Here is a 43,595-nt window from a genome sequence, read left to right as displayed (position 1 = left end):
TGGCGCCCCTCGTGGTGGGCGAGTTGCGACGGGGGGGTCATGGGGTGCGCCAGCTGCGGGGCCTGGGCCGTATAGTCGGGGAATGGCGCCGACAGATAGGCATGGGCGCTGCGGAAGGCTGATCGCCGCGGCAGCCGGCGTCCGTCATTGAGATGCGTGGTCAGCACCTCGAACTGGAAGTCGACCAGCGCTTCGAGCAGGCTCGTCTCGACGTGGCTGCCGCTGCCGGTCACGCCGCGCCGCACCAGTGCCGCGAGGATGCCTTGCGCGGCGGCAGAGCCCGCCAGCATGTCGGCGATCGCCAGCCCGAAAGGCACCGGCCCCTGGTCCTCGTCGCCGTTCAGCCACATCACGCCGGAGCGGGCCTGGGCCAGCAGATCCTGCCCGGGCCGCTTGACCCAGGGGCCTTCCTCGCCATAGCCGCTGATCGAGGCATAGACCAGGCGCGGATTGATCTTGCGTACCGCCTGGTAGTCGAGGCCCAGGCGCTCAATGACGCCGGGCCTGAAATTCTGGATCAGCACGTCGGCCTTGGCCAGCAGGCCGCGTAGCGCCGCAAGGTCGGCCTCGTCCTTCAGATCGATGGCAAAGCTTTCCTTGGCGCGATTGATGGCATGGAAAATGGTGGAATCGCCGCCGATCTCCGTGTCGCTGAGATAGAGCCGTCGCGACAGGTCGCCGCCATCCGGCCGCTCGATCTTGATGACGCGGGCGCCGAGGTCGAGCAGTCGCAGCGAGCAGTAGGGCCCGGACAGGAACTGGCTCATGTCGACGACGACGAGCCCGGTCAGCGGCAATTCGGAAATGGCGGCCATTGCCTATTTCTCCGTCTTGCCGGCGAAATCGGCCGGATTGCGGTACTTCACCGTCTGCAGGTGCTCGCAATAAAGCACGAGCTCTCCTTCACCCTTGAAGACCTCATAGCTGGCGCGGATCAGCCCCATCTCCTCGTATTTTGGTTTCTTGTCGAGGTTGGAGCGGATCGAATAGATCGTGTCGCCGACGAATACCGGCTTGATGAAGCGCAATTTGTCGTAGCCATACGAAAAGGCGTTGATGCAGTTGGTGGCGACCAAGCCGAGCCCGGCCGAAAACACGAAGGCGCCGGCGACCAGCCGCTTGCCGAAGATGCCTTCCGTTTCGGCAAACATCTGGTCCTGCACGTAAGGATGGATGTCGAGCACCAGCGTGTTGAAGAGATGGCTGTCGCCCTCGGCAATGGTCCGGCGCAGCGAACGGATCTTCTGGCCGACCGGCCAATCTTCATAGAACCAGTTCTCCGCGTTCCAGACGGGAAGGTCGGCGTGTTCCTTCGGCATGTTGGTGGGGTGTGTCGACGTCACGCCCACGGTCGGGGCGAAACCTCTCATGACGACTTCCTCTGGGAGCGGGAATCGTCCATCAGGGCGCGCCGCAGACCAGCGAAATGCATGATCGATCCTCCCGTCAATCTTCTTTTGTGAATAGTATTTTCACATATGGGGTTGTGTTGCAAGCGAGTCTCGGCGAAATTTTGCCGCGATCCGGGGCGGCCAATGCCGGCGGAACAGGAGGAAATGATGCAGAATGCCTGTCTGGTTTTCGTCGGCAGCCTCAATCGCGAGGCCCCGTATTTTCAGGGCGCGCGCGGTGTCGGGCTGGGCGTCTACAGTTTCGACGAAGAGACGCTGGAGACGAGGAAACTGACTGAGACGGATGACGTCGACAATCCGACCTTCCTGTCGGCGACGCCGGACGGCTCCCACATCTATGCCAACTCCGAAGTGTTCCCCTGGCGCGAAGGCGTGGTCTCGGCCTACCGCTTCGACAGGCAGACCGCCACGCTTTCCTACATCAACAAGCAGCCGACCCTAGGCAGCATCACGGCGCACAACACCATCACGCGCGACGGGACGAAGTTATTGGTCGCCAATTACGGCATGGGCGAGGGCGGCCCCGATCGCTCGGTCGTGGTCTACGGATTGCGCGAGGACGGCGGCCTGACAGCGCCGTTGTCGAGCGTTGCCCATAGCGGGACCGGACCGGATCCGGCCCGCCAGGAGCGGCCCCATGCCCATAGCGTAACCGAGACGCTTGCCGGTGGCATGGCAATCGTCGCCGATCTCGGCATCGACCGGCTGGTGTCCTATCGCATCGGGTCAGACGGCAGCCTGACGAAGCTGGCCGAGTCGGCGCTTGCCCCGGGTGCGGGTCCGCGCCATTTGGCGCTGCATCCAGGCGGCCGCTTCGTGTTCGTCATGAACGAGCTGGATTCGACGATCGTCTCGCTTGCGCTGGACGAAGCATTGGGCAAGCTTACGATGATCGACAGCAAGCCGGCCGTGCCGGCCGAGGCGCGCGACGGCAATCACTGCGCCGACATCCAGATCTCGCCCGACGGCCGCTTTCTCTACGGCTCCAACCGCGGCCATGACAGTGTCGTGGTGTTTTCGGTCGACCAGCAAACCGGCAGGCTTGCCCTTGTCGACTATACGCCTTGCGGCGGCGCCACGCCGCGCAATCTGGCATTGACGCCTTCGGGTGGGCATCTGTTCTCGGCCAACCAGAACGCCGACCGCATCTCGATTTTCGCACGTGATGCCGCAACCGGCCGGTTGACCGACACCGGCCGATCCATCGAGATCGGCACACCGATGTGCGTCAGGATCGTGCGTTGAGCGCTCTCAGAACTCGAGCGCCTGCCTGAGTGCCGGGCCGCTCCTGACCCGCAGATCGAGGTCGGCCTCGATATGGTCGATATGGTGCAGCATCAGCGCGCTGGCGCGCTCGGCATTGCCGTTTTCCAGCGCCTCGAGGATCTGCGTATGTTCGCTGTGGCCGCAGCTTGAGATACCCGAGCGGCCGTAAAGCGCGATCACCAGCGATGAACGTGCGACCAATTCCTCCATGAAGCGCTGCAGGATGACGTTTCCCGCGACCGACGCCAAAAGCAGGTGAAAATCTCCCGACGCCTTGATCTCCGATCGCCTCGCGTTCGGTCCGCGTTCGGCGATGAAACGGCCTTCTTCGTCGAGCTGGGCCTTGAACGCAGCGACATGCGCCGGCGTCATCCGCCCGGCGGCGGCGATCGCGATGCCGGGTTCGATGAGCCGGCGCGAAGCAAAGACCTGCCGCGCTTCCTCCGGCGACGGATTGGCGACGAATGCGCCGCGATTGCGCTCGGTGCGCACCAATCCCTCGAAGGAGAGCATCTGCAGTGCCGCGCGCGCCACGGTGCGGCTGACATCGAACAGCGTGCCGACCTCGCCTTCGGAAAGCTTGGTTCCAGGCGCCAGCCGGCGATCGACGATCGCGTCGCGCAGCTGGTCGCGGATCGCTTGCGCACGATCCTCGTTGGCACTGTCGATAGCAGGGAAAGTCTGGTCGGCAATGTTCATGGCGGTGGTCCTGCGTTCTTCTACCCTGAATCGCATCGCTTGGACGAGAGGCAAAGTGAATACAGAGATGGAAAAGATTGCATACGATTTTTGCGAGGATCGGTGGCAATCGCCTATAATTTATGCATTGCACGAGGGTGCCGTATCGGCAGTCATATAGACGCGGCCCTGATTTCTTCGCGGATTCAGTCGGTTGGTGCGGCGGCGCGCAACTGGCACGCATGATGCTTTGGCTAATCCGATCAAAGGGGAAGCCGGATGTCCAAAGCCACCGAAATCGACATAGTGTCCGTTTCGAAAGTCTATGGCGCAACGACTGCCGTCGAAGACATCAGCCTGAAAATCCCAGCCGGAACCTATTGCTGCCTGCTCGGCCCATCGGGCTGCGGCAAGACTTCGACACTACGCATGATCGCCGGGCACGAGAGCATTTCGAGCGGCGACGTGCGTCTCGGCAACATTGTGGTTACCGACTTGCCGCCAGCCAGGCGCGGCACCGCCATGATGTTCCAGTCCTACGCGCTGTTTCCGCATCTCGACCTGATCGACAACGTTGCGTTCAGCCTCAAGATGAAGGGCGTCGGCAAGGAGGAGCGCCGCGCCAAGGCGCTCGAGATGCTGAAACTAATGCAGATGGAGGCCTATGCCAGCCGCCGCCCGGCGCAGCTTTCGGGCGGGCAGCAGCAGCGCGTCGCCCTTGCACGCGCACTGATCACCGATCCCGAGGCGCTGTTGCTCGATGAACCGCTTTCGGCGCTCGATCCGTTCCTGAAGATCCGCATGCGGGCCGAACTGAAGAAGCTGCAGACGTCCCTCGGCATCACTTTCGTCCACGTCACCCACAGCCAGGAAGAAGCCATGGCGCTGGCCGACCTGATCGTGGTGATGAACGACGGCCGTATCGAGCAGGCGGCGCATCCGCGCACGGTGTTCGAGCGGCCGGCCACCGCCTTCGTCGCCCGTTTCATGGGCGACCACAATGTCATCTCCGGCCGCGTCACCGGCCGTCGCGACGGCATGGTCGTTTTCGACGTGCCTGGCGGCGTCACGCTCGCGGCCAGCGGGCAGGGCAGGGAGATCGGCCAGCCGATCGATATCGCCATTCGCACCGACCATGTGCGGATCGGCGACCCGCCGGCCGCCGGGCTCGGTTTCACCGGCATCATCGCAAATGTCGAATACCGCGGTTCGACCGTGAAACTCTCGGTCAACGGCGCCGGCATCGAGGATTTCACGGTGATCGTCAACGACACCAGCTTCTTCGCCAAACCGGTTGCCGTCGGCGGCGCGGTGCCGATCGCCTGGGACGCCGAGGACGCGATCGTCCTTGGCCGTCTCGATTCCTGAAACCCAGCATAACCAACCAAAACAGGGGAACTGAGCATGACCAACACCACCGACAAGAAGACAGGAATATCGCGCCGTTCGCTGCTCAAGACAGGTGCCGCCGCCGTCGGTTTTGCCGCCGGTTCCGGCGCCATCACCGGCTTTCCGACCATCTGGGCGCAATCGAACATCACGCTGCGCCAGTTCGGCACCGGCGTGTCCAACCTCAATGCCATCGCCGACAAGTGCAAGGCGGACCTCGGCATCACGCTGGAGATGACGGCAACCGATTCCGATGCCGCCGCCCAGCGCGCGGTAACGCAGCCCGACAGCTACGACATCGCCGACATCGAATACTGGATCTGCAAGAAGGTGTTCCCGACAGGCGTCCTGCAGCCGATGGATGTCAGCAAGCTGAAATATTACGACGAGCTGGTGCCGCTGTTCAAAACCGGCAAGCTGACGCCGGACAGCGTCATTGCCCAGGGCACCGCGCCGCATACCGTCGGTTACGTCGAGGCCCAGGACAGCAAGGTGTTCGCCAAGTCGCCGACCAATTGGTTCACCATGGTGCCGACGATCTACAACGCCGATACGCTCGGTATCCGCCCCGACCTTGTCGGCCGCGACATCACTACCTGGGCCGACATCATGGATCCGGCCTTCAAGGGCAAGACCGCCATCCTCAACATCCCGTCGATCGGCATCATGGATGCGGCGATGATCATGGAGGCAACGGGCAACATCAAATACGCAGACAAGGGCAACATGACCAAGGAGGAGATCGACAAGACGATCGACTTCCTGATCAAGGCCAAGCAAGCCGGCCAGTTCCGCGCCTTCTGGAAATCCTTCGACGAAAGCGTCAACCTGATGGCTTCAGGCGAAGTGGTGATCCAGTCGATGTGGTCGCCGGCCGTGGCCGCAGTCCGCTCCAAGGGCATCGCGTGCCGCTTCCAGCCGCTCAAGGAAGGCTACCGGTCCTGGGGTGGCGGGCTTGGCCTGGCAGCCCATCTCTCCGGCGCCGAACTCGATGCCGCCTATGAATACATCAACTGGTACACGTCCGGTTGGGTGGGCGGCTATCTCAACCGCCAAGGGTATTACTCGGCCAACATGGTGTCGGCTAAGAAGTTCATGTCCGAAGACGAGTGGGGCTACTGGATCGAAGGCAAGCCGGCTAAGGGTGACATCCTGTCGCCGGACGGCAAAGTCATGGAAAAGGCAGGCGCCGTGCGTGACGGCGGCTCGTTCGAAGAGCGCATGGGCAAGGTCGCCTGCTGGAACTCGGTCATGGACGAGGACCGCTACATGGTGAAGCGCTGGAACGAGTTCATCGCTGCGTAGGTACAACGTCTTCCCCTTCTCCCCTTGTGGGAGAAGGTGGATTGGCGCGCAGCGCCAAGACGGTTGAGGGGTGCTGGCCGGAGCGCTGTTGGTGCCAAGCTGGAACACCCCTCATCCGACCGAGCTTCGCTCGGCCACCTTCTCCCACAGGGGGAGAAGGAAAGGCGGCTTCGCCGCATCGCTGACTTATACCGAGATGTTCATGACTGTCGCGCTCGAACGCCCCGCCACCGCCGCCGCAATGCCCGCCAGACGACGCCGCGTCTCTCTGGCCGGTCTCGCACCCTATCTCCAGGCGACACCGCTGGCGCTGATCCTCGGCGCGTTCCTTTTGCTGCCGATCCTGATGATCGCCGTGGTCTCCTTCTGGGATTACGATTTTGCGGCGATGTACCCGGATTTCCTGACCACCAACTACGCCGACACGCTCGGCTCGTGGGTCACCTGGAAAACCTATCTGAACACGCTGAAATACGCCGCCATCGTTTGGGCGCTGACGCTGTTCATCGGTTTCTGGGTCGCCTATTTCCTCGCCTTCCATATCAGGACCACGGCCATGCAGATGGTGCTGTTCCTTGTCTGCACCGTGCCGTTCCTGACCTCCAACATCATCCGCATGATCTCGTGGATTCCGGTGCTTGGCCGCAACGGCCTGGTCAACTCGACGCTGGTGCAACTGGGACTGATCCCGAAGCCCATCGAATGGCTGCTCTATTCCGAATTCGCCGTCGTGCTGGCCATGGTGCATCTCTACACGCTGTTCATGGTGACGCCGATCTTTAATACGCTGATGCGCATCGACAAGTCGTTGATCGAAGCCGCGCGTGACGCCGGCGCTTCCGGCTGGCAGGTTCTGTGGAACGTCGTCATCCCGCTTGCCAAGCCCGGCATGGCGATCGGCACCATTTTCGTCGTCACGCTGGTGATGGCCGACTTTTCGACGGTGCAGGTGATGTCCGGCGGCCAGAGCGCCTCCGTCGCGCTGATGATGAAGAACCAGATGTCGCTGCTGCAATATCCGGCGGCCGCCGCCAACGCGGTCGTGCTGCTGGTGCTGGTGCTGTTGATGGTCGCCGGCATCCTGCGCATCGTCGACATTCGCAAGGAGCTGTGAAGCGATGAGCCACGACAAGCGCACCCTCGAATTCTACGTGCTGGCGGTGTTCTTCGCTATTTTCGTGCTGTTCCTCTACGGCCCGCTTTCGGCGATCCTGATCCTCTCCTTCCAGGGCGAGAATGGCGGGCTGACATTCCCGCTGAACGGCGTCTCGCTGCACTGGTTCGCCAATCTGTTCGAGCGCCAGGCGGTCGGCGATTTCGGCGGCAGCTTCAAACGCTCGCTCGTCCTTGGCTTGATGGTGATGCTCGTCACGGTCATCGTGTCGCTGCTTGCCGGCCTTGCCTTCCGGCAAAAATTTCGCGGCGCCACCGCACTGTTTTATCTGGCCGTCGCCAGCCTGGTCGTCCCGTCGATCATCATCAGCCTCGGCATCGGCGTTGTCTTCCAGCAGGTCGGCTTCCGGCCTGCCTGGTACACCTCTGCTTTCGGTGCACATCTGACATGGACCTTGCCTTTCGGCGTGCTGATCATGTTCGCCGTCTTCAACCGGTTTTCCCCGGCCTATGAGGAAGCCGCCCGTGATCTCGGAGCATCGTCCTGGCAAACCTTCGCCCATGTCGTGCTGCCGATGATTGCACCCAGCCTGATCGGCGTCGGCCTGTTTGGCTTCACTCTGTCCTATGACGAGTTCGCCCGTACGCTGATGACCTCGGGCACCTTCAACACGCTGCCGCTCGAAATCTACGGCATGACGACCAATGTGACGACACCGGTGCTCTATGCGCTGGGCACCGTGACGACCGTGTTTTCCTTCCTGGTGATCCTGCTGACGCTCGGCGCAATCGTCTATGTCGGCCGCCGCAGGGAGCGTGCGTGACCGTGCAGATCCTCGTCGTCAATCCAAACACCACCGCCAGCATGACCGAGACTATCGCGGTCGCCGCCCGATCGGTCGCCGGCGCATCGACGAAGATCGTTGCCGTCACCTCGACGATGGGCCCGGTTTCGATCGAAGGCTATTATGATGAGGCGCTTGCCGTTCCCGGCCTGCTGGTCGAGATCGCCACCGGTGAGCGCTTGGGCGCGCAGGCCGCGGTCGTCGCCTGTTTCGACGACACCGGCCTCGATGCGGCACGCGCCATGGCGAGTATTCCGGTCATCGGCATTTGCGAGGCCTCGCTTGCCGTCGCCTCCTTCATCGCCCAGCGCTTCACCGTCGTCACCACGACCGGGCGCTCGCGCGTGCCGGTCGAAGGGCTGGTGCAACGCTACGGTATGGCGGGGCGGGCACGCGTGCGCGCTGCCGACATCCCGGTTCTTGCCCTCGAAGATCCGGCATCCGATGCACTCCTCAAGCTGCGCAACGAGATTGCGCGCGCCATCGACGAGGATGGCGCCGAGGCCATCGTGCTCGGCTGTGCCGGCATGGCCGATCTCGCAGCCGCGCTGCAGCGGGAATTCGGCCTTCCGGTCATCGACGGCGTCGGTGCCGCGGTCAAGCAGGCCGAGGCCTTGATCGCGCTTGGCCTGACGACATCCAAGCGCGGCGCCTATGCAAGCCCATCAGCAAAGCCCTATCATGGCGACCTAAAATCCTTCGCGCCTGGTGCCGCCGCGTGATCGCAATGCCCCGAACGATCCGAACGCTCGCACTTGAAGACGTGCAAACCCTTGTCGATTGGGCGGCGGCGGAAGGCTGGAACCCCGGGCTCGACGATACCGCGCTGTTCCAGGCAGCGGACCCGCAGGGCTTCATCGGTGCCTTTGTCGATGGCGAGATGGTGGCCGGCATTTCGGCTGTGGCCTATGGCGACGATTTCGGCTTCATCGGCCTCTACATCTGCCGGCCGGACAGGCGTGGCGAAGGCCATGGCAAGGCGGTCTGGGATGCCGGCATGGCGCGGCTCGGCAACCGCACGATCGGCCTCGACGGCGTTGTCGAACAGCAGGCCAACTACCGCAGCATGGGTTTTGCACCGGCCTACCGGACGATCCGGTTCATGGGGTCGCCGAATGTCCCGGCAGCCGCCGGCAGCGACATTCGCGCCATAGGGCCGGAACTCGTGCCGGACATACTGGACTATGACCGCCGCTTCTTTCCCGGTCCGAGACGGTCTTTCCTGGAACACTGGCTGCGCCCGCCCCACACGGCGCTTGCGGTCGTCAATGACGGTGCCATTGCGGGATACGGCGTCGCGCGCCGATGCCGCGACGGCTGCAAGGTCGGCCCGCTCTTTGCCGACAATCTGGACGCGGCAAGCCGTCTCTTCGCCGCGTTCGTGCACATTTCCGGCCCTGGAAACGTCCATCTCGACGTGCCCGAGACCAGTGGGCAATTTGCAGATTTGCTGTCATCCGCGGGTCTGCAACCGGGCTTCGAAACGGCTCGAATGTACAAGGGAAGGGCGCCGCAGCTCACGCAGTCCGGTGTCTATGCGATAACGACCTTGGAGCTTGGTTGAGACGGTGCAAGTCGGCTTCTAGCCCGCAAAGTCGGGCAGCAGGAATGCGTGGTCTACTTTTCCTGAACTGAAATGCCGGAATCGTCGATACGAAGTTCCACGCCTTTCGGCTTGGTCTCCTCGCGATAAACGTAAATGCCCAAGGCAATGACGGCGACGACCAAAGCGCCGATGACGAGATAAAGATAGTTCTGCTTCATCCGCTGTCGTTAACAACATGATGTGGGCGAGTCTAGCAGTTCGATATCGGGACGGCTGATGGACGAGGCGGCGGCCCGTGCGTGCATTCTTCTAGCACTGTCGGTGCCCAAACTACTACTCTGCCCAGCGCAGCGGGATGGGGAGCGCAAGCGGCGCCCCGACATTCGATCATGCGCGACAGCCAGCTAGCCTGCCTCATCCAGCCGATCGCGCAGGATGCTTAGGGGAAGCAGCATGTTCGGCGCATGCCGCATCAGGCCGTGGAGCGGGATCGGCGACGGCGGCGCGAACGGCAGCGGCAAATCCCGAGGCTTTGTTCCGCCCGCCCAATCCGCAAGCACCTTGCCCATGCTCGTGGTCATGGCGATGCCGCGCCCGTTGCAGGCAAAGCCCGCGATCAGGCCGGGGCCGAGATCGACGAGGTGCGGCAGGAAGTCGGGCTCGACGGCAGCCATCCCCGACCAGCTGTATTCAAGCGGCGGGATTTCCGGGAGATCGAGATATCTGGCAAGCCGCCGCCAGATCGCCCGCGGCACACGGGCGTCGGCGCCGGGGCCAAAAACATGCATGCCCCCGGTGATCAGCCTGTTTTCGTTGTCGAAGCGGAAGGTGAAAAGATTGCGCCTGGTGTCGCCGACGCCTTGCCCGCCGGGAAGCAGACGGGTGCGTATTTCGCGCGGCAGCGGCGCCGTCGCGATCTGGAAAATCTTCAGCGGGAAATAGGTTCGCTCAAGCGTGCGGTTCAGCGACCCGCCATAGGCGTTGGTGGCGACCAGCACCTTTCCGGCACGCACCGAACCCGAGGCCGTCTTCAGAGCCCAGCCATCCCCTAAGCGATCGATCGACGCGACACGTGTATGCTCGAAGATGCGCGCGCCGGCCTTTTCCGCTGCGTCGGCCAGCCCGCGCGCATATTCGACTGGATTGAGGACACCGCCCGACCTGTCCATCCAGCCGCCGACATAACCGCGAACGCCGGTCAGGTCCTCGACCGCCTGCCTGTCCAGCGTAACAGTCGGCTTTCCGCGCCTTGCCCATTGGTTGGCGCGCGATCTGGTTTTTTGCAAAGCGGCCTGCGAATGGGCTGGTTGTATCCATCCGCTCTGGAGCGCATCGCATTCGATGCCGTGGCGCTTGATCAGGTCGAAGACGAGATCGGCGCTGCCGGTGGCGAAATCGACAAGGCGTTCGCCGCGTTCAGGCCCGAGTTGGGCAATGATATCGTCCGGGTCCCGTTTGGCGAAATTCGGCACCACGAAGCCGGCGTTCCTGCCGGTTGCGCCCCAGGCGATGATTTCCGCCTCGAGGACGGCGACCGAGATGCCTTTTTCGGCGGTGTGCAGCGCGGTTGAAAGGCCTGAGAACCCGCCGCCGACAATCGCCAGATCGACATCGAGTGCACCTTCGAGGGCGGGTCGTTCACGGCGGTTGCGGCCGACGGCGTGCCATAGCGAAAGGCCGCGTGGCACGGCAACGTTGCTCATGACCTTGCCGCGCTCTCGTCCGGTGCCACTTTCGCGCCCTTGCCCAACCTTGCACGCCTCGGCCGGTCGCCGAAGAGGCCGTTCGGCCTGACCAGCAGGATAACGCACAGCATCACGCCGATGGCGACGATCTGCAGCGAGGCGGCGCGGGCCTGCTGTTCCGGCGAGAATAACATACTGGTCAAGGCTCCCGATCCGGCCCATATCGCCCAGACCAGGATGCTGCCGACGACGGCTCCCGTATTGCTGCCCGAGCCGCCGACGATCAGCATCACCCAGACCTGGAAGGTCAGCGCCGGCAAATAATTGTCCGGCGCCATGAAGCCGGTGAAATGCGCCTGCAGCGCACCGGCAAGCGCCATGATGGCGCCGCCCACGGCAAAGGCCTGGACGCGGTAAAAACGCGCGCTTTTTCCCAGCGATATCGCGGCCCGCTCATCCTCGCGAAGCGCCTTCAACACGCGCCCCCAAGGGCTGCGCGACAGATGTTCCAGCGCGAGATAGGCGATCAGCGTCACGATAGAAACGACCGCAAGGTTCGACAGGTTGAACAGCAATGGCGTTTCGGCAAGCCCGCCGAAAGGACGCGGAATGAAGCCGATGCCGAACGGGCCGCCGGTCAGCTTCTGGGCGTTGAGCGCGACCAGTTGCACGACGACGGCGACACCGAAGGTGGTGATCGCCAGATAGTCCGATCTCAGGCGCAACGTGGCAATGCCGGTGATCGCGGCGGCGACGCCGCCCACCAGCATGGCGCCGAGCCAGCCGACAAGGATGGGCAGGTCGAAGCCGCCCAGGCGCGCGGTATCATCGGGCGTGGTCAGCAGCGCCGAGGTGTAGGCGCCGATGGCGACGAAGCCGGCGACCCCGACATTGAAAAGCCCGGTCAGCCCCCATTGCAGGTTGAGCCCGAGCGTGACCAGCGAAAAGATCAGCGCGGTGGTCAGGAAGAAGGCGCCATAGCCGAGCAAATCCATCAGCGTTCCCTCACTCCGAAAAGGCCGATGGGCCGCACGAACAGCACCGCCATCAGGATGATGAAGGAGACGGCCGCCCGCCATTCGGCGCCGATCAACTGCACCGCGCCGGCTTCGGCCAGACCGATGATCAGGCCGCCGAGAACGGCGCCGGGCACACTGCCGATGCCGCCGAGGATGGCGGCCGCGAACATCGGCAGCAGCATGTCGAAACCCATGAATGGGCGGATCTGGATGAGAATGCCGATCATCACGCCGGCGACGCAGGCTAGCGCTCCGCCGATGATCCAGGTGACCCGCACGACCTTGGCGACGTCGATGCCGACGATGCGGGCCAATGCCGCGTTCTGGCTCAATGCCTGCATCGAACGGCCGGTCTGGGTGCGGGTCATCAGGAGATGCACGCCGAGGACGAGCACGGCGGTGACCAAAAGCAGCGCGATCTGATCGGGAGTGATGCGAATGCCGAAGCCGACCGGCATCGCGATCTGGATGGCCCGGCTGAAATAGGTCGGACGCGAGGTGAAGATGAATTCGAGCAGGCTTCTCAGCGCCATCGAGGCGCCGAAACTCGCCATCACCACGATGATCGCCTGGCCTTTGGCCCGCAGCCGCGCGAACAGCACCAGGTCGAGCAGCAGCGCCAGCAGGCCGGTGATCGCCATACCGATGATGAGCGCGGCGATCAGCGGCCAGCCGAAGGAGAGAGGGGCGATCGGCGCGATCTTGCCGAACATCGCGCCGATGGCGCCGACGACGGCGAGCGTCGCATAGGCACCCCAGGCCATGAAATCGCCATGGGCGAAGTTCGAGAAGCGCAGGATCGAATAGGTGAGCGTCACGCCGATGGCGCCGAGGCCGATCATCGAACCTGCCAGCAGTCCGTCGACGACAAATTGCAGGTTCATGCTGCACTTCCTTTGCCGGAGTGCCGGTCTCTTTCAGGATCGAGGCGGCGCTGGCCAAGATAGAGTTCGGCGACGACCGGATCGTTCCAGAGCTCGGAGGCGATGCCCTGGTGCCGGTCCTTGCCCTCGACCAGCACATAGGCGCGATCGCCGATGGCAAGCGCTGCCTTGGCGTTCTGTTCGACCAGCAGAATGGTAACGCCGGATCTGCGGATGCCGGCCAGCATCTCGAACACCATGGCCACGAATTTCGGCGACAGGCCGGCCGACGGCTCGTCGAGCACCAGCACCTTGGGATGGACGATCAATGCCCGGGCAACGGCCAGCATCTGCCGCTGTCCGCCCGAAAGATTGCCGGCGGCCGTCTTGCGCTGACGGGCGAGATCGGGAAAGGTCGCATACATTTCCTCGATGCGGGCAGGGGTCTCGCGCGGCTGCAGGATGCCGCAGGCGACTTTCAGATTGTCCTCGACCGACATCAGCGGAAAAATGTTTTCGGTCTGCGGCACGAAGGCTAGGCCAAGGCGGACCATGGTGTGGGCGGGCGCCGCCGTGATATCCTTGCCGTCCAGCAGGACGGTGCCGCCGGTGATCGGGACAAGGCCGGCGATCGCCTTGATAAGGCTCGACTTGCCGGCGCCGTTGGGACCGAGAACGACGACAATCTCGCCCTTGTCGACGGTGATCGAGGCGCCGCGCACGATCGGCACACCGGGCTCGTAACCGGCTTCGAGATCGCAGACATCGAGGACCGTTTGGCTCATGCCGCGCCCCCGAGATAGGCCTCGATGACGCGGGGATCGCGTGCGACCTCGTCCGGGGTGCCTTCGCACAGAAGCTGACCGCTCGCCATGACCAGCACGCGGTGGCAAAGCCGCGTCACCATGTCGATATTGTGCTCGATCAGCAGGAAGGTAATGCCGCTTCTGTTGATGTCGCGAATGCGGTCGATGATGACTTCGAGCAATGTCGCGTTGACGCCGGCCGCCGGTTCATCGAGCAGGATGATCGCCGGGTCTGCCATCATGACGCGGGCCAGTTCGAGCAGCTTGCGCTGGCCGCCGGAAAGCACGCGTGCCGGTTCGTGCGCAAGGCGGGAAAGCGTCACGAGCTCAAGCAATTCGCTGGCTCTCGTCTCGGCCGCCCGCTCTTCGGCGGCCACCCGCCAGGGCGTCAGGAAGTTGGCGAGCAGCTTTTCTCCGGCCTGCCCCTGCGCGGCTAGCATGACGTTTTCGATCAGTGTCAGATTGGGCAAGGGCCGGGGGATCTGGAATGTGCGGCCAAGGCCGCGGCCGATGCGGCGATGGGCTGCTTCCCCCGAAACGAGTACACCGTTGAGGAGGATTTCGCCGCTGGTCGGCAGGATGCTGCCGGCCAACAGGTCGAACATCGTCGTCTTGCCGGCGCCATTCGGGCCGATGAGGCCGAGTATTTCACCCTGCTGGACGTCGAACGAGACATTGTTGACCGCGACAAGGCCGCCGAAGCGTCTGACGACGTTCCTGGCCGTCAGAACCGGCGTGCGGATCTCCTCCTGCCGTTCTGTCGTGTCGCTCATCAATCCCTGGCCGAAAGCGATCTTCGCCGCCTATCATTTGATTTGTGATCACACTTGCTTTGATCACGCTATTCGGCTTTAATTTCTTCCGCAAGCCGAAAACGGGCCAGAGACCAGGACTGCCCATGCAGAAGGCCGCCATCGAACGGAATAACGAAACGATCGCAGCCCAGCTTACGCCGGTCGGCCGCGAGACCGTTCAGGATCGCGTCTATTCGGAGCTGCGCCGCGCCTTGATCGGCGGCCTTTTCGAGCCGAGCCAGGTGCTGACCATCCGCGGCCTCGCTGACGCGCTGGTCACCAGCACCATGCCGGTGCGCGAGGCGCTCGGACGGCTGATCACCGAGAAGGCGCTGGAGGCGCTCCCAAATCGCTCCGTGCGCGTGCCGCCTATCACGCTGGAGCGTATCGACGATCTCTTGCGCGCCCGCTCCCTTATAGAGGGCGAAGCGATAGCACTTGCCGCCACGCGCATGAATTCGCGCCAGATAGCCACGGTCGAAGCCATGCTCGGCGAGTGGGACGAGATGCGGGCGCTGAAGCACAAGAAGGATATCGACCGCGAGGCCACGCTCAACCAGAGCTTCCATTTCGAGATCTACCGTTGCTGCGGCTCCGCCGTGCTGATCCCGATGATCGAGAGCCTCTGGCTGCAATCAGGACCGTGCATCCGCGTCGCCATCTACGCCTTTTCCGATGCCGGCGAAGTCGATACCGCCCACTATCACCGCAGCATCGTCGCAGCGCTTGCCAAGCAGGATGCGCAGGCTGCGCGCGAGGCGTTGGTGGCCGACATCAGCCGGCCGTTTGCCTTCCTGCGCGACAAGCTCCAATCCGCGGCCAAGAAGGATTTGAGGGCATGACGACGCCTGCCATCAGGATCACCGAGCCACGCTCAGAACTTTCCGTGACGGCGCTGCTGTTGCCTGAAAAGGCGCCCGAAAACGCTGGCTTCCTGCTGGCCTATCTCGGGCAGCCGCGCGTCGTTGCCAGCATCCATGCGATGTGGACGGGGCCGGAAATCTCCTGCCCGGTTCCCGCCGCCGACCTGGCGGGCCAAACCTTCGCCAAGCCGTTGCCGGCGGAGAATGCAACGCTGACGCCGCAGCCGGGCGACATCGTGTTGTCCTATGTGCCGCCGCGCATGTGGGGCGGCAACCCGAATGCGATTTTCGATATAGGCTTGTTCTATGGACAGGGTGCGCGTCTCTTGTTCCCGATCGGCTGGCTTGCCGGAAGCGTCGTGGCGCAGGTGCATCCCGAGGAGCGCGATCAATTCGCCGCCGCCTGTGGCGTGATCCGCCGCAACGGCGCCTGCGACATTACCTTCACGCGTGTGGAGATCTGAATGGCCGAGCAAGACGACAGTTTCGAACTCTTCGACCTTCGTGTCGAAGCGGTCATCCCTGAGGGCAAGCCAATCTATTGCGGTGCCAAGGCTGGCGACTATTTCGAGTTGAAGGGCGAGATGCTGTCGATGCCGGCGGGGCAGGGTTTTTCGATCTATTCGATATCGGCCGTGTTGCCGCTGCTCGCAGCCAAACAGCGTCCGACCCACAGGAACGACTGGATGACATCGGACGCCGAGATCGCCTGTCCCGATCCCAATTGCGCCAGCCGGCTGAGGATCGTCAGGACGGGCAAGCGGCGGTTCAGCCATGCCGAGACCACGGCGGTGCCGCTGCCGAAGGAGAGTGACCAGAGATGACCGCCAAGGCGTTCGAACTCAGCCCCGGCTACACGATCTCGCGCGTCATTCGCGGCGGCTGGCAGCTTGCCGGCGGGCACGGCGCGATCGACCGCCAACAGGCAGTGACCGACCTGATCGCCACGTTCGATGCCGGCATCAGGACCTATGATTGCGCCGATATCTATACCGGCGTCGAGGAACTGATCGGTGCGGCGCGCCTGCGGCTTGCCAACGAGCGCGGCCTCGACGCCGCCGCCAAGATGAAGGTACACACCAAGCTGGTGCCCGATCTAGAAAGGCTTTCCGACATCCGCCGCGACTACATCAGCAGCATCGTCGACCAGTCGCTGCGGCGGCTGAAAACCGAGCGGCTCGACCTCGTGCAGTTCCATTGGTGGGATTATTCGGTGCCCGGTTACGTCGATGCGATCGGCTGGCTCAACGACCTCCGCCTGGAGGGCAAGGTGCGCAACGTCGGCACCACCAACTTCGACACGCCTCGGCTGGCCGAGATCCTGGCCGCCGGCGTGCCGCTGGTCAGCCAGCAACTGCAATATTCCGTGCTCGACCAACGGCCGGCCAACAGCCTTGCGGTGCTCGCCAGCCAGCACGGCGTCAGTTTCCTCTGCTACGGTTCGGTGGCGGGCGGTTTCCTCAGCGAAAAATGGCTTGGCGTTGCCGAGCCGCAGAAGCCGCTCGAAAACCGGTCACTGGTCAAATACAAGCTGATCATCGATGATTTCGGTGGCTGGGATCTCTTCCAGGAGTTGCTTGAAGTACTGAAGGCCGTCGCCGACCGCCATGGCGTCGACATCGCCACCATCGCCAGCGCCTGGGTGCTGGAGCAGCCGCAAGTGGCGGCTGTCATCGTCGGTGCCCGCAACCAGGCGCACGCCCTTGCCAATGCCGGGATCATGGACGTCGCGCTCGACGCCGATGACCGGACGCGGATCGCTGCGGTGATCGCGCAAAGCCGCGGCCCGCTAGGCGACGTCTACACATTGGAACGCGACCGTCACGGCCGCCACGGCTCCATCATGCACTACAATTTGAATGCGGGCCGGATATGAGCGCGGTCATGGACGAGAAGCTATCTCTGCTTTCCCGCGCCAGCGCAGAGATTGTCGATCTCCACCGCTTCTTCGTCGAGTGGTTCGATGCGGCAAGCGCCGACAGGGCAGATTTCAGCCGCTTCGAACGCGTCATGGGAGAAGGCTTCTGTATGGTTGCGCCGGACGGTCAGGTTCTCGATCGTGGCGCAGTGGTTGACCATGTCAGGGCAAGCCGCGCCAGCTGTGACGGCGACTTCACTATTTCGATCGAGGATATCCGGGCCGGCTGGCAGGCCGGCGACACGATCGTCGTCTGCTACGTCGAGGCACAGCAACGCGCCGGCAAGCACAGCCGCCGTCGCTCGAGTGCCGTTTTCACCACCAGTTCATCGGCGCCGAACGGCGTCGAATGGCGACATCTGCATGAAACCTGGCTGCAGGTGCCGGAAGGCTGAACAGGCTCAAGACGTGAATGAGAGTCGTGTAACGAAAGGGGAACAACAATGACAAAGACGATACTTCAGATCACCACCGCGCTCGCCTTGCTGACAGCGGCCGGCGCAGCGCAAGCCGCCGACTGCAAGATCACCGTCGGCCTCGTCATGGAACTGACCGGCCCGGCCGGCGAATATGGCCAGGCCGGCGCCAAGTCGGTCGAAATGGCATTCCGCGACATCAACGATGCCGGCGGGGTGCGCGGCTGCGATCTCGCGACCGACACCCGCGACAGCCAGAGCCAGGGCAACATTGCGGTCGACGCCGCAACCCAGCTCGTGCAGGTCAAGAAGGTGCCTGTCATCATCGGCGGCATCATCTCCTCGGTGTCGATCCCGATCCTGACCTCGGTCACCGCGCCGGCCAAGATCGTCCAGGTGTCGCCGGCTTCGTCGTCGCCGACGCTGACGGCGCTCGGGCGCGACGGCAAGACCAACGGCATCTTCTTCCGCACCATCACCTCGGACGCTCTGCAAGGCGTGGCCGCCGCCAAATATGCCATCGACAAGGGCTTCAAGAAGCTGTCGGTCATCCACGTCAACAACGACTTCGGCGTCAACATGGTGGCGGAATTCTCGCGTGCCTATAAGGCGCTCGGTGGCACCATCGTCTCCGACACGCCCTACAATGAAAAGCAGTCGAGCTATGCCTCGGAGGTAACCGCGGCCATGGCCGGCGAACCGGACGGGCTTTACCTCGTCAGCACGCCTGTCGATGGCGCAACCATCGCCCGTACCTGGATTTCTCAGGGCGGTGTCCAGAAATTCCTGCTCAATGACGGCATGAACAGCCCGGATTTCATCGAATCCGTCGGCGCCGACTATTTGAAGGATGCCTATGGCACTTCCTCGGGCACCAGCCCGACCGCATCGACCGAATATTTCACCAAGAACTACAAGGAATTTTCGGGCATTGAGCCGTCGAACCCGGCGGCCGACCGGTCCTATGATGCCGGCGCCATCGTCGGCTTGGCTATCGCGATTGCCGGCTCCGAGGATCCGGCCAAGATCAAGGACGCGATGTACAAGGCGGTCGATCCGGCGGGCACGCCGATCTATGCCGGCAAGGACGAGTTCGCCAAGGCGCTCGGCCTGATCAAGGATGGCAAGCCGATCCGCTACGAAGGCGTCATCGGCCCTGTAGCCTTCGACAAGTATGGCGACATCACCGGCCCGTTCCGCCTTTGGAAGATCGTCGACGGCAAGGTGACGACCGACGGCGAAATGACCACGAATGACGTCAACGCCCTGCAGGCGAAGCTTCAGTAATCGCCTATGCTCCGTCCGGCGTCGATACCATTCCATTGAGGTTGATGCCGGACACTTGCATGTCCTGCTGCCGGTTAGGCCGGCCTGGAAACGATTACCGCACCAGCCGCCGGCATGATCCAGGGGCAGGCATAGTAATCAGTGATGCGATTTATGATCCCGCCGGCGGCTTCGATCCGAACCGGATGGGCAGGCTTCCAACCATCTTCGCCATGGTGGAGCACGAGCAGCACCGCCTCGCCATCGATCTCGCCAATCACCATTTTCCATGTCGTCGAGGCTCTTTCGTACTCAATGAAGTAAGGTGATTCCGACAGCCGGCCCTTGAAGCAATCCGCGACCCGCAATTGTGCGTCGGCGCTGGTCAGCGCCCGCACGCCGTCCCAGTCGCGGCGGTTGAACAGTTCGACATAGCGGCTGAGCAATTCCAGGAGTTCCGGATCGCGCTGGGGCTCCGAACGGACGATTGGCTCGCCGGACAAGGCGGCCAATTTCGAGCGGCCACGGCTCAACGCAGCCTTGACGCCGCCCACGGTCGAGCCGACGAGGTCGGCGATCTCTTCCAGCGAATAGTCGAAGACGTCCTTGAGCAGAACGCAGGCGCGTTCTTTGGGCGGCAGGTGGATCACCAGCCGTTCGATCGCGCGATCCGCGCCCTTGCCCACCGGCTCGACCGGCAGGATGATCTCGTCTTCGACGAAATTGGCCTCCGCATGCTGACGCACCTGCCGGCTTCGCAGGAAATCGATGCAGCGATTATGCGCAATGCGAAACAGCCAGGGGCGAAGAGCGCTCGCATCGTCCAGCTTCTCGATCTTCCGATACGCCTCGAACAGCGCTTCCTGCATGACGTCTTCGGCGTCGAGCGTCGAACCGATCATGCGCGCGCAGTAGCGGTGCAGCCGTCCACGCAAATGCGCGACTGTCTCCAGGAAGCCGGCGTAGCGGACGTCGAAAAGCCCGGTCGGGTCAAGTCTTGGCTGCATCTTCATGGTACACGATCACAGCGGGACATAAGTCAGCGTAATGACGCCGTTCTTGAAACGGTGCGTATCTATAAGCTCCAGCTTGACCAGGAACGGGTCGACATCCTGGAAAGCGCGTTTGCCATGGCCGACGCGGGTCGGCACGATCGAGAGTTGATACTCGTCGACAAGCCTGTTGGCGAGCAGCGTCTGGTCGAGATTACTCACTCCATATTTCAATATGTTGCCGCCGGCCTGTTGCTTGATCCTGGCAATTTCGGCGGCGACGTCGCCTTCGATCAGCGACGCGTTCCAGGTCACCTCCTTGAGGCTGCGAGACGCGACGAGCTTCTTCAGCCCATTCATGCGGTCCATGTACTTGCTGCCTTTGACCTGCGGCCAGCGCGCCGAAAACATTTCGTAGGTGACGCGGCCGAGCAGGAAAAAATCCGCCTCGCCGGCCTTTTCATAGGAGTGCTCCTTCATCTCCTCGTCGAAGAAGGGCGAGGCCCATTCCATTGGTGCTTCGATGACGCCGTCCAGCGAAATGAAGCTGCCCACGATCAATTTTCTCATCGCGTGTCTCCGGTTGCGCAACAGGCATCCCGTCGGGCCCCAAGGAACCGGCGAAAACGAACCGGCCCGATGGATGACCACAGGATGCAGTGCCTAAGACGTTTCCGGTTCGACTTTGGATACGCGTGAGGATCGTTTGAGTTAATAGAGCGGCTTGGCCATGTGCCGGGGCGTCGGCCACTCCGTCGTTATCCCCGGCTGTACCGGCCGTTCGAGATAGGTCGACAGGACCACGTAGCTTCGGGTCGAGGTGACGCCAGGGGTTTCATAGAGACGCGACAGCAGGCCTTCGAGTGCTCGAGTGTCCTCGGTGCGGACCTTGATCAGCATGCATGTATCGCCGGCCACCGAATGAATCTCCTCGACTTCGGGGTGTTCGGCGATCGCCATCAGCTCCGGCGTCTTTCCCCAGCCCTTGGTGTCGATGTGGACGAAGGCGAGCAGCGGTTTGCGCACCGCTTTGGGATCGATGATGGCCGCGGTGTTGCGGATGGCGCCGCTGCGCCGAAGCCGCTTGACGCGTTCATGGACTGCCGGTGGCGACAGGCCGACGCGGTCGCCGAGCTCGGCATAGCTAATCGTGGCGTCGTCGACCAGAACGCCTAATATTTTTCGGTCGGTTGCATCGATATCGCGGGCCGCAGGCCTGTTCTGCGGAATGCCATCTGTTTCTTCATCCATATTAAAATTCCCGATTGATACAGAATTTAATACGGCCATTATTGCCATATGTCGAACAGTGATCAAGTCGCCACATTCGCGGCGGCCCCCAAGCCGCCAATCCCGGCACTCGCCTACCTCCTGACCGGGTGCATCGCCGTGATCGGCTCCAACTCGCTGGTGCTCGGTCCAATCGCACCGGCGGTGGCCGCGTCGTTCGGCACAAGCGTGCCGGCGGTCATGATCGCGTCCGCCGCGTTCGGGCTAGGTACGTCGGCAAGCGCCTTGTTCCTGGCGCGCTACATCGACCGGCTCGGCGCCCGCCGCATACTGCAAGGGGCGTTGCTGCTGCTGGCGATAGCGCTCGTCGCCAGCGCCGCCGCGCCGACGGTGACGGCGCTGGTCGCGGCCCAGCTTCTCGCCGGCGTCGCCGCAGGTGTCGCGATGCCGGCAATCTATGCCAGCTCCGCCGCGATTGCGCCGCCCGGCCGCGAAAGCGGCACCATAGGAGTCGTGTTGACCGGCTGGACGCTCAGCATGGTCGCCGGCGTTTCGCTGTCGGCCGTGCTTGCCGACCTGGTGCATTGGCGCGCCGTTTTCGCGGCGGTCGCGGTGCTGGCAGCACTCGCATTGGCCAGCCTGACGCTGACGTCGCTGAGCGATGTCAGGAAGAGCGGCCCGGCGCCGACGCCGCTGGGCGCCTTGAGCGTCCCCGGCATAGTGCCGCTTCTGGTTGCCTGCGCCGCATTCATGACCGCGTTCTACGGTGTCTATGGTTATCTTGGCGATCACCTTCACAATGGCCTGGGGCGGCCGGTCAGTGCCAACGGGCTGGCCGCGCTCGCTTATGGCGCCGGCTTCGGCACGGCGGCACTTCTTGACGGCGTCATCGATCGCCTGGGCGCGCGGCGCGTCATGCCGTTTGCCTACCTGCTCGTCGCGGTCGTCTATGTCGCGCTTGCCGCGACAAGCGACAGCTTCAGCCTGACCATAGCGATGATAGCCGTCTGGGGCCTTGCCAATCATTTCGGGCTGAACGTCCTGGTAATGCGTCTGTCGGCGCTCGATCCTTCGCGACGCGGCACGATCATGGGTTTGAACAGCGCGGTGACCTATCTCGCGGTGTTCGTCGGAACCACGGCGTTCGGACCGCTTTATTCCACGTTCGGTTTTGCGGCATCGGCGGTGGTTGCAGCCTTGCTCATGCTGATCGCTGCTGCGGCAGCGGCGTGGCGTTCGCCGACCCCGTAGCGTAGCAAGCCTTGCGTCCCGGTCCTGTCCGTCGATAGATGCTCGGTGGATGAGCCATCTGGGCATGCGATGACTACAACGCTTGAGACAACCGCCAATCCGTTGCCGCAGGAGCTCGCTTTTCTTGGAGAGCGGCTTACGGCGTTCAACGACAGCGATGTCGGCGCCTCCGGCAGGAAGACATTGGCCGTGTTCGTGCGCGATGAGCACGGCGCTATTGTCGCCGGCATTGCGGGATACACCGCCTGGGGCTGGCTCTATGTGCAATGGCTCTGGGTCGAGGAAAGACTGCGCGGCCAGCGCATGGCCGGCAGGATGCTCGAGGCGGCCGAGCAGGAGGCGATCGCGCGCGGCTGTCACGGCGCCTGGATCGACACGTTCAACCCAAGGGCGGCCAAGGCCTATGAGCGCCAGGGCTATCAGCCCTTCGGCGTGCTTCCCGATTTTCCCGTCGGCCGCAGCCGTATCTTCCTGCAGAAGAAGCTGAAGCCTGACTAGCCGGCAAGGCGTCCGCCGCACATCGGCTGTGGCACGCCGGTCGTACTGGGGAAGCTGATCGGCAAGCCCCTGAGCACGCGCACTGCCAGGAAGGCAAAGCACTCCGCCTCCACCGCATCGCCCTTCCAGCCAAGCGCCTCGGCCGGAACCGCTTCGACGCCGGCGCGGCTGGCAAGCATGGCCATGATCGTTGGATTGTGTCGACCGCCGCCGCTGACCACCAGCCGCTTCGGCCGGTGTGGCAGAAGATCGAGCGCCTTGCCGACCGCGGCCGCGGTGAAGGCCGTCAGCAGTGCTGCGCCATCTTCGGCATTCATCCCGTCCGCCATCGAGGCGCCGAAATCGAAACGGTCCAGCGATTTCGGGTAGGGTTTGGTCAAGTACGGGTGCTGCAGGAGCTTGGCCAGCCGTGCCTCGTCGACCGTCCCGGCGCGGGCCAGGGCACCGTCGCGGTCCATTTCGCCAAGACCCTTCGATTTGATGAAGTCATTCAATGGCGCGTTAGCCGGTCCGGTGTCGAAGGCGACGACATTATCCTTGCCGTCCCACCAGGTGATGTTGGCGACACCGCCGAGATTGAGCACTGCCGTGTCGCCGCTGGCATCGGCCTCGCGCAGCAGCGCGGCGTGATAGGCCGCCGACAGCGGCGCACCTTGGCCGCCGGCGCGCATGTCGGCCGAGCGGAAGTCATAGGCGACTTTAGTGTCCAGGATCGCATGCATCAGCTCGCCATCGCCGAGTTGGCGGGTCTGGCCAAGCCGGCCGGCTTGCGGGGCACGATGCAGCACGGTCTGGCCATGGAAGCCGACCACTCCGATATCGGCCATCATCAGGCCGTGGCCTTCGACCAGCTGCTTGACCGCCTGAGACTGCGCGCGCGTCAGCGCCTCTTCGGCCTCGCGGAAGATCGCCGGCTCCGGCCCGGTGAAGTTCCAGCTCCTTGCCTGGTTAAGCGTCTCTTCCAGCAAGGTCCGGATCGACTGCGGGTAGGGGGCCAGCGTGTAGGTGCCGAAATCTGCGATGCGTTTGCCGTCAGTCTTGATCAGCGCGACGTCGATGTTGCCGTCGAGAACGGTGCCGGTCATCAGGCCGACGGCCCAGATTGGTTCGCCATTTTTCGCAATCATGATTTGTCAGACCCCGTTGACGAGATCGCCGACCGATTGGCGAAGCGCTGCGATCCCGCTGTTGAAATGACGTGTCGGATGGATCCGGTTGGTGAGCAAGGTCCATGCCTTGCTTTTGTCGAAGTCTATCCACAGGCCGGTGCCGGTGAAGCCGGTATGGCCTATCGTGCCGGGACTGCACAGCCGGCCGCCGGACCAGCCTTCATAGGGCTGCTCCCAGCCATGGGTGCGGGTCGCGGACAGGGGTTGGCGCATCAGCGTTATCGAGCGCGCAGACGCCCCGGTCCCGTCCAGCAACCCTTGTGCAAAATCGAGGATCGATGCCGCCGTTCCGAACAGGCCGGCGTGACCGGCACCTTGCAGCGCCGAGCAATTGTCGTCGTGGACTTCGCCGCAGAGCACGCGATGGCGCCAGGTGCAATCTTCGGTGGCCGCCGTTTGATCCGGCTCGGCGGAGAACGCAAAGCCTGGGCCAGGATCCATATCACGGATGGTCTTCCCCGACAGGCGCTCCAGGACGAATCCAAGCAGGATGAAGTTGATGTCGGAATAGACCGGCTCCCCGGCCTGCCATTCGCGCTGCAGGACGAAAGCGCGCAGCAGCTCGGGGTCCCGCCCGTAAGTGTAGATCGGCGCGACGGCGGGAAACGGTGTCTGATGGCCGAGGCACTGGCGAAACGTCACGTTCCGCTCCCAGGCCTTTTCATCATACTGGCGAAGATCGGGTAGGGCCGAGATCAGCGGCGCGTCGAGATCGATGACGCCTTCCTCCGCCAGTGCCAGGATGCGCGGCGTCGTAAAAATGACCTTGGTCAGCGACGCCAGATCGAACCATGTCTCGACATGCATCGGATGCACCTTGGGCACGGTTTGGGCCGAGCCGATTGCCCGGACGATGCGTTGGCCGTCCCGGTCGACCATGCCGAGCACGCCGCCGGGAATGCGCGACGCAGCCACCGCCGCTTCGAGTGGGGCAAACGCGCGGTCGAAAAGATCATGGTCGATCAAGTTCGGACTCCGTCTGAAAGGCAGTGATCCTTCGTACCCCCTCCAGCCTTGCATCCCTTTGGGCAACGATCATCACGCCTCCACCCGCGCTCTATGATCCGGCCCGAACTGCCGCCATTTCGCCGGCCCCGGCTCAAATCCCAGCGGACGCACGAGCGAGGGGACCTGGCGCGTGTCCAGCCTGAAATGTTGGTGGCGCCGGTCGATGGCAGGAACGGCCGCGATAAGCTGTTTTGTGTAGGAATGCTTCGGCTCCGACAACACGGATGTGGCGTCGCCGATCTCGACGATCTGGCCGGCATAGATGACCGCGATGCGATGGGCGATCCGCTCGACGACCGCCATGTCATGCGAGATGAATAGATAGGCCAGTCCGAATTCACGCTGCAGTTCGATCAAAAGCTCCAGCACCCTGGCCTGCACCGACACATCGAGCGCCGAAACCGCTTCATCAAGAACGACGACCGAAGGATTGAGCATCAGCGCGCGGGCAATGCACAGGCGCTGGCGCTGACCGCCGGAGAATTCGTGCGGATAGCGCTGCAGGCTGTTTTCCGGCAGGCCGACGCGTTTCAGCAGCGCGGCCATTTTCGCCCGTGTTTCGGCAATCACCTGTCCGCCTGTGGCGATCACCGGCTCTGCAAGGATGCTTTCGATGGTGAGCCTGGGATTAAGTGAGCCATAGGGATTCTGGAACACCATCTGCACGGGAAGGGCGCTCTGCCCGGCGGCGGTCGCCTTGCGCGTGCTGGCCGAGATTGTGCCACGCGTCGAGCGCACCAGCCCCAGAATCGCACGGGCGGCTGTGGATTTTCCGGAACCGCTTTCGCCGACGACGGCCAATGTCTCGCCCGGCATCAGGTCGAAATCGACACCGTCCACCGCATGCACGGCACCGGTGGCACGGCTGAGAAAACCGCCCTTGACGGGAAACCGCACCACGAGGCCGTCGACCTTCAGCGCCGGCTCGGTACCCTTTTCCTGTTTGCGTCGCGCGTCCTTGCGTGTCGCGCGGCCGCTGGCGAAATGCGGCACCGCGTGCAACAGGTGCCGCGTATATGGATGCTGCGGATCGTCCAGTAGCTGGTTCAGCCCGCCTTGCTCGACAGCTTCTCCGCTTTGCATCACCATGACCTTGTCGGCGATGCCTGCAACCAGGCCGATGTCGTGGGTGATGAAGATCATCGACATCCCGGTTTCCTGCCTCAATTCGGCGAGCAGCGCCATGATCTGCGCCTGCACCGTAACATCCAGTGCCGTCGTCGGCTCGTCGGCGATGAGCAGGCGCGGATTGCAGGCGAGCGCCATGGCGATCATCACCCGCTGCAGCATGCCGCCCGACAGCTGGTTGGGCGTGTATTTCAACCGCCGCGCTGCGTCCGGAATGCGGACGCGGTCGAGCGCGTCCTTGGCCGCCCCCGTTGCTTGCCGTCCGGTCAGGCCGCGATGCAGGCGAAACGATTCCTCGATCTGCCAGCCGATGGTCAGCACCGGATTGAGCGAGGTCATCGGCTCCTGGAAGATCATGCCGATTTCGCCGCCGCGGATCTTCGTCAATTGCGGCTCGGCTGCGGCTGTCAGGTCGAAGGTGCTGCCGTCGGCCCGCCTCAGCTTGATCGACCCGCCAGTGATGCGGCCGCCGCCATAATCGACGAGGCGATTGATCGACAGCGCCGTGACCGACTTGCCCGAGCCGCTTTCGCCGACGATTGCCAACGTCTCGCCGTCGGCGAGATCGAAATTGACGCCGCGAACGACTTCATTGGCTTGCGGATTGCGTCCGAAGCCGACGCGCAGTCCGCTGACAGACAGCAGCGGGATCATGCGATCGATCTCCGCATCTTGGGATCGAGGACGTCGCGCAGGGCATCGCCGAGCAGGTTGAAGCCGAGGATGCTGATCATGATCGCCACTCCCGGGAAGATCATCAGCCAGGGAGCCGTCTCCATGAGGTTGCGGCTATCACTCAGCATCAGGCCGAGCGACGCGGCGGGCGGCTGCGTGCCGAGCCCGAGGAAGCTTAAGCCGGCTTCGGTCAGCAGTGCCCAGGCCAGCGCCAGCGTCACCTGAACCGTCAGTGGCGCCACCAGATTGAGCAGCAGATGCCGTGTCACGATATAGCTCGATCTGCTGCCGAAGGTGCGGGCGGCGTCGACGAACTCGCGCGTCTTGAGCGACAGAGCAGGGCCTCGCACCACGCGCGTGAAGATCGGTGTGTAGACGATGGCGATGGCAACGATGCTGGTCCAGGTTCCCGGTCCCGCAACCGCGACGATCAGCAGCGCAAGCAGGATCGCCGGGAACGCCAGCAGCACGTCCATGATGCGCATCACAAGCCCGTCCCAGCGGCGTCCGAACCAGGCTGCCGCCAGCCCGAACACGGTGCCGGCCACGGTCGCGAAGGCGACCGAGAAGAAGGCCACGGTGAAGGACTGACCGATCCCGGTCATCAGCCGGCTTGCGACATCGCGGCCGAACAGGTCCGTGCCCATCCAGTAGGTGCTGTCAGGCGCATGCAGCCGCTCGACCCGGTGCTGCATCAGCGGATTGTGCGGCGTCAGCCCGAGCATCCCAAGGGCCGCAAGCAGCAGATAAAGCGCAACGATCGCACCGCCGATGCGACCGCTAGGATGCGCGAAGATAGCCCGCAAGGTAGCCATCAATGCTCACTCAGCCGGATGCGCGGATCGAGCGCGACATAGGCGAGGTCGACGATGAGATTGACGATCATGAAGTTGAAGGCGATGAACAGCACGCTTCCCTGCACCAGCGCGTAATCGCGCTGCAGGATGGCGTCCAGCACCATGCGGCCGAGACCGGGCAGCGCATAGATCTGCTCGACGATCACGGCGCCACCCAAGAGGTAGCCGAATTCGATGCCGCTCAACGTCACCACCGGGATGAGCGCGTTGGGCAAGGCATGCCGCCAGATGACGCCGCGCGCCGAGACGCCCTTGCTGCGCGCCGTCCTGACGTAGTCGTCGCTCAGCACGTCGAGCATCGCCGAACGCGATATGCGGGTCACCGAAGCCGCGAAAGCAAAACCGAGCGTGACGGCGGGCAGCAACAGCTGGCCGATATTGCGCAGCGGATCCTGCCACAGCGGCGAAAACTCCCCCAACGCCGGCAAAACGCCAAAGCCGGCCGACAGCGTATAGATGATCAGCAAGGCGAGGACGAAGTTCGGCGTCGACTGGCCGATCATCGCGACCACGCGCACGCCGAGGTCGGAAAGCTTCTCATTATGCGTGGCGGCAAAGATCCCGGCGGGCATGCCGACGAGAAGAGCGATGATCATCGACAGCAGAGCGAGCTCCAGCGTCAGCGGGAAGCGCTCGAGGATAACGCCGAGCACCGGCCTGCCATAGGTAGACGAAATGCCGAGATTGCCTTGGAAGAGACCAAGCAGCCAGCGCCAGTACTGGATGAACCAGGGCTGGTCGATGCCAAAATAGGCCGCAAGCGCATCGCGCTGCTGAGGCGTCAGCAGGCCGGCTTCGGTTCCCAGCATCGCCGTGATCGAGTCGCCCGGAACCATCCGGATCGCCAGGAACACGACGATGGACACACCAAGTAGGACGAGAGGGAAGGTCGCCAGTCGCCGCATCAGATAGTTCACGCGAAGAATACCCTCTCGTCTGGCATCGAAGCCGCTATTGGATCGTCACTTTGGCGAGGCTGAACAGCGAGCCTGTCGGAACCGGTTCGAATCCCCCGATATTCTTCTGCTGGGCCGTGTAGCTGTAGGAGGTATAGAGCCAGATCCAGGGCGACATCTCGGTAATGTGCTTTTCGAAATCAGCAAAGATCGTCTTGCGCGCCGCCGGGTCAGTCTCGGTGCGGCCCTTCTGCATCAGGCTGTCCAGCGTATCGTCGATATAGTTCGCCACCTTCTGCAAATTGCCGGTCTTGGTCCAGTAGCGATTATACATGGTGTAGGGATCGGCCCTGCCGCCGTTCAGCGCGACGGCCATGTCGAAATCGCCCTTCAGCCAGGCGTCGACATAGACGTTGAGTTCCATCATCTTGATGTCAAGCTTGACGCCGATTTCGGCGAGCTGCGACTGGATGACCTGGGCTTCCGCCGCTGCCGTCGGCGGCTCGCCGGTGGCGCCGATCACGGTCGCCGAAAAGCCGTCGGCATAACCGGCTTCGGCCATCAACTGCTTGGCCTTCTCAACATCGCGCTTATAGCAGAACAACTGGCTCGGATCGGTCGCCAGCGCCGGGATGGTCAGCGGACCGGTGACCTTGCCTTCGCCGAGCGAGGCGGTGTCCAGCACTTCCTGCCGGTCGATGGCGCAGGAGATCGCCTGACGCACCTTGAGCTCGGTCATCGGCTTGCGGGAGGGATTGAGTTGCAGCACGTGGTAGGCAAGGACCGGCACGCGGTTCAGTTGCAGGCTGGCTTCCTTGGGCACCAGTGTGGCGACAAGCGGATCGTTGAGCAAAGCAAAGTCGATCTGCTTGGTGCGCATCGCCGCCAGGATCGCCGTCTCGTCCGGCAGCACGCTGATTTCGATGCTGTCGACGCCGGTCGCGCCGCCCGCCCAATCCTTGTTGGCGACAAGCACTTCCTTGGAATTCGGATCCCACTTTTCCAGCTTGAAGGGACCCGAGCCGATTGATGTCGTGCCGATCGAGCCGGCCGTGATTTCGCTTGCCGGGACGATCGCCGCATTGACGTCGCTCATCGCCGTCAGGATCGGCACATCCGGCTGCGAGAGGTGGAACACGACGGTGGCTGGATCGGGTGTGTCGATGCTGGCGATCGAAAGAAAGTTGGCGCGCGCGGCCGCACCGGTCTTCTCGTCGAGTATGCGCTCGAAGGATGCCTTGACATCGGCCGAGGTCACGGCGGCGCCGTTCTGGAATTTTGCTTTCGGATTGAGCTTGAAACTCAACTCCTTGCCGTCCGGCGAGAACTGCCATGAATCGGCAATCGCCGGAACGATCTGCAGATTGGCGTCGAGCCGTACCAGCGGTTCATAGATCAGCTCCAGCAACCGCAGTGAGGAGAATGCCGTCTGTTTGTGCGGATCAAGACCGGTGGCGTCCTGTGACCAGGCCATATGCAGCGTCGCTCTACTCGCCTGCGCCGGTGCCGCCGCAATGCCGAGCATCGCCGCGAGCGTCATGCCGGAAAGCAGTTTCTTGCCAATGTGCCGTACCATTGTCGTCTCCCATTATTGTTAAACCTGATGCCTTGCAGTTCGCCGGACCGCTTTGAAGGGACACGCGCCCCGGGACATCGGCCCAGTGTCCATGCGGCCTTACACCGTCTTTTCGCCTATTGCCTTGCGCAGGAAGCCTCCCGCATTGCCAAGCGCCTTACGCGCTTCGTCGACGCCCATGCCGGTGATCGTCACCAGGATTGCCAGTTTTACATCGTTGCCGGTCTGGTCGAGTGCCTGTCGTGCCTGCTGCGCCGCGCAGCCGGTCGTCTGCATCACGATCCTGACCGCCCTGGCGACAAGCTTCTTGTTGCTTGGATTGAGGTCGACCATCAGGTTCTGATAACTCTTGCCGATGCGGATCATGCTGGCGGTCGACAGCATGTTAAGCACCAGCTTTTGCGCGGTTCCCGATTTCAGGCGGGTCGAGCCGGTGAGAACCTCCGGGCCGACCACCGGAGAGATGGCAATGTCGGCAATGCCGGCAATGGTCGATCGCGGATTACAGGACAGCGCCACGGTGGTCGCTCCCACCTGCTTTGCATAGGTCAGGCCGCCGACGACATAGGGCGTGCGCCCGCTGACAGCGATGCCGACCACCACATCGTTGGCGGTCAGCTTGATGTCCTGCAGTGCCTTTACACCCTGTTTCGGATCGTCCTCAGCGCCTTCCGCAGAGCGCACCAGCGCGTCGGCGCCGCCGGCGATCAGGCCCACCACCATCTCTTCGGGCACGCCGAAGGTCGGCGGACATTCCGAGGCGTCGAGGACCCCGAGCCGGCCGCTCGTGCCGGCGCCCATATAGACAAGGCGTGCACCCTTTTGGAAAGCCGGCACGATCCGGTCTACGGCAGCAGCAATCTCCGGGATGACCTTCTCGACGGCGGCCGCAACGCCTTTGTCCTCGTCATTGATCTTGCGCAGCACCTCGACGGTCGGCAACAGGTCGATGTCGATGGTTCTCGGGTTGCGGTCCTCGGAAACCAGCCGCTCCAACTCCGACATCAACCCGTGTTCGACCACTTGCTTACTTTCAATCTGCCGTGAGTAGGAATGTGATGCCGTGCCAGGCGACGTCCAGTACCCGCGGCCAGCAACCGGCTGTCTTGTTTCTGCTTGGTTAACTTTTTAGAATTCGATATTCCCGCTGTCAACGGATTGCAGGAATAAACTATTCCTTGTCGAGCAGGGCGTTACTCGCCGCAAAGGGACTTTCTGGCCAGGATTATGGCTCCCGAAACCGCATCGCCATCGGTCGGCTTCAGGCGTCGGCGGACGTCGGGAGCGAGCCATGGCTCCAGCGGGCTGGACAGACCTCCGAGCAGCGTAACCCGCGGCGCGCCCTTTTCGAACAGCACCCGCACGAATGTGTCGATCTGCTCGGCAGCACCTTGCACGATGCGCCGTCCGGCCGGATCCCCCTGGTCGGCATGGCGGATCACCATAGGTGCCAGGGCGGCATAGTCGGTCGCGCTGGCGCGGTCCATCCAGGCCACCGCCTCGAACGGGTCGTCCTTGAAGCGCAGCATCACTTCGGCCAGCAGCGCCGTCCGCTCATGTCGGCCGTCATGGGCACGCAAGGCGAGCTGCACTGCCTTCAATCCGAGATCGGCGCCGCTGCCCTCGTCGGAAATCGGAAATCCGTAGCCGCCGACGCGCAGGTCGCGCCCTTCAACAAAGCCGAGCCCGATCGAGCCGGTTCCGGCGATGACGATGGCGCCGTCCTGGCCGGAATGCGCGCCCAGGCAAGCCGCGACGCCGTCGCTGACGAAGTCGAGGCTCGCAAAGGGATGGGCGATTGCCCGAAACGCCTTAAGCGCGCCCTTGCGGCCGATGCCGGCAAGACCGACGCCGGCGCGGATCCTAGCGATTTCCGCCGCCACGAATCCTGCCTCTTCGATCGCAGCACCAAAGGCTTTCGCAACGGAGGCCCAGGCCGCCTCTATGCCGAGCCGCGTTGTCGCCGGACCCGACAGGCCTTGCCCGAGCACGGTTCCCGCCTCGTCTTCGATGCGCGCCCGACAGCCGGTTCCGCCGCCATCGACGCCCAGGAAATAATGCGGAGACGCCGCGCCGGCACTCATCCAATTATCCGCTCGATCTGGGCGCCGCAAAGCCGGAGCTTGCGGTCCAGCTGCTCGTAGCCGCGGTCAAGGTGGTAGACCCGGTTGATCGTCGTCTCGCCTTCGGACACCAGCGCCGCCAGCACGAGCGACACCGACGCGCGCAGGTCGGTGGCCATCACTTGCGCGCCTTTCAGCTTCTCGCCTCCGCGCACCAGCGCCATGGTGCCTTGCAGCTTGATGTTGGCGCCGAGCCGCATCAGTTCGGGCACATGCATGAAGCGGTTCTCGAAGATCGTCTCGCGCAACAGCGAAGCGCCCTCGGCACAGCACATCAACGCCATGAACTGCGCTTGGAGATCGGTCGGAAAGCCCGGGTACGGCTCCGTCGTCACGTCGACCGCCTTGAGTGGCCCGTCTCTCGATACGATCAGCCCGCGATCGCCCGGCCAGATTTTCACACCGGTGGCTTCGAGCAATTGGACGACCGAGGCCATATGCTCCAGCCGCGCATGGGTCAGCTCAAGCTGGCCGCCGGTAATGGCCGCTGCGACGGCATAGGTGCCGGCCTCTATCCGGTCCGGGATGATGTCGTGCGTGGCGGCGCGCCAGCTTGTGCTGCCCGCGACCAGGATGCGGTGCGTGCCAGCGCCCTCGATCCGCGCGCCCATGGCGTTCAGGCAGGCGGCAAGGTCGGCCACCTCGGGCTCGCGCGCCGCATTGAGGATCTCGGTCTCGCCCTTCGCGGCGGTCGCGGCCATCATCGCCGTTTCGGTCGCGCCGACCGATGGTGAGCTCAAAACGATGCGCGCGCCTTTCAGTCCGCCCGGCGCTGACGCGACGATCAGCCCGTTTTCGATCGCAATGTCGGCGCCAAGTGCGGCAAGTGCGGCGACATGCATGTCGACCGGCCGTGCGCCGATCGCACAGCCGCCGGGCAGCGAGACCCGGGCATGGCCGAAGCGGGCAAGCAGCGGGCCGAGAACCAGCACCGTCGCGCGCATGCGCCTGACGGTATCGTAAGTTGTCTCCTTGGAAACCGCAGCACCGGTGTCGATCGTCACGGTATGGGCAGATCTGGTGACCTCGGCGCCGTGGAGGCTGACGACGCCAAGCATGTTTTCGACATCGGTCACCGCAGGCAGGTTGGTCAGTTGCAGCGGATAGGGACTGAGCAACGCCGCCGCTATTTGCGGCAGAGCGGCGTTCTTGGCGCCGGAGATCGTCACCGCACCCTCAAGCCTGTGCCCGCCGACGATCCGCAATTTATCCATGGCTCTGACCTAATCCGAGGTGTCGGCGAGTCTACGCGCTTACGGGCGGTCTTTCATGTCCGAATTCCTGGGCCCATCCGAATCGTCGGCCTGCCCGAAAGCCGTCCGAAACCGCGCCGGTCCAGATTTGATGGATCATTCTTGGCTGTCAATCAGCGACGGAATAATTTATTCCTTGGCTTGGTATCGCCGGTAACTGGCAACAGGGGAACGCATGTCCGTCCTGAAGAAGATCGAGGCCAAGCTCGAGATCATGGCGCCCGGCGATCGCGAGATTGGGCGGTACATCGTCGATAATCCCGACCAGATGCTGCGCCTCTCGACAGCGGCGCTCGCCGCCGAGATCGGCCGCAGCCAGTCAAGCGTCGTCAAGTTCAGCCAGAAGCTCGGCTATGCCAGCTATCAGGAGCTCAAGCTCGCCGTGAGCGAGGCCAAATCGCAGGAATGGCAAGTGCCGGCCGGCATGATCCATGGTTCGATCGAGGTCGGCGACAGCTATCTGGTCATCCTGCGCAAGCTGATCGGCAGCAAGCTTTTGTCGATGCAGCAGACCGTCGCGGCCAACACCGAGCAGGAAATCGGCAAGGCCCTCGAAGCGTTGAACGCTGCGCGTCGCATTCATTTGGCCGGCGTCGGCGCATCCTCGCTGGTGGCGCGCGATTTCTCATACAAGCTGATGAAGCTCGGCCGCAACGTGCTGCACGACAGCGACAGCCATGTGCAAATGGCCAATGTCTCGACGCTTGGGCGAGGTGACGTGCTGTTCGCGCTCTCCTATTCCGGGGCCAGCATCGAAACCCTGCGGATAGGCGAACTTGCCCGCAAACGTGGCGCGACCGTGATCGCGGTCACTGGACTTCGCGACAATCCGCTGAGCCGGATTGCCGACATTCGCCTCCACACGATCGCCGATGAAGAGCGTGCGCGCTCCTCGTCGATAACCGCGCGCGATGCGCAACTGACGCTGACCGATCTGCTGTTCATCCTGCTCGTGCAGAAGCAGCCTGACGCCAACGAATACGTCCACAACAGCGAACTGGCCGTCTCGGTGCTGAAGGCTTAGCAGTCTTCGGACCTGGCGTTAAGGCCTCTGTGCCTCCCTGGTGCTGCACGCCGACAAGAGCAAGTTTCGTCCTCCGAAGTAGCTTTCTTCAATGCGCTCACACGCTCTCCGGCTGGCAGAGAGCCGCGGGAGCGCCGATTGGTCAAACGCCGCCGTGACAAACCAATGTTGACAAGATCATCTGTTGTTTCCTACATCGAGTTCAGCCTCGAATTTGGCGGGCCAGGTGAGACGATGGACGACCTTGGAGCACAGGAACAAGCGGTTCTCGACCTCATTGCGGCGAATCCGTTCGCCGGCCAGCAGGATATTGCAACCGCGCTCGGCATTGCCCGCTCGACGGTCGCCGCCCACATCGTGCAACTCATCAACAAGGGCTACATTCTCGGCCGCGGCTATCTCTTGCCGGCGTCCAAACGTATGGTCTGCATCGGTGGCGCGGTGCTCGACCGCAAATACCACGCCAGGAAGGATCTGATCTTCGAGACATCGAACCCGGTCGACGGCTATCGCAGCTTCGGCGGGGTTGCCCGCAACGTCACCGAAAACCTTGCCCGCCTCGGCGTCGACATAAGCTTCGTCTCGATCGTCGGCGAGGATGAAACCGGCCGCTCGCTGGTGCGGCATTTGCGTGACCTCGGCGCCGATGTCAGCCAGGTCATCACCACCACGGAGCGGCCGACGGCCGAATACGCGGCCATCCTCGACCGCAACAACGATCTCGTGCTCGGCATCGCCGACATGGAGATCTTCGATCTGTTTTCGCCGTCCTATCTCGACCGTTTTTGGCCGCATCTGGCTTCGGCGACATGGGTGTTCATCGACTGCAACCTGCCGGCCGCAACCATCGCAGCGCTGATCTCGCGCAAGCAGGGCGCGCGCTTCAAGCTCGCCGTCGATACGGTATCGTCGCCGAAATCGGCCCGCCTGCCGAAGGACCTGACCGGCATCGACCTTTTGTTCGCCAACCACGACGAGGCCAATACAATACTCGGCATCGCCGATGCTGACAAGCGGCTGACGCCGAAGGAAGCCGCTGCGGCGCTGCGCGCCGCCGGCGCCGGCGAGGTGATCGTGACCATGGGCGCACATGGATTTGCCATCGCGACCGAGAGCGGCGTGACGACGATGCGCTCCGTCCCGGCGCAGGCCGTCGACATCACCGGTGCCGGTGACGCGATGATCGCCGGCACCCTGTACAAGGTGCTTTCGGGTGATCCCGTAGCTCATGCCGTGCGCACCGGCGCGCTGCTCGCCACGCTGACCACCGAGAGCGAATCCAGCGTCCACCCCGATCTGTCGCCGCGCTTGCTCACCGCCGGCATGCACCGTATCCCCGCCTGAAAGCGAGACGACCCCGAAAGCGAGACGACCATGAAACCTTCCCTTGTCCACCTGAACGATGAAGTCGCTGCTGCGCTTGATGAAGGCCGCGCGGTGGTGGCGCTGGAATCCACGATCATCACCCACGGCATGCCCTATCCGGCCAATCTGGAGACCGCCCGCAGCGTCGAAACCGTGGTGCGCGAGAACGGCGCCGTGCCTGCCACGATCGCGGTGGTCGCCGGCAAGATCAAGGTCGGACTTGACGACAGTGAACTGGAGCAGTTGGCAGCGGCAAAGGACGTGGTCAAGGCTTCCGGGCGCGATCTCGCCGCCATCATGGTGCGTGGCGGCTCGGCTGGAACCACCGTCTCGGCGACGATGCGGATCGCCGCTTTGGCCGGCGTCGGCATTTTTGCGACCGGCGGCGTCGGCGGCGTGCATCGCGGCGCCGAAGCCACTTTCGACATCTCCGCCGACCTGACCGAACTCGGCCAGACCGGCACGACCGTCGTTTGCGCCGGCGTGAAGTCGATCCTCGATATTGCGAAAACGCTGGAATATCTGGAAACCCAGCGCGTACCGGTGATCGCCTATCGGAGCGACGATTTCCCGGCCTTCTATACGCGATCGAGTGGGCTGAAGTCCGACCATCGTCTCGATACCCCGGACGAGATCGCGCGGGCCATGCTGCTGCACGAGCAGATCGATTCGGGCACCGGCATCCTCGTCGCCAATCCGATACCCGAGGCAGATGCGCTCGATCCGGCCTTCATCGACGGCACGATCGCGGTGGCGGTGGCCGAGGCCGAGAAACGCGGCATCGGTCGCAAGGAACTGACACCGTTCCTGCTCGCCCGCATCAACGAGCTTTCGCAAGGCCGCAGCCTGAAGGCCAACATCGCGCTGGTCCGCAACAACGCCGCGCTTGCCGCCCGCATCGCGGTGGCGCATGCGGAATTGAAGCGCGCGGCCAGATAGAGTCAGCACCCGGCCTGCGCTACCGGCCTTCGATTTCAGCCCGGCCCGAGGTCGAAGATGCGCCCGGCATTAAGGATGTTGTTCGGGTCGAAGGCTGTTTTCAAGCGCCGCATGGCCGTGATCTCGGCATCGCTGCGCACCAGACGCAGCCATTCCTTCTTGTCGAGGCCGATGCCATGTTCGGCCGAAACGCCGCCGCCAGCCGCGGCCACGCGCCGATAGACGATGTCGTATGCGGCCGCCGGATCCACGGTGCGGACCTGGTAATGCAGATTGCCATCGCCGAGATGACCGAAGACGTAGATGTCGGCGCTGGGGTCGACGGCCTTGATGGCGGCTTCTGTTTCGCGCAGGAAAGTCGCCATTCTCGCCAGCGGAATGCTGATATCGACGCCGATCAGGCCTGTCATCGAAAACAGGAAACGGTTGGCCTCTTCCCGCACCGCCCAGAGCGTCCGGAATTCGCGCGGCGACTGGGAGACCACCACATCGTCGATCACGCCGTCATCGACCGCCTGCATCAGCACCGCGGCAAAGCGTTCGCCGTCGCGGTCGGGCTCGCTGCCCTGTATCTCGGCGAGCACATAGACGGGCGAGCCGGCGGGCAGCGGCGCCGGCGCCTCCATGCCGGCAATCATGGCGCCATAAAGCGGTGCGAAATTCACCTCATAAGCCGAGAGCAACGGTCCGAGCGTCTGCCTCAGCAGCGCAAGCAGCGTGATGGCCGCGTCGAGCGAAGCAAGCGCGCAGAAGGCGTTGATCTCGGTGGCCGGCTTCGGGTGCAGCCGCAGGCAAGCGCGCGTGACGACGCCGAGCGTGCCTTCGCTGCCGATGAACAATTAGCTGAGATCATAGCCGGAATTGTCCGTCGCCAAACCCTTGAGCGACGTCAGGATGCTGCCGTCAGCAAGCACCGCTTCCAGGCCGAGCACCTGCGCCCGGTACATGCCGTAGCGCAGCACGCGGATGCCACCGGCATTGGTGGCGACATTGCCGCCGACGGTCGCCGTGCCGCGCGCTCCGATGTCGACGCCGAACAACAAGCCGGCCGCATCGGCCGCTTCCTGCACCATTTGCAGAGGCGCGCCGGCCTCGGCGATGATGGTCACCGCCCCGCGGTCGGGAGCCTCGATCGCCGTCATGCGCTCCAGCGACAGCACCGCTTCGCCCTGCTGGATGCGAGCCGCGCCGGCGAGCCCCGTCCGGCCACCCTGGATGACAAGCCTCTGCCCGGCCTCATTGCACAGGCGCAGTATGTCCGACACCTCGCCGGCGGTGCGCGGTCGCAGCACGACCTCCGGCCGCGCACCGATTTTGCCGTCGGGGTCTTCCCTGTAACGCGGCCCGGCCTCATCGGCCGCGACGATCGCCGACCGATCCAGCCGCCTTTCCAGCCGCGACAGGAACTCGCCGAGCAGTGGGGGCCGAGCGCTCACGGATGCGATCGGCGCGCAGACATCGATGCCGCGCGAACGGTGACGGGCGAGGATTGTGAGCGCGTCCTGAGATGATTTTCGCTGCAAAGAAAGCGTGCGGAAAACCCGCCAAAATCGCAGCCGGTTGCTATTGTCATGCGCCGCTCCTGTAGTACGCCGACGATCGGCACGGGCTGCTGTTTGTCAAACCTATATGGCACTTGGTGCCGGGTGGCTCGGCGCCTCTGCGCCGGCACGAACCAGCTTGATGTCGGCGCCCGCCGCCCATGCTCCGATATCCTCGCGGCGCAATGCCGCCGCCATCATGTCCGGGAACAGATCTGGCGTGCAGGCGAAGACCGGAATGCCAAGTGCTGCAACCGAACCTGCCATCGTCGGATCATAGCCGGGCCGGCCCTGATCGGTCAGCGCAAGAAGCACGATTGTATTGACGCCGGATCGAACCAGCCCCGCCATGCGCCTCAGCAACTCCTGGCCATTGCCGCCTTCGTAGAGGTCGGTGATCAGCACCAGATGCGACTTGGTTGGCCGTTCGATACGGTCGGCGCAATAGGCGACCGCCTGATTGATGTCGGTGCCGCCGCCAAGTTGCACGCCGAACAGCACCTCGACCGGATCGCTGAGCTCTTCGGTCAGGTCGACAATGGCCGTATCGAAGCAGACAAGCTTGGTGCGCACAACCGGCAGCGAGGCCATCACCGCCGCGAAGATCGAGGCGTAGATCACCGAGCTTGCCATCGAGCCGGACTGGTCGACACAGAGAATGACTTCATCCAGATCGACAAGCCGCCGCTGCTTGCGCATGTAGCCGACCAGCTTCTCCGGCACGATGGTCTTATGCTCGGGTTGATAGTGGCGAAGGTTCGCCGAGATAGTGCGCTGCCAGTCGATGTCCCGCGCACGCGGGCGGTTGGTGCGTCTCGACCGGTCGAGTGCGCCGCGTATCGCCTCGGCGGTTTTCTGCTCGAGTCGCTGCATCAGCTTGGCGACGATGTCGGCAATGATGGTGCGGGCGATGTCCTTGGTCTTGGCCGGCATGACCGAACGCAGCGAAATCAGGTCGGCGACGAGATTGACGTCCGCTTCGATGGCCTTGAGGAATTCCGGCTCCATCAGCATCTGCTTCAAGTCCAGCCGTTCGAAGGCGTCCTTCTGGACGATCTGGACGACCTGCGCCGGAAAAAAGGAGCGAATGTCGCCCATCCATTGCGCAACGCGCGGCGCCGACCGGCCAAGTCCGCCGCGCCGCTTGCGCGGATCGCTGGCCGCGGCGTTGGTGCCGTCGCCATAGAGTGCGTCGAGCGCCGCCGAAAGTCGTTTGTCGTCGCTGGAAAGCGCCGCCGAGGCCTCGTCGGCGCCGATCGCCAGGCGCCATCGGCGCGCTCTTCCCGCATCGGCAGTGAGTGGGCCGGGCTCGTTCATTTCGGCCTGGTCATCCATTGCAGTTTTCTCCCATGAGCAAGGGTCCAAGCAGCCCTAGGTGACGGCGCCAGGCCTCGCCGCCATCCGGCGTCGGTGTCAGGCCAGCCGGCAAGCGCGCGGCGCGGCCGAGAACGGCCTCGACCAACCGACGGCGCTCCATGCTGTCCAGATTGGAAAAGACGCGGCGCAACAGCGGCAGATGCGCGATGAAGGTGTCTTCGTCGAGGGATTTGAGCCAGCCATCGACGGCGCCGCGCAGCCCCTCGTCATAGATCAGCCGTTGACCGGCAGTGCTGAAGAAGCCTTCGAAGAAAGCTGCCGCCTCGGTGATGGGCGTCCCCGGCGACAGGCGTCGGCCGAGCAGTGTCGCTGCTGCTTCGGCCGACAGACAGCCTGCTTCGTAGAGAAGGTGTGCGGCGCATCCCGCCAGCAGTGCCGTCGACCGTACCCCCTCCAGCACGGCGACAAGCCCGTTGCGCCATTCGCTTATGACGTCATCGCCGGCCTCGACCAGCCTGATTGCTTCATCGGCCTTGCGCATCGCGCCGACCAGCGTCGTGGCGGCCTGCTCATCCAGATCGCGTGCTGCATAGGGAAGCGCGATCGCGGCTTCGATGATCAGCCGCTCCATAAGGCCGGACAGCCGGTCCGTCTCCGTTTTGCGGGCCTCGCCATAGCGGATGATGTCGGCGAGCGGCGGCACCGACGCCAGCATCTCCAGGCATTCGCTGCTGCGCGCCGCGCGCGCCTCAAGTGCGGCGAGGCCGGCCGTCGACGCCTCCGACAGGCTTGCCGTGATCGCGCTCTGGACTAACGTTGCAAGCGTGTCGAGGGTCGTCGCAGCATTGATCATCTGGATCAGGCGCCCATTGGCGGCTTTTTCGATGGTCGGACCGTAGATCAGGTTCTCGACCAGGCGAACGGCATATTCAGGCTCCCAGGCCAGGATCCATCGCTCGCGGAAGGTACCACGGCTGCGACCGGCATCCGTCAATCTGCCCCATTGCACACCAAGCACGTTTAGCCGATGCAGCAATGTCGAGCGAAACAGCCCGCTTTCGCTTCGCAGGTCGACGGATAGTTCCCGCTCCAGCGCCTCAGGTTTTAGCCGCGCAACCTTCTGGTTGCGCTGGAGATCTTCGATCAATGGCGCCAGCGGTGTGTCGGGTGGAATTTCGCCGACGTCCGCGCCCAAAAGCAGCTCGGCCTCAACAAGTCCCCACAGCAGCGCCTCGCCGTTGAAGAGGGCGGCGATCGCCGCGTCGCGCAATTCCTCAAATCCGGGTTTCGGCCGCTCGCGAATGGCGGCAAGCGTGCGGGCGAGCCGCTCCGCTTCAATCAGCGAGGCAGTCGAGACCAGGTGGCCCTTCACCCGCAGCACGGCCGCGATCATTGCAAGCCACCGGGTCGCCGCATCTGGTAGGCCGCGCGTGCGCCAGAGATGCTTGCACCAGCCGGGTGCGACGACGCCGGCGCCATAGCCGTAGCCCAGCGCCAGACGCGGCCCCGTCCATGGCGCCCACGTCATCGTGCTCTTGCGGCGGGCAACTCCCTTGAGCAGGGCCTGATCGTCTATCTGCAGGTGTGTCGCTCGCAGCGCCGGCACATGCCAGGCGCCGCAGACGACGGCGATCGGTCCGTCGAATTCCTTTCGCGCCCTGGCGATTTCGAGCCGCATATGCGCTTCGCGCTTGGCTTCGAACTGCACGATCGGTCCTTCGCCGTCCCGCAGCATCGCCATTGCGTCGGAGATCGCGGCGAAAATCGGTCCGGGTTCCGGATTCTGTTCGATAACGTCGGACCACCAGCTCTCGCCATCCTCATAACCGGCGGCGTGCGCCAGCATGGCTATCGGATCACGCACAAGCGGAGCCGCATCGTCATTCTCGGGGGCTTGGTTTGCTTCGGCCGCATCGACGTCCTCCGCGCCATCAACTGCCGCAGTGGTGAAACGTGCCGACGACGGCAGGTCGATGAACTGCAGCGCCGCCTGGTTGCCCACGGCCCAGAGGGCCGCTTGGTATTCGGGCGAGAACTCGGCAAAGGGCCAGAAGCTCGTCGAAGCGGGATCCTCCTCCGGATAGCAAAGAAGGGCCACCGGCGGCTGCATTTCCGGCCGGGCCAGCATGGGCAGCAGCGGGGAGGCGTCGATCGGCCCTTCGATCAGCACGGCGACCGGCTTCAGATCCTGCAGTGCCTGCACTAGGCTGTCGGCGGAACCCGGCCCGTGATGGCGTATACCGAAATAGGCGATGTCCCCGTGCCTCATGGTATCAGATCGCTGCGTTCAAGGCCGCGTAGTAGCCCGCGTAGTCGGGCCGCTTCTTGAGCACCGTTTCCAGGTATTCCTCCAGCACCACCTTGTCCTGCACCGGATCCTTCACGATCGCGCCGACAAGGCTGGCGGCGAGACCTTCGGCGCCGAGCTTACCACTGTCGAACCACGCCGCCTGGCTGAGCCCGCCAACCATCGTGGCGATCGCTTCCGCGGTCGACAGCGAGCCGGAAGGCGTCTTCAGCGTCACCTTGCCGTCGGCAGTCGCGCCGGAGCGCAATTCGCGGAAGATGGTCAGCACACGTGCGATCTCCTCGCCGACATTTTTCGGCACCGGCAGGTCGAGTCCGCCAGCCATCTCGTCGACCCGTTTGGAGACGATCGCTACCTCTTCGGCCATGTCTTCCGGCAATGGCAGCACCACGACATTGAAGCGACGTTTGAGCGCCGAGGAGAGCTCGTTGACACCTTTGTCCCGATTGTTCGCCGTGGCGATAATGTTGAAGCCGCGCTGCGCGTAGATCGAAGTGTTCAATTCCGGGATCGGCATCATCTTTTCGGAAAGCACGGTGATCAGCGTGTCCTGGACGTCAGAACCCATGCGCGTCAGTTCCTCGAGCCGGCAGAGCTTGCCATTCTGCATGGCTCGGTAGAGCGGCGTCGGCACCAACGCTTCCTGGCTCGGACCCTTTGCCAGAAGCTGCGCATAGTTCCAGCCATAGCGGATCTGGTTCTCGTCGGTGCCGGCCGTGCACTGCACGATCAGCGTCGAGTCGCCCATGATGGCGGCGGCGAGATGTTCCGACACCCAGGATTTGGCCGTTCCGGGAACGCCGAGCAGCAGCAGCGCGCGGTCGGTGGCGAGCGTCGCCACTGCGGTTTCCATCAACCGGCGGCGCCCGACATATTTCGGCGTTATCAAGGTGCCGTCACCGGCCTTTCCGCCGAGCAGGTAGGTCAGCACAGCTTTTGGCGAGAGGGTCCAGCCCGCAGGCTTTTGCCGGTCGTCGCCGCGCGCCAGCGCCTGCAATTCAGAGGCATAAGCCTGCTCGACCGGGAGACGGATGGCAGCATTCATGTGTACTTCTCCGGATTGATCATGTGTCGGTCCTAGACGGATGTTCGGCCAGCGCTGCATTGAGACGCAGGAGACCGAGCGATGCGGCCGCGGGCGGCCGGCCCGGCACCCCCGCCCCCGCGGAAAAAAAATGCGCCCCCGGCCCCCGGGGCAAAAAAACCCAAGCGCCCCAAAATAAGAGGGGCCCCCCCCCCCCTCGGCTCGGGATTAACACCC

The 43,595-nt window shown here is 63.6% G+C and carries 42 protein-coding genes and 1 pseudogene; 18 read left to right on the top strand and 25 right to left on the bottom strand.

All coding sequences use genetic code 11. The annotated features are described in order from the left end of the window. Together NKJ08_RS26525 and NKJ08_RS26520 are read right to left on the bottom strand one after the other, a co-directional pair. A partial coding sequence (locus NKJ08_RS26525; protein WP_352784137.1) for a CaiB/BaiF CoA transferase family protein occupies window positions 1–815 on the bottom strand: 815 nt, incomplete at its 3' end. A gap of 3 nt (window positions 816–818) precedes the next feature. Next, window positions 819–1,370 (bottom strand): MaoC family dehydratase, encoded by a 552-nt coding sequence (locus NKJ08_RS26520; RefSeq protein WP_352784135.1) that lies wholly within the window; start codon window positions 1,368–1,370, stop codon window positions 819–821. A gap of 189 nt (window positions 1,371–1,559) precedes the next feature. Between NKJ08_RS26520 and NKJ08_RS26515 the strand changes: the two genes are divergently transcribed. Then, complete coding sequence (locus tag NKJ08_RS26515; RefSeq protein ID WP_352784133.1) at window positions 1,560–2,657, top strand: lactonase family protein; 1,098 nt, start codon at window positions 1,560–1,562, stop codon at window positions 2,655–2,657. Window positions 2,658–2,663: 6 nt separating this feature from the next. Here the strand turns inward: NKJ08_RS26515 and NKJ08_RS26510 are convergent, their stop codons facing one another. Continuing rightward, complete coding sequence (locus NKJ08_RS26510; protein ID WP_352784130.1) at window positions 2,664–3,377, bottom strand: GntR family transcriptional regulator; 714 nt, start codon at window positions 3,375–3,377, stop codon at window positions 2,664–2,666. Between the two features lie 258 nt (window positions 3,378–3,635). On the opposite strand from NKJ08_RS26510, the gene NKJ08_RS26505 reads away from it, so the two are divergent. The 6 genes from NKJ08_RS26505 (at window position 3,636) to NKJ08_RS26480 (ending at window position 9,572) form a co-directional block, all read left to right on the top strand. Then, window positions 3,636–4,724, top strand: coding sequence for an ABC transporter ATP-binding protein (locus NKJ08_RS26505; RefSeq protein WP_352527166.1), 1,089 nt, complete (start codon window positions 3,636–3,638; stop codon window positions 4,722–4,724). A gap of 36 nt (window positions 4,725–4,760) precedes the next feature. Continuing rightward, complete coding sequence (locus tag NKJ08_RS26500) at window positions 4,761–6,050, top strand: ABC transporter substrate-binding protein (RefSeq protein ID WP_352527167.1); 1,290 nt, start codon at window positions 4,761–4,763, stop codon at window positions 6,048–6,050. 241 nt (window positions 6,051–6,291) lie between these two features. Then, window positions 6,292–7,164 (top strand): ABC transporter permease, encoded by an 873-nt coding sequence (locus tag NKJ08_RS26495; protein ID WP_352527207.1) that lies wholly within the window; start codon window positions 6,292–6,294, stop codon window positions 7,162–7,164. Between the two features lie 4 nt (window positions 7,165–7,168). Next, window positions 7,169–7,987: an ABC transporter permease gene (locus NKJ08_RS26490; protein ID WP_352527168.1), complete on the top strand. Its 819-nt coding sequence runs from the start codon at window positions 7,169–7,171 to the stop codon at window positions 7,985–7,987. A 2-nt stretch (window positions 7,988–7,989) separates the two neighbouring features. Next, window positions 7,990–8,730, top strand: coding sequence for an aspartate/glutamate racemase family protein (locus NKJ08_RS26485; protein ID WP_352784141.1), 741 nt, complete (start codon window positions 7,990–7,992; stop codon window positions 8,728–8,730). 5 nt (window positions 8,731–8,735) lie between these two features. Then, a complete protein-coding gene (locus NKJ08_RS26480; RefSeq protein WP_352784126.1) occupies window positions 8,736–9,572 on the top strand; it encodes a GNAT family N-acetyltransferase in 837 nt (278 codons plus the stop codon). A 53-nt stretch (window positions 9,573–9,625) separates the two neighbouring features. Here the strand turns inward: NKJ08_RS26480 and NKJ08_RS26475 are convergent, their stop codons facing one another. The 6 genes from NKJ08_RS26475 to NKJ08_RS26450 all read right to left on the bottom strand — a co-directional run bounded on the left by NKJ08_RS26475 (window position 9,626) and on the right by NKJ08_RS26450 (window position 14,700). Continuing rightward, window positions 9,626–9,772 (bottom strand): hypothetical protein, encoded by a 147-nt coding sequence (locus NKJ08_RS26475; RefSeq protein ID WP_352527170.1) that lies wholly within the window; start codon window positions 9,770–9,772, stop codon window positions 9,626–9,628. A 186-nt stretch (window positions 9,773–9,958) separates the two neighbouring features. Then, entirely contained in the window at window positions 9,959–11,257 is a 1,299-nt protein-coding gene (locus NKJ08_RS26470) for an NAD(P)/FAD-dependent oxidoreductase (protein ID WP_352784123.1), read from the bottom strand. Beyond that, a complete protein-coding gene (locus NKJ08_RS26465) occupies window positions 11,254–12,237 on the bottom strand; it encodes a branched-chain amino acid ABC transporter permease (protein ID WP_352784139.1) in 984 nt (327 codons plus the stop codon). The genes NKJ08_RS26470 and NKJ08_RS26465 overlap by 4 nt, the downstream gene beginning before the upstream one ends. After that, on the bottom strand, window positions 12,234–13,142 hold the full coding sequence (locus NKJ08_RS26460; RefSeq protein ID WP_352784122.1) for a branched-chain amino acid ABC transporter permease: 909 nt from the start codon (window positions 13,140–13,142) through the stop codon (window positions 12,234–12,236). Before NKJ08_RS26460 ends, NKJ08_RS26465 begins: the two co-directional genes overlap by 4 nt. Next, a complete protein-coding gene (locus NKJ08_RS26455; protein ID WP_352784119.1) occupies window positions 13,139–13,906 on the bottom strand; it encodes an ABC transporter ATP-binding protein in 768 nt (255 codons plus the stop codon). The genes NKJ08_RS26460 and NKJ08_RS26455 overlap by 4 nt, the downstream gene beginning before the upstream one ends. After that, the gene (locus NKJ08_RS26450; protein WP_352527174.1) at window positions 13,903–14,700 is read right to left on the bottom strand and encodes an ABC transporter ATP-binding protein; all 798 of its coding nucleotides are present in this window, start codon (window positions 14,698–14,700) and stop codon (window positions 13,903–13,905) included. The genes NKJ08_RS26455 and NKJ08_RS26450 overlap by 4 nt, the downstream gene beginning before the upstream one ends. A 125-nt stretch (window positions 14,701–14,825) precedes the next feature. Between NKJ08_RS26450 and NKJ08_RS26445 the strand changes: the two genes are divergently transcribed. Genes NKJ08_RS26445 through NKJ08_RS26420 form a run of 6 tightly spaced genes read left to right on the top strand, consistent with a single transcriptional unit; the run spans window position 14,826 to window position 19,205 of the window. Further along, window positions 14,826–15,563 carry a GntR family transcriptional regulator gene (locus NKJ08_RS26445; protein WP_352784116.1) on the top strand — a complete coding sequence of 246 codons (738 nt, stop codon included), beginning with the start codon at window positions 14,826–14,828 and terminating at the stop codon, window positions 15,561–15,563. Beyond that, window positions 15,560–16,048 carry a DUF3830 family protein gene (locus NKJ08_RS26440; RefSeq protein WP_352527176.1) on the top strand — a complete coding sequence of 163 codons (489 nt, stop codon included), beginning with the start codon at window positions 15,560–15,562 and terminating at the stop codon, window positions 16,046–16,048. The genes NKJ08_RS26445 and NKJ08_RS26440 overlap by 4 nt, the downstream gene beginning before the upstream one ends. Beyond that, the gene (locus NKJ08_RS26435; RefSeq protein WP_352527177.1) at window positions 16,049–16,408 is read left to right on the top strand and encodes a TIGR04076 family protein; all 360 of its coding nucleotides are present in this window, start codon (window positions 16,049–16,051) and stop codon (window positions 16,406–16,408) included. Beyond that, window positions 16,405–17,460: an aldo/keto reductase gene (locus NKJ08_RS26430; RefSeq protein WP_352784114.1), complete on the top strand. Its 1,056-nt coding sequence runs from the start codon at window positions 16,405–16,407 to the stop codon at window positions 17,458–17,460. The genes NKJ08_RS26435 and NKJ08_RS26430 overlap by 4 nt, the downstream gene beginning before the upstream one ends. Before the next feature lie 8 nt (window positions 17,461–17,468). Then, window positions 17,469–17,897, top strand: a complete 429-nt coding sequence (locus tag NKJ08_RS26425; protein ID WP_352527179.1) for a DUF4440 domain-containing protein — start codon at window positions 17,469–17,471, stop codon at window positions 17,895–17,897. 48 nt (window positions 17,898–17,945) lie between these two features. After that, the gene (locus tag NKJ08_RS26420) at window positions 17,946–19,205 is read left to right on the top strand and encodes an ABC transporter substrate-binding protein (protein WP_352776466.1); all 1,260 of its coding nucleotides are present in this window, start codon (window positions 17,946–17,948) and stop codon (window positions 19,203–19,205) included. 74 nt (window positions 19,206–19,279) lie between these two features. Here the strand turns inward: NKJ08_RS26420 and NKJ08_RS26415 are convergent, their stop codons facing one another. From NKJ08_RS26415 to NKJ08_RS26405, 3 genes are all read right to left on the bottom strand, one after another. Continuing rightward, window positions 19,280–20,197, bottom strand: coding sequence for a sigma-70 family RNA polymerase sigma factor (locus NKJ08_RS26415; RefSeq protein ID WP_352784110.1), 918 nt, complete (start codon window positions 20,195–20,197; stop codon window positions 19,280–19,282). Window positions 20,198–20,206: 9 nt separating this feature from the next. Next, on the bottom strand, window positions 20,207–20,746 hold the full coding sequence (locus NKJ08_RS26410) for a dihydrofolate reductase family protein (RefSeq protein ID WP_352784108.1): 540 nt from the start codon (window positions 20,744–20,746) through the stop codon (window positions 20,207–20,209). A 141-nt stretch (window positions 20,747–20,887) separates the two neighbouring features. Further along, on the bottom strand, window positions 20,888–21,427 hold the full coding sequence (locus tag NKJ08_RS26405) for an Lrp/AsnC family transcriptional regulator (protein ID WP_352527182.1): 540 nt from the start codon (window positions 21,425–21,427) through the stop codon (window positions 20,888–20,890). 48 nt (window positions 21,428–21,475) lie between these two features. Between NKJ08_RS26405 and NKJ08_RS26400 the strand changes: the two genes are divergently transcribed. Then, complete coding sequence (locus NKJ08_RS26400; protein ID WP_352527183.1) at window positions 21,476–22,657, top strand: MFS transporter; 1,182 nt, start codon at window positions 21,476–21,478, stop codon at window positions 22,655–22,657. A 69-nt stretch (window positions 22,658–22,726) separates the two neighbouring features. Continuing rightward, entirely contained in the window at window positions 22,727–23,155 is a 429-nt protein-coding gene (locus tag NKJ08_RS26395) for a GNAT family N-acetyltransferase (RefSeq protein WP_352784105.1), read from the top strand. Here the strand turns inward: NKJ08_RS26395 and NKJ08_RS26390 are convergent. The 9 genes from NKJ08_RS26390 to murA form a co-directional block, all read right to left on the bottom strand. Next, the gene (locus tag NKJ08_RS26390; protein ID WP_352527185.1) at window positions 23,152–24,282 is read right to left on the bottom strand and encodes an anhydro-N-acetylmuramic acid kinase; all 1,131 of its coding nucleotides are present in this window, start codon (window positions 24,280–24,282) and stop codon (window positions 23,152–23,154) included. The two genes, NKJ08_RS26395 and NKJ08_RS26390, sit on opposite strands and share 4 nt — an antisense overlap. 6 nt (window positions 24,283–24,288) lie before the next feature. After that, on the bottom strand, window positions 24,289–25,290 hold the full coding sequence (locus NKJ08_RS26385) for a serine hydrolase domain-containing protein (protein ID WP_352527186.1): 1,002 nt from the start codon (window positions 25,288–25,290) through the stop codon (window positions 24,289–24,291). Between the two features lie 72 nt (window positions 25,291–25,362). Then, the gene (locus NKJ08_RS26380) at window positions 25,363–27,114 is read right to left on the bottom strand and encodes an ABC transporter ATP-binding protein (RefSeq protein WP_352527187.1); all 1,752 of its coding nucleotides are present in this window, start codon (window positions 27,112–27,114) and stop codon (window positions 25,363–25,365) included. Then, window positions 27,111–27,950: an ABC transporter permease gene (locus tag NKJ08_RS26375; protein WP_352527188.1), complete on the bottom strand. Its 840-nt coding sequence runs from the start codon at window positions 27,948–27,950 to the stop codon at window positions 27,111–27,113. The genes NKJ08_RS26380 and NKJ08_RS26375 overlap by 4 nt, the downstream gene beginning before the upstream one ends. After that, window positions 27,950–28,909 (bottom strand): ABC transporter permease, encoded by a 960-nt coding sequence (locus NKJ08_RS26370; RefSeq protein WP_352527189.1) that lies wholly within the window; start codon window positions 28,907–28,909, stop codon window positions 27,950–27,952. Before NKJ08_RS26370 ends, NKJ08_RS26375 begins: the two co-directional genes overlap by 1 nt. Before the next feature lie 34 nt (window positions 28,910–28,943). Next, entirely contained in the window at window positions 28,944–30,464 is a 1,521-nt protein-coding gene (locus tag NKJ08_RS26365; protein ID WP_352784101.1) for an ABC transporter substrate-binding protein, read from the bottom strand. A 99-nt stretch (window positions 30,465–30,563) separates the two neighbouring features. After that, a complete protein-coding gene (gene murQ / locus NKJ08_RS26360; RefSeq protein WP_502896057.1) occupies window positions 30,564–31,469 on the bottom strand; it encodes an N-acetylmuramic acid 6-phosphate etherase in 906 nt (301 codons plus the stop codon). 188 nt (window positions 31,470–31,657) lie between these two features. Beyond that, window positions 31,658–32,548 (bottom strand): glucosamine kinase nucleotide-binding domain-containing protein, encoded by an 891-nt coding sequence (locus NKJ08_RS26355; RefSeq protein WP_352776472.1) that lies wholly within the window; start codon window positions 32,546–32,548, stop codon window positions 31,658–31,660. Continuing rightward, on the bottom strand, window positions 32,545–33,801 hold the full coding sequence (gene murA, locus NKJ08_RS26350; protein ID WP_352527193.1) for a UDP-N-acetylglucosamine 1-carboxyvinyltransferase: 1,257 nt from the start codon (window positions 33,799–33,801) through the stop codon (window positions 32,545–32,547). The genes NKJ08_RS26355 and murA overlap by 4 nt, the downstream gene beginning before the upstream one ends. Before the next feature lie 214 nt (window positions 33,802–34,015). Here murA and NKJ08_RS26345 point away from each other — a divergent pair, with 214 nt between their 5' ends. The 3 genes from NKJ08_RS26345 to NKJ08_RS26335 all read left to right on the top strand — a co-directional run bounded on the left by NKJ08_RS26345 (window position 34,016) and on the right by NKJ08_RS26335 (window position 37,168). Next, a complete protein-coding gene (locus NKJ08_RS26345) occupies window positions 34,016–34,864 on the top strand; it encodes a MurR/RpiR family transcriptional regulator (RefSeq protein ID WP_352527194.1) in 849 nt (282 codons plus the stop codon). Window positions 34,865–35,029: 165 nt separating this feature from the next. Continuing rightward, window positions 35,030–36,208 carry a carbohydrate kinase gene (locus NKJ08_RS26340; protein ID WP_352784098.1) on the top strand — a complete coding sequence of 393 codons (1,179 nt, stop codon included), beginning with the start codon at window positions 35,030–35,032 and terminating at the stop codon, window positions 36,206–36,208. Between the two features lie 30 nt (window positions 36,209–36,238). Next, a complete protein-coding gene (locus NKJ08_RS26335; protein WP_352527196.1) occupies window positions 36,239–37,168 on the top strand; it encodes a pseudouridine-5'-phosphate glycosidase in 930 nt (309 codons plus the stop codon). A 35-nt stretch (window positions 37,169–37,203) separates the two neighbouring features. Here NKJ08_RS26335 and NKJ08_RS26330 read toward each other — a convergent pair. The 4 genes and pseudogenes from NKJ08_RS26330 to NKJ08_RS26315 form a co-directional block, all read right to left on the bottom strand. Further along, window positions 37,204–38,586 (bottom strand): annotated as a pseudogene (locus tag NKJ08_RS26330) (FAD-binding oxidoreductase). A 207-nt stretch (window positions 38,587–38,793) separates the two neighbouring features. Continuing rightward, window positions 38,794–40,044 (bottom strand): VWA domain-containing protein, encoded by a 1,251-nt coding sequence (locus NKJ08_RS26325; RefSeq protein WP_352784095.1) that lies wholly within the window; start codon window positions 40,042–40,044, stop codon window positions 38,794–38,796. Beyond that, window positions 40,037–42,295, bottom strand: a complete 2,259-nt coding sequence (locus NKJ08_RS26320) for a DUF5682 family protein (RefSeq protein ID WP_352784092.1) — start codon at window positions 42,293–42,295, stop codon at window positions 40,037–40,039. The genes NKJ08_RS26325 and NKJ08_RS26320 overlap by 8 nt, the downstream gene beginning before the upstream one ends. A 4-nt stretch (window positions 42,296–42,299) precedes the next feature. Further along, complete coding sequence (locus tag NKJ08_RS26315) at window positions 42,300–43,379, bottom strand: ATP-binding protein (protein ID WP_352784090.1); 1,080 nt, start codon at window positions 43,377–43,379, stop codon at window positions 42,300–42,302. Window positions 43,380–43,595: the final 216 nt, after the last annotated feature.

It is taken from the genome of Mesorhizobium sp. M0244, from assembly GCF_040321795.1.
In the GTDB taxonomy this organism is placed as follows: Bacteria; Pseudomonadota; Alphaproteobacteria; order Rhizobiales; family Rhizobiaceae; genus Mesorhizobium.
The sequence above is the reverse complement of the archived record's forward strand: the minus strand, read 5'-3'. Positions and strand labels throughout refer to the sequence as shown.

Excerpts from the sequence above, each read along its gene's own strand:
- NKJ08_RS26520 (WP_352784135.1), bottom strand. The coding sequence starts at position 1,370 with ATGAGAGGTTTCGCCCCGACCGTGGGCGTGACGTCGACACACCCCACC.
- NKJ08_RS26515 (WP_352784133.1), top strand. The coding sequence starts at position 1,560 with ATGCAGAATGCCTGTCTGGTTTTCGTCGGCAGCCTCAATCGCGAGGCC.
- NKJ08_RS26510 (WP_352784130.1), bottom strand. The coding sequence starts at position 3,377 with ATGAACATTGCCGACCAGACTTTCCCTGCTATCGACAGTGCCAACGAG.
- NKJ08_RS26505 (WP_352527166.1), top strand. The coding sequence starts at position 3,636 with ATGTCCAAAGCCACCGAAATCGACATAGTGTCCGTTTCGAAAGTCTAT.
- NKJ08_RS26500 (WP_352527167.1), top strand. The coding sequence starts at position 4,761 with ATGACCAACACCACCGACAAGAAGACAGGAATATCGCGCCGTTCGCTG.
- NKJ08_RS26495 (WP_352527207.1), top strand. The coding sequence starts at position 6,292 with ATGCCCGCCAGACGACGCCGCGTCTCTCTGGCCGGTCTCGCACCCTAT.
- NKJ08_RS26490 (WP_352527168.1), top strand. The coding sequence starts at position 7,169 with ATGAGCCACGACAAGCGCACCCTCGAATTCTACGTGCTGGCGGTGTTC.
- NKJ08_RS26480 (WP_352784126.1), top strand. The coding sequence starts at position 8,736 with ATGCCCCGAACGATCCGAACGCTCGCACTTGAAGACGTGCAAACCCTT.
- NKJ08_RS26475 (WP_352527170.1), bottom strand. The coding sequence starts at position 9,772 with ATGAAGCAGAACTATCTTTATCTCGTCATCGGCGCTTTGGTCGTCGCC.
- NKJ08_RS26470 (WP_352784123.1), bottom strand. The coding sequence starts at position 11,257 with ATGAGCAACGTTGCCGTGCCACGCGGCCTTTCGCTATGGCACGCCGTC.
- NKJ08_RS26460 (WP_352784122.1), bottom strand. The coding sequence starts at position 13,142 with ATGAACCTGCAATTTGTCGTCGACGGACTGCTGGCAGGTTCGATGATC.
- NKJ08_RS26455 (WP_352784119.1), bottom strand. The coding sequence starts at position 13,906 with ATGAGCCAAACGGTCCTCGATGTCTGCGATCTCGAAGCCGGTTACGAG.
- NKJ08_RS26450 (WP_352527174.1), bottom strand. The coding sequence starts at position 14,700 with ATGAGCGACACGACAGAACGGCAGGAGGAGATCCGCACGCCGGTTCTG.
- NKJ08_RS26445 (WP_352784116.1), top strand. The coding sequence starts at position 14,826 with ATGCAGAAGGCCGCCATCGAACGGAATAACGAAACGATCGCAGCCCAG.
- NKJ08_RS26440 (WP_352527176.1), top strand. The coding sequence starts at position 15,560 with ATGACGACGCCTGCCATCAGGATCACCGAGCCACGCTCAGAACTTTCC.
- NKJ08_RS26435 (WP_352527177.1), top strand. The coding sequence starts at position 16,049 with ATGGCCGAGCAAGACGACAGTTTCGAACTCTTCGACCTTCGTGTCGAA.
- NKJ08_RS26430 (WP_352784114.1), top strand. The coding sequence starts at position 16,405 with ATGACCGCCAAGGCGTTCGAACTCAGCCCCGGCTACACGATCTCGCGC.
- NKJ08_RS26425 (WP_352527179.1), top strand. The coding sequence starts at position 17,469 with ATGGACGAGAAGCTATCTCTGCTTTCCCGCGCCAGCGCAGAGATTGTC.
- NKJ08_RS26420 (WP_352776466.1), top strand. The coding sequence starts at position 17,946 with ATGACAAAGACGATACTTCAGATCACCACCGCGCTCGCCTTGCTGACA.
- NKJ08_RS26415 (WP_352784110.1), bottom strand. The coding sequence starts at position 20,197 with ATGAAGATGCAGCCAAGACTTGACCCGACCGGGCTTTTCGACGTCCGC.
- NKJ08_RS26410 (WP_352784108.1), bottom strand. The coding sequence starts at position 20,746 with ATGAGAAAATTGATCGTGGGCAGCTTCATTTCGCTGGACGGCGTCATC.
- NKJ08_RS26405 (WP_352527182.1), bottom strand. The coding sequence starts at position 21,427 with ATGGATGAAGAAACAGATGGCATTCCGCAGAACAGGCCTGCGGCCCGC.
- NKJ08_RS26400 (WP_352527183.1), top strand. The coding sequence starts at position 21,476 with ATGTCGAACAGTGATCAAGTCGCCACATTCGCGGCGGCCCCCAAGCCG.
- NKJ08_RS26395 (WP_352784105.1), top strand. The coding sequence starts at position 22,727 with ATGACTACAACGCTTGAGACAACCGCCAATCCGTTGCCGCAGGAGCTC.
- NKJ08_RS26390 (WP_352527185.1), bottom strand. The coding sequence starts at position 24,282 with ATGATTGCGAAAAATGGCGAACCAATCTGGGCCGTCGGCCTGATGACC.
- NKJ08_RS26380 (WP_352527187.1), bottom strand. The coding sequence starts at position 27,114 with ATGATCCCGCTGCTGTCTGTCAGCGGACTGCGCGTCGGCTTCGGACGC.
- NKJ08_RS26375 (WP_352527188.1), bottom strand. The coding sequence starts at position 27,950 with ATGGCTACCTTGCGGGCTATCTTCGCGCATCCTAGCGGTCGCATCGGC.
- NKJ08_RS26365 (WP_352784101.1), bottom strand. The coding sequence starts at position 30,464 with ATGGTACGGCACATTGGCAAGAAACTGCTTTCCGGCATGACGCTCGCG.
- murQ (WP_502896057.1), bottom strand. The coding sequence starts at position 31,469 with ATGTCGGAGTTGGAGCGGCTGGTTTCCGAGGACCGCAACCCGAGAACC.
- NKJ08_RS26355 (WP_352776472.1), bottom strand. The coding sequence starts at position 32,548 with ATGAGTGCCGGCGCGGCGTCTCCGCATTATTTCCTGGGCGTCGATGGC.
- murA (WP_352527193.1), bottom strand. The coding sequence starts at position 33,801 with ATGGATAAATTGCGGATCGTCGGCGGGCACAGGCTTGAGGGTGCGGTG.
- NKJ08_RS26345 (WP_352527194.1), top strand. The coding sequence starts at position 34,016 with ATGTCCGTCCTGAAGAAGATCGAGGCCAAGCTCGAGATCATGGCGCCC.
- NKJ08_RS26340 (WP_352784098.1), top strand. The coding sequence starts at position 35,030 with ATGTTGACAAGATCATCTGTTGTTTCCTACATCGAGTTCAGCCTCGAA.
- NKJ08_RS26335 (WP_352527196.1), top strand. The coding sequence starts at position 36,239 with ATGAAACCTTCCCTTGTCCACCTGAACGATGAAGTCGCTGCTGCGCTT.
- NKJ08_RS26325 (WP_352784095.1), bottom strand. The coding sequence starts at position 40,044 with ATGGATGACCAGGCCGAAATGAACGAGCCCGGCCCACTCACTGCCGAT.
- NKJ08_RS26320 (WP_352784092.1), bottom strand. The coding sequence starts at position 42,295 with ATGAGGCACGGGGACATCGCCTATTTCGGTATACGCCATCACGGGCCG.
- NKJ08_RS26315 (WP_352784090.1), bottom strand. The coding sequence starts at position 43,379 with ATGAATGCTGCCATCCGTCTCCCGGTCGAGCAGGCTTATGCCTCTGAA.